At 71.6% G+C, this 57,294-nt stretch carries 50 protein-coding genes, 1 pseudogene and 1 riboswitch (1 of these 52 only partly in view); of the genes and pseudogenes, 19 read left to right on the forward strand and 32 right to left on the reverse strand.

Annotation, left to right across the window (positions count from 1 at the left end; genetic code table 11):
* The 3 genes from AQJ58_RS13710 to AQJ58_RS13720 all read right to left on the reverse strand — a co-directional run.
* Nucleotides 1–1,266: NADH-quinone oxidoreductase subunit C (locus tag AQJ58_RS13710; protein WP_079078902.1), on the reverse strand; the 1,266-nt coding region annotated here is incomplete at its 3' end.
* A complete protein-coding gene (locus AQJ58_RS13715) occupies nt 1,263–1,892 on the reverse strand; it encodes an NADH-quinone oxidoreductase subunit B (protein WP_067249346.1) in 630 nt (209 codons plus the stop codon). The genes AQJ58_RS13715 and AQJ58_RS13710, both read right to left, overlap by 4 nt.
* A complete protein-coding gene (locus AQJ58_RS13720; protein WP_055637671.1) occupies nt 1,883–2,278 on the reverse strand; it encodes an NADH-quinone oxidoreductase subunit A in 396 nt (131 codons plus the stop codon). The genes AQJ58_RS13715 and AQJ58_RS13720 overlap by 10 nt, the downstream gene beginning before the upstream one ends.
* 209 nt (nt 2,279–2,487) lie before the next feature.
* Here AQJ58_RS13720 and AQJ58_RS13725 point away from each other — a divergent pair, with 209 nt between their 5' ends.
* From AQJ58_RS13725 to AQJ58_RS13765, 9 genes are all read left to right on the forward strand, one after another.
* Nucleotides 2,488–3,663, forward strand: a complete 1,176-nt coding sequence (locus tag AQJ58_RS13725) for a sensor histidine kinase (RefSeq protein WP_067249349.1) — start codon at nt 2,488–2,490, stop codon at nt 3,661–3,663.
* Between the two features lie 130 nt (nt 3,664–3,793).
* Entirely contained in the window at nt 3,794–5,242 is a 1,449-nt protein-coding gene (locus AQJ58_RS13730; RefSeq protein ID WP_067249352.1) for a sensor histidine kinase, read from the forward strand.
* 316 nt (nt 5,243–5,558) lie between these two features.
* Nucleotides 5,559–6,230, forward strand: coding sequence for a response regulator transcription factor (locus AQJ58_RS13735; RefSeq protein WP_067249758.1), 672 nt, complete (start codon nt 5,559–5,561; stop codon nt 6,228–6,230).
* A 274-nt stretch (nt 6,231–6,504) separates the two neighbouring features.
* Nucleotides 6,505–8,457, forward strand: coding sequence for a 2-oxoacid:acceptor oxidoreductase subunit alpha (locus tag AQJ58_RS13740; RefSeq protein ID WP_067249354.1), 1,953 nt, complete (start codon nt 6,505–6,507; stop codon nt 8,455–8,457).
* A complete protein-coding gene (locus tag AQJ58_RS13745) occupies nt 8,447–9,499 on the forward strand; it encodes a 2-oxoacid:ferredoxin oxidoreductase subunit beta (RefSeq protein WP_067249357.1) in 1,053 nt (350 codons plus the stop codon). The genes AQJ58_RS13740 and AQJ58_RS13745 overlap by 11 nt, the downstream gene beginning before the upstream one ends.
* A gap of 140 nt (nt 9,500–9,639) precedes the next feature.
* A complete protein-coding gene (locus tag AQJ58_RS13750) occupies nt 9,640–10,494 on the forward strand; it encodes an SDR family oxidoreductase (RefSeq protein ID WP_067249359.1) in 855 nt (284 codons plus the stop codon).
* 234 nt (nt 10,495–10,728) lie between these two features.
* Nucleotides 10,729–11,679 (forward strand): EamA family transporter RarD, encoded by a 951-nt coding sequence (gene rarD, locus AQJ58_RS13755; RefSeq protein WP_067249363.1) that lies wholly within the window; start codon nt 10,729–10,731, stop codon nt 11,677–11,679.
* A 30-nt stretch (nt 11,680–11,709) separates the two neighbouring features.
* Nucleotides 11,710–12,183: a VOC family protein gene (locus AQJ58_RS13760; protein WP_067249365.1), complete on the forward strand. Its 474-nt coding sequence runs from the start codon at nt 11,710–11,712 to the stop codon at nt 12,181–12,183.
* A gap of 154 nt (nt 12,184–12,337) precedes the next feature.
* A complete protein-coding gene (locus AQJ58_RS13765; RefSeq protein ID WP_067249368.1) occupies nt 12,338–13,279 on the forward strand; it encodes a M28 family metallopeptidase in 942 nt (313 codons plus the stop codon).
* Nucleotides 13,280–13,304: 25 nt separating this feature from the next.
* Here AQJ58_RS13765 and AQJ58_RS13770 read toward each other — a convergent pair whose 3' ends face one another.
* Nucleotides 13,305–14,900 (reverse strand): hypothetical protein, encoded by a 1,596-nt coding sequence (locus AQJ58_RS13770; RefSeq protein ID WP_067249369.1) that lies wholly within the window; start codon nt 14,898–14,900, stop codon nt 13,305–13,307.
* Nucleotides 14,901–15,078: 178 nt separating this feature from the next.
* Here AQJ58_RS13770 and AQJ58_RS13775 point away from each other — a divergent pair, with 178 nt between their 5' ends.
* Entirely contained in the window at nt 15,079–15,603 is a 525-nt protein-coding gene (locus AQJ58_RS13775; protein ID WP_067249372.1) for a hypothetical protein, read from the forward strand.
* 71 nt (nt 15,604–15,674) lie between these two features.
* Nucleotides 15,675–16,748: pseudogene (locus AQJ58_RS40710) on the forward strand (amidase family protein); the annotation flags it as partial.
* A 45-nt stretch (nt 16,749–16,793) separates the two neighbouring features.
* Here AQJ58_RS40710 and AQJ58_RS13785 read toward each other — a convergent pair.
* The 4 genes from AQJ58_RS13785 to AQJ58_RS13800 all read right to left on the reverse strand — a co-directional run bounded on the left by AQJ58_RS13785 (nt 16,794) and on the right by AQJ58_RS13800 (nt 21,485).
* Complete coding sequence (locus AQJ58_RS13785) at nt 16,794–17,669, reverse strand: ABC transporter permease (RefSeq protein WP_067249376.1); 876 nt, start codon at nt 17,667–17,669, stop codon at nt 16,794–16,796.
* A gap of 154 nt (nt 17,670–17,823) precedes the next feature.
* Nucleotides 17,824–18,762: an ABC transporter ATP-binding protein gene (locus AQJ58_RS13790; protein ID WP_067249379.1), complete on the reverse strand. Its 939-nt coding sequence runs from the start codon at nt 18,760–18,762 to the stop codon at nt 17,824–17,826.
* Nucleotides 18,763–18,827: 65 nt separating this feature from the next.
* Nucleotides 18,828–20,117: a LolA family protein gene (locus tag AQJ58_RS13795; protein ID WP_067249382.1), complete on the reverse strand. Its 1,290-nt coding sequence runs from the start codon at nt 20,115–20,117 to the stop codon at nt 18,828–18,830.
* A gap of 357 nt (nt 20,118–20,474) precedes the next feature.
* Nucleotides 20,475–21,485, reverse strand: a complete 1,011-nt coding sequence (locus AQJ58_RS13800; protein WP_067249384.1) for a polyprenyl synthetase family protein — start codon at nt 21,483–21,485, stop codon at nt 20,475–20,477.
* Nucleotides 21,486–21,921: 436 nt separating this feature from the next.
* Nucleotides 21,922–22,117, forward strand: a riboswitch (cyclic di-AMP (ydaO/yuaA leader).
* 5 nt (nt 22,118–22,122) lie between these two features.
* Between AQJ58_RS13800 and AQJ58_RS13805 the strand changes: the two genes are divergently transcribed.
* Nucleotides 22,123–22,593, forward strand: coding sequence for a transglycosylase SLT domain-containing protein (locus AQJ58_RS13805; protein WP_067249387.1), 471 nt, complete (start codon nt 22,123–22,125; stop codon nt 22,591–22,593).
* Between the two features lie 12 nt (nt 22,594–22,605).
* On the opposite strand, the gene AQJ58_RS13810 is transcribed toward AQJ58_RS13805, so the two are convergent.
* Complete coding sequence (locus tag AQJ58_RS13810; RefSeq protein WP_067249390.1) at nt 22,606–23,430, reverse strand: HAD family hydrolase; 825 nt, start codon at nt 23,428–23,430, stop codon at nt 22,606–22,608.
* A 273-nt stretch (nt 23,431–23,703) separates the two neighbouring features.
* Between AQJ58_RS13810 and fahA the strand changes: the two genes are divergently transcribed.
* Complete coding sequence (gene fahA / locus AQJ58_RS13815) at nt 23,704–24,915, forward strand: fumarylacetoacetase (protein ID WP_067249392.1); 1,212 nt, start codon at nt 23,704–23,706, stop codon at nt 24,913–24,915.
* 199 nt (nt 24,916–25,114) lie between these two features.
* Nucleotides 25,115–26,053 carry a M56 family metallopeptidase gene (locus AQJ58_RS13820; protein ID WP_067249761.1) on the forward strand — a complete coding sequence of 313 codons (939 nt, stop codon included), beginning with the start codon at nt 25,115–25,117 and terminating at the stop codon, nt 26,051–26,053.
* Between the two features lie 543 nt (nt 26,054–26,596).
* On the opposite strand, the gene recQ is transcribed toward AQJ58_RS13820, so the two are convergent.
* From recQ to AQJ58_RS13895, 15 genes are all read right to left on the reverse strand, one after another.
* Nucleotides 26,597–28,639: a DNA helicase RecQ gene (gene recQ, locus AQJ58_RS13825; protein ID WP_067249395.1), complete on the reverse strand. Its 2,043-nt coding sequence runs from the start codon at nt 28,637–28,639 to the stop codon at nt 26,597–26,599.
* A gap of 186 nt (nt 28,640–28,825) precedes the next feature.
* Nucleotides 28,826–30,475, reverse strand: coding sequence for an NADH-quinone oxidoreductase subunit NuoN (gene nuoN, locus AQJ58_RS13830; RefSeq protein WP_067249398.1), 1,650 nt, complete (start codon nt 30,473–30,475; stop codon nt 28,826–28,828).
* Nucleotides 30,472–32,043, reverse strand: coding sequence for an NADH-quinone oxidoreductase subunit M (locus tag AQJ58_RS13835; RefSeq protein WP_067249401.1), 1,572 nt, complete (start codon nt 32,041–32,043; stop codon nt 30,472–30,474). The genes nuoN and AQJ58_RS13835 overlap by 4 nt, the downstream gene beginning before the upstream one ends.
* Before the next feature lie 5 nt (nt 32,044–32,048).
* A complete protein-coding gene (gene nuoL / locus AQJ58_RS13840; protein WP_067249403.1) occupies nt 32,049–34,013 on the reverse strand; it encodes an NADH-quinone oxidoreductase subunit L in 1,965 nt (654 codons plus the stop codon).
* A 15-nt stretch (nt 34,014–34,028) separates the two neighbouring features.
* On the reverse strand, nt 34,029–34,328 hold the full coding sequence (gene nuoK / locus AQJ58_RS13845; RefSeq protein ID WP_067249406.1) for an NADH-quinone oxidoreductase subunit NuoK: 300 nt from the start codon (nt 34,326–34,328) through the stop codon (nt 34,029–34,031).
* Complete coding sequence (locus AQJ58_RS13850) at nt 34,325–35,179, reverse strand: NADH-quinone oxidoreductase subunit J (protein WP_067249409.1); 855 nt, start codon at nt 35,177–35,179, stop codon at nt 34,325–34,327. The genes nuoK and AQJ58_RS13850 overlap by 4 nt, the downstream gene beginning before the upstream one ends.
* Nucleotides 35,176–35,826 carry an NADH-quinone oxidoreductase subunit NuoI gene (nuoI, locus tag AQJ58_RS13855; protein WP_067249412.1) on the reverse strand — a complete coding sequence of 217 codons (651 nt, stop codon included), beginning with the start codon at nt 35,824–35,826 and terminating at the stop codon, nt 35,176–35,178. Before nuoI ends, AQJ58_RS13850 begins: the two co-directional genes overlap by 4 nt.
* Nucleotides 35,819–37,180, reverse strand: coding sequence for an NADH-quinone oxidoreductase subunit NuoH (gene nuoH, locus AQJ58_RS13860; RefSeq protein ID WP_067249414.1), 1,362 nt, complete (start codon nt 37,178–37,180; stop codon nt 35,819–35,821). Before nuoH ends, nuoI begins: the two co-directional genes overlap by 8 nt.
* Nucleotides 37,177–39,681, reverse strand: coding sequence for an NADH-quinone oxidoreductase subunit G (locus AQJ58_RS13865; RefSeq protein ID WP_067249416.1), 2,505 nt, complete (start codon nt 39,679–39,681; stop codon nt 37,177–37,179). The genes nuoH and AQJ58_RS13865 overlap by 4 nt, the downstream gene beginning before the upstream one ends.
* On the reverse strand, nt 39,678–41,024 hold the full coding sequence (gene nuoF / locus AQJ58_RS13870; protein ID WP_067249418.1) for an NADH-quinone oxidoreductase subunit NuoF: 1,347 nt from the start codon (nt 41,022–41,024) through the stop codon (nt 39,678–39,680). Before nuoF ends, AQJ58_RS13865 begins: the two co-directional genes overlap by 4 nt.
* On the reverse strand, nt 41,021–41,896 hold the full coding sequence (gene nuoE, locus AQJ58_RS13875) for an NADH-quinone oxidoreductase subunit NuoE (protein ID WP_067249420.1): 876 nt from the start codon (nt 41,894–41,896) through the stop codon (nt 41,021–41,023). Before nuoE ends, nuoF begins: the two co-directional genes overlap by 4 nt.
* Entirely contained in the window at nt 41,893–43,215 is a 1,323-nt protein-coding gene (locus AQJ58_RS13880; protein WP_067249424.1) for an NADH-quinone oxidoreductase subunit D, read from the reverse strand. Before AQJ58_RS13880 ends, nuoE begins: the two co-directional genes overlap by 4 nt.
* Entirely contained in the window at nt 43,212–43,967 is a 756-nt protein-coding gene (locus AQJ58_RS13885; RefSeq protein WP_067249427.1) for an NADH-quinone oxidoreductase subunit C, read from the reverse strand. The genes AQJ58_RS13880 and AQJ58_RS13885 overlap by 4 nt, the downstream gene beginning before the upstream one ends.
* A complete protein-coding gene (locus AQJ58_RS13890; protein ID WP_055635348.1) occupies nt 43,964–44,518 on the reverse strand; it encodes a NuoB/complex I 20 kDa subunit family protein in 555 nt (184 codons plus the stop codon). Before AQJ58_RS13890 ends, AQJ58_RS13885 begins: the two co-directional genes overlap by 4 nt.
* 13 nt (nt 44,519–44,531) lie before the next feature.
* Entirely contained in the window at nt 44,532–44,891 is a 360-nt protein-coding gene (locus AQJ58_RS13895) for an NADH-quinone oxidoreductase subunit A (protein WP_007383963.1), read from the reverse strand.
* Nucleotides 44,892–45,634: 743 nt separating this feature from the next.
* Here AQJ58_RS13895 and AQJ58_RS13900 point away from each other — a divergent pair.
* The gene (locus AQJ58_RS13900; protein ID WP_067249430.1) at nt 45,635–46,432 is read left to right on the forward strand and encodes a C40 family peptidase; all 798 of its coding nucleotides are present in this window, start codon (nt 45,635–45,637) and stop codon (nt 46,430–46,432) included.
* Nucleotides 46,433–46,510: 78 nt separating this feature from the next.
* On the opposite strand, the gene AQJ58_RS13905 is transcribed toward AQJ58_RS13900, so the two are convergent.
* The gene (locus tag AQJ58_RS13905; protein WP_067249431.1) at nt 46,511–47,821 is read right to left on the reverse strand and encodes a geranylgeranyl reductase family protein; all 1,311 of its coding nucleotides are present in this window, start codon (nt 47,819–47,821) and stop codon (nt 46,511–46,513) included.
* 97 nt (nt 47,822–47,918) lie between these two features.
* Between AQJ58_RS13905 and AQJ58_RS13910 the strand changes: the two genes are divergently transcribed.
* Entirely contained in the window at nt 47,919–48,434 is a 516-nt protein-coding gene (locus tag AQJ58_RS13910; protein ID WP_107122043.1) for a GNAT family N-acetyltransferase, read from the forward strand.
* Between the two features lie 144 nt (nt 48,435–48,578).
* Nucleotides 48,579–48,893, forward strand: coding sequence for a PASTA domain-containing protein (locus tag AQJ58_RS13915; RefSeq protein WP_067249436.1), 315 nt, complete (start codon nt 48,579–48,581; stop codon nt 48,891–48,893).
* A 68-nt stretch (nt 48,894–48,961) separates the two neighbouring features.
* On the opposite strand, the gene AQJ58_RS13920 is transcribed toward AQJ58_RS13915, so the two are convergent.
* The 6 genes from AQJ58_RS13920 to AQJ58_RS13945 form a co-directional block, all read right to left on the reverse strand.
* Complete coding sequence (locus tag AQJ58_RS13920) at nt 48,962–49,657, reverse strand: demethylmenaquinone methyltransferase (protein WP_067249439.1); 696 nt, start codon at nt 49,655–49,657, stop codon at nt 48,962–48,964.
* 195 nt (nt 49,658–49,852) lie between these two features.
* Nucleotides 49,853–50,512, reverse strand: coding sequence for an amidohydrolase family protein (locus AQJ58_RS13925; RefSeq protein WP_067249441.1), 660 nt, complete (start codon nt 50,510–50,512; stop codon nt 49,853–49,855).
* Between the two features lie 20 nt (nt 50,513–50,532).
* Entirely contained in the window at nt 50,533–51,732 is a 1,200-nt protein-coding gene (mqnC, locus tag AQJ58_RS13930; RefSeq protein WP_067249444.1) for a cyclic dehypoxanthinyl futalosine synthase, read from the reverse strand.
* 73 nt (nt 51,733–51,805) lie between these two features.
* Nucleotides 51,806–52,573: a prepilin peptidase gene (locus AQJ58_RS13935; protein WP_107122035.1), complete on the reverse strand. Its 768-nt coding sequence runs from the start codon at nt 52,571–52,573 to the stop codon at nt 51,806–51,808.
* A gap of 57 nt (nt 52,574–52,630) precedes the next feature.
* A complete protein-coding gene (locus tag AQJ58_RS13940; RefSeq protein ID WP_067249447.1) occupies nt 52,631–54,319 on the reverse strand; it encodes a serine/threonine-protein kinase in 1,689 nt (562 codons plus the stop codon).
* A gap of 136 nt (nt 54,320–54,455) precedes the next feature.
* Nucleotides 54,456–55,304, reverse strand: coding sequence for a menaquinone biosynthetic enzyme MqnA/MqnD family protein (locus AQJ58_RS13945; RefSeq protein WP_067249450.1), 849 nt, complete (start codon nt 55,302–55,304; stop codon nt 54,456–54,458).
* A gap of 284 nt (nt 55,305–55,588) precedes the next feature.
* Here AQJ58_RS13945 and AQJ58_RS13950 point away from each other — a divergent pair, with 284 nt between their 5' ends.
* Both AQJ58_RS13950 and AQJ58_RS13955 read left to right on the forward strand, forming a co-directional pair.
* Nucleotides 55,589–55,792, forward strand: coding sequence for a cold-shock protein (locus AQJ58_RS13950; RefSeq protein ID WP_003974443.1), 204 nt, complete (start codon nt 55,589–55,591; stop codon nt 55,790–55,792).
* A gap of 707 nt (nt 55,793–56,499) precedes the next feature.
* Nucleotides 56,500–57,210, forward strand: coding sequence for a class I SAM-dependent methyltransferase (locus AQJ58_RS13955; RefSeq protein ID WP_079078905.1), 711 nt, complete (start codon nt 56,500–56,502; stop codon nt 57,208–57,210).
* A 7-nt stretch (nt 57,211–57,217) separates the two neighbouring features.
* On the opposite strand, the gene chvE is transcribed toward AQJ58_RS13955, so the two are convergent.
* Nucleotides 57,218–57,294, reverse strand: the final stretch of a protein-coding gene (chvE, locus tag AQJ58_RS13960) for a multiple monosaccharide ABC transporter substrate-binding protein (RefSeq protein ID WP_067249451.1). Its footprint extends 1,018 nt past the window's final position; only the last 77 of its 1,095 coding nucleotides appear in the window; its start codon lies beyond the right edge, outside the window — the gene reads right to left on this strand; its stop codon occupies nt 57,218–57,220.

Consider the following 57,294-nt stretch of genomic DNA (forward strand, 5'->3'; position numbering starts at 1 on the left):
CTCGGGCTCGGGCGTCGGCCTCGGCTCGGGCTCCCGCTTCTGCTCCAGCTCGGGCTTGGCCTCGGGCTCCAGCTCCCGCTTCTGCTCCAGCTCGGGCTTGGCCTCGGGCTCCAGCTCCCGCTTCTGCTCCAGCTCGGGCGCCTGCTCCGGCCTGGGCGCGGGCTCGGGCTTGGCCTCGGGCTCCAGCTCCCGCTCCCGCTCGGGCGTCGGTTGCTGCTCGGGCGTCGGCTCCGGCTTCTGATCGTCGAAGGCTGGGCGGGCGTGGTGCCAGGGGGCGTCGGAGCTGCGAGGGGTGCGGGCGGGGCCGGTGGCGGGGGCCGCGCCTTCCGTGGCCGCCGCTCCTGCCGGGGGCGTGGGCGGCGGGCCGGGGGGCTGCTCGGTGGAGCTGGGGGCTTCGGCCGGCTTCGTGACCTCGGTGCGTTGGGAGGCGGAGCCTCCGCTTGCGGTTCTCGTGCGGCGGGCCGTGGACGGAGGCGGGGTCGCCCCCGAGGCCGCGCCGGTTCCCGGGGCGGCCGCCGTGGCTGGGGCTTCCGTGGCCGGGGCTTCCGGGGCCGCTTGGCTGGCGGAGCCCTCGGCGGCGGAGCGGGTGCGGCGGGGCGGGCGTTCGCCGGGGGCCGGACGGGCCGGGCGGTCGCCCGCGGCGCGGCCGGCCGCTGCCCGGGCGGGGCGAGCCGGGGCAGGGGGGAGCTGGCCCTTGAGGGGGCCCCAGTCGTTCGGGTCGGGGACGCCGGGGGGCAGCATCTGACGGCGCTTGGGAGCACCGTGTGCCGCACCCGCCGCGGGCTCTCCCGGTTCCTTGGCGCCGGGCCAGGCCTTGGCGACCCGGGCCGCGAGGACGAAGTCCTTGCGCAGGGGGTGGCCCTCGAAGTTCTCGGGGAGGAGGAGGTGGTGCGGGTAGGGGTGGCCCTCGAAGGCGACGCCGAACATCTCACGGGTCTCGCGCTCGTGCCAGCCGGCGCCCGCGTAGACGTCGACGGCGGAGGCGAGGACCGGGGCCTCGTGCGGGACGGTCGTGCGCAGGAGCAGCCGGCGGACCGGGGCGAGGGCGACGACGTGGGCGGCGACGCGGAAGCCGGTGCCGGGTTCGTCGACGGCGCTCAGCCAGTCGAAGTAGGTGCAGGAGAGTTCGTCGCGGGCGGTGCGCAGCGCGGCGGTCCAGGAGGCGGGCGGGACGTCGACGGTCAGGACGTCGTAGGACTCCTCGGCCGTGGCGTCCGCGCCGAACAGGTCCTCGACGGGGGCGGGCAGCCAGCCGGTCGTGGTCATCCCGCGTTCCCCTCTGCCTCTGCGGTGGGCGGCTTCACGAGGCCGCTCTGGAGGGCGGCGGCCGAGGGACGGGAGGTGCCGTAGCGCTCGTGCAGGGACTCCCGGGCGATCTTCTCCTGGAGCTTGAGGATGCCCTGGAGGAGGGCCTCGGGGCGGGGCGGGCAGCCGGGGACGTACACATCGACGGGGATGATCTGGTCGACGCCCTTCGTCACGGAGTACGAGTCCCAGTAGGGGCCGCCGCAGTTGCTGCAGGCGCCGAAGGAGATGACGTACTTCGGTTCGGGCATCTGCTCGTACAGGCGCTTCACCGCGGGAGCCATCTTGTCGGTGACCGTGCCGGAGACGACCATCAGGTCGGCCTGGCGGGGGCCCGGGGCGAAGGGGATGACACCGAGGCGGATGAAGTCGTGGCGGGCCATCGACGCCGCGATGAACTCGATGGCGCAGCAGGCGAGGCCGAAGTTGAAGACCCAGAGCGAGTAGCGGCGGCCCCAGTTGAGGACGACCTTCATCGGCTCGGGGGCGAGGCGCGCGAGGGCGCCCAGGCGCTTCGGCTCCGGAAGGAGGACGGGTGCGGAGGCGCTCGCTTCGGCGGAAGCGGTCGCCTCGGGGGTCACGTCCATGTCAGGACGCCCTTCTTGTATGCGTACAGCAGGCCTACGGCGAGGAAGCCGAGGAAGATGAACATCTCCACGAGGGTCGTGGCGCCGTAGCCGGGGGCGGCGAAGACCGTCGCCCAGGGGAACAGGAAGATCGAGTCGACGGCGAAGATGACGTAGAGGAAGGCGTAGACGTAGTAGCGGACCTGGGTGTGGGCCCAGCCCTCGCCGACGGGGTCGACGCCGCACTCGTACGTCAGGAGCTTCTCGGGGGTCGGGACCACCGGGCGCAGCAGGCGTCCGGCACCGAAGGCGACGGCCACGAACAGCACACCGACCACGGCGAGCAGTCCGACGACCGAATAGGACCGGAAGTAGTCCGCCGCGATCTCGACGGTCGGTTCCCGCACGTCCGTCCCCTCGCTCCCTGACCTCAGCCTCTGCGGCTTCTTCGGCCACTCGGGCCACTTCGACGATCTGTACGCACGGAGTCTAGGCCCTGATAAAGGGACGGTAAGCAGCCCGTCACGGCTTGGACCGCGGGGCGGGGGTTTTCCCCAGGGGACCGGGGCGGGGAACCTCATGGCGCCGGGGCGCACGGGGCGGCACGCTAACGCCTATGACCACTTCCCACCAGCCCGACGACGAGATGCCGCCGGTGAAGCCCGCGCTCGACATGCAGACGTGGAAGGAGATCGCTCATCTTCTGGCGAACCTGCCGATGTCGTTGTTCGGGTTCGTCTATGTGATGACGGTGTTGTTCACGGGCGCCTCGCTGACCCTCACCGTGATCGGGTTGCCGCTGCTGGCGCTCGGGCTGGCGGGGGCGCGGCTGGCGGGCCGGTTCGAGCGGGGGCGGGCGCGGCTGCTGCTGGGGGTGCGGGTCGACGAGCCGAGCCCGCTGCCCTTCCACCGGGCGGGTGGGCCGCTCGCGCGGATGTGGCTGATGCTGAAGGATCCGGTGGCCTGGCGCACGGTGCTCTACGACTTCGTCCGGCTGCCCTGGGGCATCCTCACCTTCGCCGTCGTGCTGCCCGCCCTGTTCGTGCTGTGGCCGATCCTTCCTTACCTCGCGCGCGGGCTGACCAATGTGGACCGGGCGATGGTGCGGGCGCTGCTGTCGCCGTCCGACGAGCTGGAGCGGCGGATCGCGGAGCTGGAGTCGGACCGGGGGGTCGTGGTGGACACGGCGGCGGCGGACCTGCGGCGCATCGAGCGGGATCTGCACGACGGGGCGCAGGCGCGGCTGGTCAATCTGGCGATGGGGCTGGGGCTGGCGAAGGAGAAGCTCCAGGAGGGGCGGGCCGACGACGTGGTGGCGGCGATGGTCGAGGAGGCGCACGGCGAGGTGAAGCTCGCGCTGCAGGAGCTGCGGGATCTGGCGCGGGGCATCCATCCGGCCGTGCTGACGGACCGGGGCCTGGACGCGGCGCTGTCGGCGGTGGCCTCGCGGTGCACGGTGCCGGTGAAGGTGACCGTCGATCTGGGGTCCAGGCCGGCGCAGGCCATCGAGGGGATCGCCTATTTCACCGTCTCGGAGCTGCTCCAGAACATCAGCAAGCACAGCGGGGCCCGGTCGGCGTCGGTGGATGTGTGGCGGACGGACGAGCGGCTGCTCATCCAGGTCGGGGACGACGGCCGGGGCGGCGCGCGGCTCGACGCGGGGACGGGGATGCGGGGCCTCGCGGAACGGCTGGACGCGGTGGACGGGGTGTTCGTGGTGGAGTCGCCGGTCGGCGGGCCGACGACGGTGACGGCGGAGCTGCCCTGGCGGGAGCGGCGGCCGGAGAGGTAGGGAAAACCCCCCGTTCCATAGGCCGACGGACTCCATGGCCGCCGGGGGCGGCGCCGGGGAGGGTGGAGACAGGGCACCGAAGCTGCGCGATGAGCGGAGCGGGTGGAGACGAGCAGAACGGACGACGCCGATGGCCACGCGGTACGGGCACTACGAGGCTTACGAGTCGTACGGGGACGAGTACGGCGAGAGGTACGGCGAGAGGTACGGCGAGGGGTTCGGCGGTGAGTACGGCGACCGGTACGCCGCCGGGCACGCGTACGGTGACCGTGAGGCGCGGCGGAGGCGGCTGCCGGCCGTGCTGCTCGAACCGGTCAGCGGGCGGCACTGGCGGGAGCTGGCCTATGTGCTGCTGGGGTTCCCGCTGAGCGTCACGCTGTTCGTCTTCACCGTGACCATGCTGTCGGTCGGGGCGGGGCTGCTGGTGACGTTCCTCGGCATCCCGGTGCTGGCGGCTGGGCTGGCGGCCTGCCGGGGGTTCGGGGCGTTGGAGCGGGCGCGGGCGCGGGGGCTGCTGGGGCTTCAGGTGCGCGCTCCGGAGCCGTTGCGGGTGCCGGGGCGAGCCGGCCGGGCCGGGCCGATGGCGTGGATGGGGGCGGTGCTGAAGAGCGGGAGCTCGTGGCGGCATGCGCTGTTCGTGCTGGTGCAGTTCCCGTGGGCGGTGTTCTCGTTCTGTGTGACGGTCACCGTGTGGACGTTCGGCTGGGCGATGCTGACGTATCCGCTGTGGTGCTGGGTGTTCCCGATGTACGGCGGTCAGGACGGGCTCCAGCTGTACGGCGACGGGCACCACCAGGTGTATCTGGACAACCCCTTCGAGATCACCGTCACGGCGTCGGTGGGGCTGCTGGTCACGCTGGCGACGCCGTGGATCGTGCGGGCGCTGACGACGGTGGACCGGCTGCTGGTGCACGGGCTGCTCGGGCCGTCGCGGCTGGCGTCGCGGGTGGTGGAGCTGGAGTCGGACCGGGGGGTCGTGGTGGACACGGCGGCGGCGGATCTGCGGCGCATCGAGCGGGATCTGCACGACGGGGCGCAGGCGCGGCTGGTGGCGCTGGCGATGGATCTCGGGCTCGCGAAGGAGAAGCTGCGCGAGGATCCGCAGGGGGCGGCACGGATGGTGGGCGAGGCGCACGGTGAGGTGAAGACGGCGTTGCAGGAGCTGCGGGATCTGGCGCGGGGCATCCATCCGGCCGTGCTGACGGACCGGGGCCTGGACGCGGCGCTGTCGGCGGTGGCCTCGCGGTGCACGGTGCCGGTGCGGGTGGAGGTGGATCTGGGCGCGGCGCGGCCGGTGGCGGCGATCGAGGGGATCGCCTATTTCACGGTGTCGGAGCTGCTGCAGAACGTGAGCAAGCACAGCGGGGCCCGCTCGGTTTCGGTGGAGGTGTGGCGGACCGAGGACCGGTTGATGGTGCAGGTGGTGGACGACGGGGTGGGGGGTGCGCGGCTCTCCGGGGGGTCGGGGCTGGCGGGGCTCGCGGAGCGGTTGGACGCGGTGGACGGCGTACTGGTGGTGGACTCACCGGCCGGGGGACCCACCCGGGTGGTGGCGGAGCTGCCCTGGCGAGCGGCCTGAAACGACCTCGGGCCCGCACGCGGCGACTGCCTCGGGCCCGCACAAGGCCACGGCCTCAGGCCCACACAAGGCGACTGCCTCGGGCCCGCACAAGGCCACGGCCTCAGGCCCGCACGCCGGTGACGGCCTCAGGCCCGCACGCGGCAACGACCTCTGACCCCCCTCTTCAGCAGCCTCGACCACCCACTTTTCCCGGTCTCCGTCGCTTTCGAGCCGTCCTCCCCCGCCGTCGGCCCGTTGACAGGTGCGGGACGCCTCTTTGCTGGAATGCTGGAGGTGTTCGACTTGACGGGTGGACGGCTGGGGGGCCGGGAGCGTGGAGGACAGGGTGCGGGTGGTCATCGCCGAGGATTCGGTGCTGCTGCGGGAGGGGCTGACCCGGTTGCTCACCGACCGGGGGCATGAGGTCGTGGCCGGGGTCGGGGACGCCGAGGCGCTGCTCAAGACAATCACCGAGCTGCACGACGAGGGGGCGCTGCCCGATGTCGTCGTCGCCGATGTGCGGATGCCGCCCACGCACACCGACGAGGGGGTGCGGGCCGCCGTACAGCTGCGCAAGGCGCATCCGCGGCTCGGGGTGCTGGTCTTGTCACAGTATGTGGAGGAGAGGTACGCCACCGAACTGCTGGCCGGATCCAGCCGTGGCGTGGGGTATCTGCTGAAGGACCGGGTCGCCGAGGTGCGGGAGTTCGTGGACGCCGTGGTGCGGGTGGCCTCCGGGGGGACCGCGCTCGATCCGGAGGTCGTGGCGCAGTTGCTGGGGCGCAGCCGGCAGCAGGACGTGCTCGCGGGGCTCACCCCGCGTGAGCGGGAGGTGCTGGGGCTGATGGCCGAGGGGCGGACCAACTCCGCCATCGCGCGTCAGCTGGTCGTCAGCGACGGGGCCGTGGAGAAGCACGTGAGCAATATTTTCCTGAAGCTCGGACTGTCGCCCAGTGACGGGGATCACCGTCGAGTTCTAGCAGTTCTCACCTATCTCAACTCGTGACGGAGTGGCACTGTGGCTCGACGATGACCCGCTGGTGATCAGAGGCGTGCCGGATGTCGTTCCCCGCGTGAACCGGGGAACTCGGACGGTGCGTCTACCAGGGCGACAGCATGGGGCGGGAAATCATGACAAGTCGGGGTGCCGGGCCGTCTCAGGGCAGTGACCGTCATACGAACGGCCGAGGGAAGGTGACCCTTACAGACGTAGGGTTGATCCAGGGAGGGGCCTTCGCGAAGACCCTCCGGGACAGCCACCTCGAGGGAGGTCCAGTTCAGTGACCAGTCGGGTCAGCAGCGCAACGGGACAGACCGGGCAGGCCGAGCAGGCCGACGGGACCGTCGTGGGAGAACAGCGCAGACCGGACGCGACGGCGAAGGACGTACGCCGTCTCGACCGGGTGATCATCAGGTTCGCGGGTGACTCGGGTGACGGTATGCAGCTCACCGGTGACCGGTTCACGTCGGAGACGGCGTCGTTCGGCAATGATCTGTCCACCCTGCCGAACTTCCCGGCCGAGATCCGCGCGCCCGCCGGCACACTCCCCGGCGTCTCCTCCTTCCAGCTGCACTTCGCCGACCACGACATCCTCACCCCGGGCGACGCACCCAACGTGCTGGTCGCGATGAACCCGGCCGCCCTGAAGGCCAACATCGCCGACGTGCCGCGCGGCGCGCAGATCATCGTCAACACCGACGAGTTCACCAAACGCGCCCTCCAGAAAGTGGGGTACGCGGCCTCGCCGCTGGAGGACGGCTCCCTCGACGGCTACCAGCTCCACCCGGTCCCGCTGACCACCCTGACCGTCGAGGCTCTCAAGGAATTCGACCTCACCCGCAAGGAGGCCGAGCGCAGCAAGAACATGTTCGCGCTCGGCCTTCTGTCATGGATGTACCACCGCCCCACCGAAGGCACCGAGAAGTTCCTTCAGTCGAAGTTCGCCCGGAAACCCGACATCGCGGCCGCCAACATCGCCGCCTTCCGGGCCGGCTGGAACTTCGGCGAGACGACCGAGGACTTCGCCGTCTCCTACGAGGTCGCCCCGGCCGCGAAGGCCTTCCCCGTCGGGACCTACCGCAACATCTCGGGCAACCTCGCCCTCGCCTACGGGCTCATCGCCGCCTCCCGGCAGGCCGACCTGCCCCTGTTCCTGGGCTCCTACCCGATCACCCCGGCCTCCGACATCCTGCACGAGCTGAGCCGCCACAAGAACTTCGGGGTACGCACCTTCCAGGCCGAGGACGAGATCGCCGGCATCGGCGCCGCCCTCGGGGCGGCCTTCGGGGGCTCCCTCGCCGTCACCACCACCTCCGGGCCGGGTGTGGCGCTGAAGTCGGAGACGATCGGGCTCGCGGTCTCCCTGGAGCTGCCCCTGCTGGTCGTCGACATCCAGCGCGGCGGCCCCTCGACGGGCCTGCCGACCAAGACCGAGCAGGCCGACCTCCTCCAGGCCATGTACGGGCGCAACGGCGAGGCCCCCGTCCCCATCGTCGCCCCGTGCACCCCCGCCGACTGCTTCGACGCCGCCCTGGAAGCCGCACGGATCGCCCTGACCTACCGCACCCCCGTCTTCCTCCTCTCCGACGGCTACCTCGCCAACGGCTCCGAACCCTGGCGCATCCCGGAACAGGACGAACTGCCCGACCTGCGAGTGCAGTTCGCCTCGGGGCCCAACCACACCCTCGACGACGGCACCGAAGTCTTCTGGCCGTACAAACGCGATCCGCACACCCTCGCCCGGCCCTGGGCGATCCCCGGCACCCCCGGCCTCGAACACCGCATCGGCGGCATCGAGAAACAGGACGGCACCGGCAACATCTCCTACGACCCGGCCAACCACGACCTCATGGTCCGCACCCGCCAGGCCAAGACCGACGGCATCGAGGTCCCCGACCTGCGGGTCGACGATCCGGACGGGGCGAGCACCCTGGTACTGGGCTGGGGATCCACCTACGGGCCGATCACCGCCGCCGTACGACGCCTGCGGACGGCCGGGGAAGCCATCGCCCAGGCCCACCTGCGCCACCTCAACCCCTTCCCCCGCAACCTGGGCGAGGTACTGCGCGCCTACGACAAGGTCGTCGTCCCCGAGATGAACCTCGGCCAGCTCGCCACCCTCATCCGGGCGAGATATCTGGTCGACGCCCACTCCTACAACCAGGTGAACGGCATGCCGTTCAAGGCGGAGCAGCTCGCCACGGCGCTCAAGGAGGCCATCCATGACCACTGAGGCACTCCACCTCGTGCCCAAGGCCGAAGGCCGCCAGACGATGAAGGACTTCAAGTCCGACCAAGAGGTCCGCTGGTGCCCCGGCTGCGGCGACTACGCCATCCTCGCCGCCGTGCAGGGCTTCATGCCCGAACTCGGACTGGCCAGGGAGAACATCGTCTTCGTCTCCGGCATCGGCTGCTCCTCGCGCTTCCCGTACTACATGAACACCTACGGCATGCACTCCATCCACGGCCGGGCCCCCGCGATCGCCACCGGGCTCGCCGCCAGCCGCCGCGACCTGAGCGTCTGGGTCGTCACCGGCGACGGAGACGCGCTGTCCATCGGCGGCAACCACCTCATCCACGCCCTGCGCCGCAACGTCAACCTCAAGATCCTCCTCTTCAACAACCGCATCTACGGACTCACCAAGGGCCAGTACTCCCCCACCTCCGAGGTCGGCAAGATCACCAAGTCGACGCCGATGGGATCCCTGGACGCCCCCTTCAACCCGGTCTCCCTGGCGCTCGGCGCCGAAGCCTCCTTCGTCGCCCGCACCATCGACTCCGACCGCAAGCATCTGACGGACGTGCTGCGCCAGGCCGCCGCCCACCCCGGCACCGCGCTCATCGAGATCTACCAGAACTGCAACATCTTCAACGACGGCGCCTTCGACGCCGTCAAGGACAAACAGCAGGCCGAGGAGGCCGTGATCCGGCTGGAACACGGAGAGCCGATCCGCTTCGGAGCCGGGGGCGGCAAGGGCGTCGTACGGGACACGGCGACCGGTGACCTGCGGATCGTCGCCGTCACCCCGCAGAACGAACACGACATCCTGGTCCACGACGCCCACGCGGCCTCCCCCACCACCGCCTTCGGCCTCTCCCGGCTCGCCGACCCCGACACCCTCCACAACACCCCCATCGGCGTGCTGCGCTCCGTCGAGCGCCCGGTCTACGACACCCAGATGGCCGACCAGCTCGACACGGCCGTCGAGCAGCACGGCAAGGGCGACCTGGCCGCACTGCTGGCGGGCGGGGACACCTGGACGGTCGTCGGCTGAGCAGTACCGAGAGGGATCGCAGCAGGCCAGAGGCACTTACTTAGACGTGCGTACCTTACTTTGAAGTGGGTACTTTCACTTAGTTAGCGCTCACCCTAGGGTGGGTGGCAGACCCGCTACCCCCCTAGGAGTTCTCAGCCATGAGCATCGTCGTCACCGGAGCCACCGGAAAGCTCGGCCGCCACGTCGTGGAGCAGCTGCTCGAGAAGGTTCCGGCCGAGCAGATCACGGCCGTCGTGCGCGACGAGGCCAAGGCCGCCGACTTCGCCGCGCGCGGGGTGCGGCTCGCGGTCGCCGACTACAACGCCCCCGAGACCTTCGACGGCCTGTTCGCGGCCGGCGACAAGGTGCTGCTGATCTCGGGCAACGAGTTCGACAAGGGCCGCCCCGCGCAGCACCAGGTCGTCATCGACCGGGCGAAGGCCGCCGGGGTCGCGCTGCTGGCGTACACCAGCGCGCCGGGCACGCTGAGCGCCGCGCTGGCGGACGACCACCGCGCCACCGAGGCGGCGCTGACCTCCTCGGGCGTGCCGTACGCGCTGCTGCGCAACGGCTGGTACCACGAGAACTACACCGAGCAGCTCGCCCCGGTCCTGGAGCACAACGCGGTCGTCGCGGCCGCCGGCGAGGGCCGGGTGTCCTCCGCCTCCCGCGCGGACTACGCCGCCGCCGCGGTCGCCGTGCTGACCGGCGAGGGCCACGAGAACAAGACGTACGAGCTGGGCGGCGACGAGGCGTGGAGCTTCGCCGAGTACGCGGCCGAGCTGAGCCGGCAGACCGGCAAGGAGATCGTCTACAACGCGGTGCCCGGCGAGGCGCTCATCGGCATCCTGACGGGCGCGGGGCTGCCCGAGCCGTTCGCCGCGATCCTGGCCGGCGTGGACGCGTCGATCGAGAAGGGCGAGCTGGTGGTCGACAGCGGCGACCTCGCGCGCCTGGCGGGCCGCCCGACCACCCCGCTGGCCGAGGCGGTCACGGCCGCGCTCAAGGGCTGACCCCCGCCGCACGGCCGCAGGCCCCGGAGCGCGCCGTCGCGCGGCCCAGGGCCGGTGCCCGAGGCCGGTGCCCGGTGCCCGTGCCCGGGGCTTGGGACCTGGGGCCTGGGGCCTGCTCCACCCCCGCCTGTCATGACCGTATGGCGATACGGACATGACGGACGGGGGTCTTCGGCGTTACCGTCGTGAACGCGTGCGGGAAGGCGCGCGAGGACGCGAGAAGGAGGGGCGCCCGTGGCCGGGTCGTCGAAGGGTGAGGGCCGGATAGGTCTGCTGAACGGCTTCGCGGCGTACGGGATGTGGGGGCTGGTCCCCCTCTTCTGGCCCCTGCTGAAGCCCGCCGGGGCGGCGGAGATCCTCGCCCACCGCATGGTGTGGTCCCTCGTGTTCGTCGCCGCGGCCCTGCTGGTGGTACGGCGCTGGGCGTGGGCCGGGGAGCTGCTGCGGCAGCCGCGGCGGCTCGCTCTGGTGGTGATCGCGGCGGCCGTCATCACCGTGAACTGGGGGGTCTACATCTGGGCCGTGAACTCCGGGCACGTGGTGGAGGCGTCCCTCGGCTACTTCATCAACCCGGTGGTCACCATCGCCATGGGCGTGCTGATCCTCAAGGAGCGGCTGCGGCCCGTGCAGTGGGCGGCGGTGGGGATCGGTCTGGCGGCGGTGCTCGTGCTGACCGTGGGATACGGCCGTCCGCCGTGGATCTCCCTGTGCCTGGCGTTCTCCTTCGCCACGTACAGCCTCGTGAAGAAGAAGGTCAACCTCGGCGGGGTGGAGTCGCTGGCAGCGGAGACCGCGATCCAGTTCCTGCCCGCACTGGGCTACCTGCTGTGGCTGTCGGCGCACGGCGGTGCCACCTTCACCTCCGAGGGCGCCGGTCACGCGGCCCTGCTGGCCTCGACCGGTGTGGTGACCGCGCTGCCGCTGGTGTGCTTCGGGGCCGCCGCCATCCGGGTGCCGCTGTCCACGCTCGGACTGCTGCAGTACCTGGCGCCGGTGTTCCAGTTCCTGCTCGGGGTCGTCTACTTCGGCGAGGAGATGCCGGCCGAGCGCTGGGCCGGGTTCGGGCTGGTGTGGCTGGCGCTGGCGCTGCTGACCGCCGACGCCTGGCGCGCGGCGCGCAGGCCCAGGGTGGCGGTCGAGGTGCCGCCGGTCGCCCAGGTGCCGTCCGCCGCGATCGACGCGTGAACGGGCCCGCGGGCTGGTTGAGTGGTTCGCATGACCCATGTCACTGAGACACCCGCACCCGTCCACTGGAAGCTCGTGGTCGACGCCGCCGATCCGCACGCCCAGGCCGACTTCTGGGCCGGGGCGCTGCACTACGCGGTGGAGGACAACAGCGCGCTGATCGAACGGCTGCTGGCCGCCGGTGCGCTGCCCGGGGCGGCGACCGTGGAGTTCCACGGCCGTCCCGCGTTCCGGGACCTGATCGCCGTACGGCATCCGGAGGACCCCTTCGACGCGGACAGCGGGACCGGGCTGGGGCGGCGGCTGCTGTTCCAGCGGGTGCCGGAGGCGAAGACGGTGAAGAACCGGCTGCACCTCGACCTGCACCCCGGCGCGGAGCGCCGGGCCGACGAGGTGGAGCGGCTGCGGGGGCTCGGGGCGAGCGTGCTGCGGGAGGTGAAGGAGCCGTCCGGGGCGTGGGTGGTGATGGCGGACCCCGAGGGCAACGAATTCTGCGTGCACTAGGCAGCCCGGGGCGCCGAATTCCGCTGGGGCGTCCGGAATGTGAACCCTCTTTCCCGAGAGCGCTCTTGACGCGCCGTTGGGGAAGCGTTCACGATCCTGGCACCCCACTCACTGTGGAGTCCTTGTGATTCCCACGGAATTCGGAGCCCCCCACATGAAGCTCTCGGTTCCCGGGCGTACGGCGGTCGCCTGCGCCTGCTCGATTGTCATGCTCCTGACTGTAGGGGCGGCAGCCGACGCGGCCCCCGCACCCCTGGCCGCCGCTCCCGACATCCCCGTGGCGAACGTCAAGGCCCACCTCGCGCGGTTCCAGTCGATAGCCACCGCCAACGGCGGCAACCGCGCCCACGGCCGGGCCGGCTACAAGGCCTCGCTCGACTATGTGAAGGCCGAGCTGGACGCCGCCGGGTACACCACCGTCATCCAGCAGTTCACGTCCTCCGGCCGCACCGGCTACAACCTGGTCGCCGACTGGCCCGGCGGCAACACCGACCAGGTCGTCATGGCCGGCTCCCACCTCGACAGTGTCACCGCCGGGGCGGGCATCAACGACAACGGCTCCGGTTCCGCGGCCGTCCTGGAGACGGCCCTCGCCGTCTCCCGGGCCGGCTACCAGCCGACCAAGCACCTGCGGTTCGCCTGGTTCGGCGCCGAGGAGCTCGGCATGGTCGGCTCCCGGTACTACGTCAACAACCTCTCCTCCGCGAACCGCGCCCGGATCAGCGGCTACCTCAACTTCGACATGGTCGGCTCGCCGAACCCCGGCTACTTCGTCTACGACGACGACCCGACCATCGAGAAGACCTTCAAGGACTACTTCGCCGGCCTCGGCGTGCCGACGGAGATCGAGACCGAGGGCGACGGCCGCTCCGACCACGCGCCGTTCAAGAACGCGGGCGTCCCGGTCGGCGGGCTGTTCAGCGGCGCCGACTACATCAAGACGGCGGCCCAGGCGGCCAAGTGGGGCGGTACGGCCGGGCAGGCCTTCGACCGCTGCTACCACTCCTCCTGCGACACCACCGCGAACATCAACGACACCGCCCTGAACCGCAACGCGGACGCGCTCGCCTACGCGGTGTGGACCTTGTCGTCCTGATCCGCCCGGCCCACCGGGGCGGCGTTCAGGCCCTGCGGGCGCGTTCCGCCAGTCGGAGCATCCGGGCGCGGGCCGACTCCAGTTGCTCGACGTCGTCGGCGGCCGGACCGTCCTCGGTGGTCAGCTCCGTCCACAGGCCGAGGAGTTCGGTGCCGAGGTTCAGGCCCTGCAAGGGGTCGCGCACGGCACGCCAGGCCGCCGCCGCGCTCTGGACGTTGCCGTACGCGGCCTCGCCGTCCCGGGCCCGGCGGCGGATCCGGGCCAGGTCCAGGGAGACGTGGAAGGCACGCAGCGGGTCGCCCGCCAGATAGGCGATGTACGCGCTGAGTTCCCGGAGCCGGAGCACCTCGGGGTGTTCCGGCCCCAGCGTTCCCGAGGCCTCCAGCACGGTCCGCTCGGCGAGTACGGCGGCCACGTCGATACGGCCGGCCCGCACCGCCTCGTTGATCTGCGCCATCGGCTCCCCGAGCAGCGCGGGGGCACCGTCGGTCCCGGGGAGGGTGCGGGGGTCGTCACCGAGGACCGCCTCCGCGACGGCGTCGAAGCCACGCGCGGGGGTCGGCTTGGGATCGGGGTCGAGTGCGGCGGCCGACTCGGGGTCGGGGGTGAGGACGAGGAGGGGCTTCGGCTCCGGCTCGGCGGAGGTCGCGGAGGCGGCTTCCGGGAAGCGGTGCGGGGCGTGCTCCGCGGCGTGCTCCCCGGCACGGTCCTCGGAGCGGTCCTCGTAGCGGTTCTCGTACCGGTCCCGGTCCGGGGCGGCGGGCACCCCGGCCTCCGGGAAAGGGGACGGCGCGTGCTCCGGCGAGGCGGGCACCGTGCCGTCCGGACGGAGGTCCATGGCCGGGGGCGGACCGAAGACTCCCGTCGGAGCCACGACCGTGCCGGGGGCCTGCGCCGGGGGCGCCGGGGGCTCCGGGGGAAGCGGAGGGAAACCGTCCTGCGGCTCGTCCGGTGCCGCCTGCACCTGCCGCAGCACGTGCGTGGGCTTGTCCCCCGGGGTCTCCCCGGGGGCGGGCGCCGGGGCTTCGGGGACCGTGTGCGCCGGAACCGGGGCGACCGGGGCGGGAGCCGCCGACACCGGGGCGGCCGGGGCCGGAGCCGCCGGGCCGTTCACGACCGGAAGGGCCACCGTGGGCGCGGCCGGCGGGACCGAGGCCGCCGGGGTCGGAACCGCCGGAACCGCCGACACCGGAGCCGCCGGGCCGTTCACGACCGGAAGGGCCACCGTGGGCGCGGCCGGGGGGACCGAGGCCGCCGGGGGCGGAACCGCCGGGGCCGCCGGGTCCATCGGGGGCATCTGGGGCGCGGACGCCGCCGGTGTCCGCAGTGGCTCGGCCGTGAAGTGGCTGGAGCCGTCCGTCTCGATCCGCAGGGGGACGACGTAACCGATGCGCTCGTCGTGGACCGTGGCGAGGACGGGGTGCCCGGTGGCGAGGGCGATGCGGTGGAGCCGGCCCAGGACGGCGTGCTGGATCTCCTCGCCGTCGGCCGCCGCGACCGGCACGCCCCCTATCGTCGCCGGGCCGCCCGCGCGGACGTGGACGTCGAGCGGCGCGGCCACGGCGGCGGATGATCCGGCGCGGTTCTGTTCCCGCTTCTTCTCACGACTGAGTCGAGACATCGGTTCCTCACTCGGCTGCGTCGTCACGCTCCGGGTCGTCCAGTGCGCGTACGCGTGCACGTACTGTTGAGTCTCTCTGTTCGCTCCCGGCCGGTGCGTCACCACGACGTCACAGCCTCGTTCCAAGGACCCGCGCCGGGCTTGCCGGGGGCGCCCACCAGAAGGAGGGGGTACGGCCATGGGGACGACCGGGACGACTCAGGCACCGGCGGGGCGGCCGGGGCCGGAGATCTGGCTGCGCGGTCCGGTTGCCGTACCGGAGCCGCCACCGGGACCGTACCGCTCGGCTGCCGCTCCGCGCCGCTTCTCGTGGCTGGCCACGCACGGCGGGGCGGGCGCCTCCACGCTCGCGGCGGTCTACGGCGGCCACGACTGCGGACGGGACTGGCCCGCCCCCGGTGATCCTCCGTCCGTCCTGCTCGTGGCGCGGACGCACGCGACCGGGCTGGAGTCGGCCCTGCGTGCCCTGGAGGTCTTCCGGCGCGGCGAGGCCCCGCAAGGGCTCGACCTGGACGCGGTGGTGCTGGTCGCGGACGCGCCGGGGCGGCTGCCGCGGCCGCTGGCGCAGCGGATCCGGCTCCTCGAGTCGGCCGTCGACGTGCACCGGGTGCCGTGGGTGACCGAGTGGCGCCTCGGTGACCTGGGGGGCGGGTTGCCCCGGGAGAAGGAGGCGCTGGCCCGGCTCACGGGAGCCAGGCGCTGAACGGGGGAACCGGGCGCGCGCCGTCGGCGGTCGGGATCGCCTCGGCCGTACGGGACGGGCGGCTGCGGGCCGTGGACGCGGTCGCCGAGGCACTGGCGCGGATCGCCCGGCTGGACCCCTCGCTGAGTTCCTTCGCGGAGGTGTGGGAGGGGGCGGCCGTCGAACGGGCGCGCGCGGTGGACGCGCGGGTGGCGGCGGGTGAACTGCTGCCGCTGGCCGGGGTGCCGATCGGGGTCAAGGGGCGACACGGGCTGCGGGCGGCGGGGCCGTTGCTCGCCGCGGGCTGTGTGCCGGTGGGGGCGACGGCGGTGCCCGGTCCCGGTACGCCGTGGCAGACCTGGGGGGTCGGCGCGTACGGCCGTACCGTCAACCCGTGGCGGGCGGACCGTACCCCGGGCGGGTCCTCGGCCGGGTCGGCTGCGGCGGTGGCGGCCGGTCTGGTGCCGCTGGCGACGGGCAGCGACGGGGCGGGCTCGGTGCGGATCCCGGCGGCCTGGTGCGGGGTGATCGGCCTGAAGGCGACGAACGGCCGGCTGCCGTCCCCGGACCGCACGGGCCTCGCGGCCCCGGGCGTACTGGTGCGGTACGCGGCGGACGCGGCGGCGTACTGGCGGGCGATGACGGGGGCGGCGGCCGAGGGGACGACGTCCTCGCCGGTCAGCACCGCGCCGCCCGGGGGCACCGGCGGGCGGCCACCGGTCACCGCCGTCTTCTCGCCCGGGCTCGGGTTCGCCTCCGCCTGTCCCGACCCCGAGCCGCTGGCCCTCGCCCGGGCCGCCGTCGGGCGTCTCGCCGCCGCCGGCGTCGTACGACTGCTGCCGGGCGAGGCGGCCGTACGGCTGGAGGACCCCGCGCCGGCCTGGCTCGCGCTGCGCGGATCGGGGGCCGTCGGCCTGGAGGAGGCCGGGCGGATCCGGGAGGTGAACGACCGGCGGCTTACAGCACTCTTCTCCCGGGCCGACCTGCTGCTGACGCCGACCACGCCGAACGCGGCGCATGGTCACGACGGGCCCGGTGAGCGGTTCTCCACCGCGCTGACCTGGGCGTTCAACCTGAGCGGGCATCCGGCGGCGAGCATTCCGGCGGGGTTCGGGGCCGACGGCTGTCCGTTGGGGGTGCAGCTCGTCGCCACCCGAGGACGCGAGGAGACGCTGCTGGCGGTGCTCGGGGCGGCGGAGAGCGCCGGGGCCCTATGCCGTGACGTCCTTCGTGGTGAACCGCGCCCAGGCCGCCGAGCCGAACACCGCCGCGTACAGGCCCTGGAGGCCGAGGTTCTTCACCAGGTCGTCCCAGTAGACGGGGTCGCGGACCAGGTCGGCGAAGGACAGCCAGTAGTGGGAGAAGAGATACGGCTGGATCGCGTGGAGCTGGGGGATCTGGTCGAGGATCTGGACCGTGATCAGCAGGCCGACGGTGGTCGCCATGGCGGCGATCCCGCTGCCGGTCAGCGTGGAGACGAACAGACCGAGCGCGGCCAGGCCGGTCAGTGAGGCGGCCACGACCAGGGCGATCAGCAGGGCCCGGCCCAGCCCGTCGGCGAAGCCGATCGTCGTACCGGAGATGGTGGTGACGTCTCCCAGGGGGAACAGCAGCGCGCCGACCGTCAGCGCCGAGAGCGCGACCACGAGGGTGGCCACCAGACAGAAGGCCAGCACGGTCGCGTACTTGGTGAGCAGCAGACGAGTGCGGCCGGCCGGGGCGACGAGGAGGTAGCGCAGGGTCCCCGCGTTCGACTCGCCGGCGATCGCGTCGCCCGCGATGACGCCGATGGCCATCGGCAGGAAGAACGGCAGGGTCGCGGCCAGCGCGGTGAAGACCAGGAACAGACCGTTGTTGGTGACCTGGGCGATGAACGCCGGGCCGCCGTCCCCGCCGGGTCCCCCCGGACCGCCGGAGGAACCGTCACCGGTCTCGATCTTCACCGCGATCCCGATCAGCACCGGTACGGCCGCCAGGACGCCGAGCAGTGCGAGGGTGCGCCAGCGGCGGAAGGTGATCAGCAGCTCGCTGCGGAGCAGACCGAGCGACCACCAGGGGCTGGGACGGCGGACGGGAGCGTCCGGCACGCCCTCGCTCTTGCTCGCCTCGCTCGCGTTGCTCTCCCTACTCGCCTTACTCCCCTTGCTCGCCTTACTCCCCCTGCTCGCCTTGTCCTCCGGTCGTGCCTCCTCCGGTCGCGCCTGGGTCGGTCGCGCCTCTTCCGGCCCCGCCTGTGTCGGCTCAGCCCGCGACATCGAAGCCCTCCCCCGTGAGTGCCACGAACGCGTCCTCCAGGGAGGCGCGTTCGACGGTGAAGCCCCGGACCCGGACACCGGCCGTCACCAGCGCGGCGTTGACCTCGGCGAGGTCGCGGTCCGGGGGCTCGGCGGCGACCCGGTCCTCCTCGGCGGTCACGTCGGCGGCGCCCTGCTCCTTCAGCACCCGCGCCGCCTCGGCGGTGTCGGGCGTGATCACCACCAGCCGGCCGCGCGCCCCCGCCGCCAGTTCCATCACCGGGCCCTGGGTGATCAGCCGGCCCTGTGCCATCACCGCCACATGGGTGCACACCTGCTCGATCTCGTCGAGCAGGTGGGAGGAGAGGAAGACGGTCGTGCCGTCCGAGGCCAGCTCCCGCACCAGGGAACGGATCTCCCGCATGCCCTGCGGGTCGAGGCCGTTGGTCGGCTCGTCGAGGACGAGGAGGCGGCGCGGCTGGAGCAGGGCGGCGGCCAGGCCCAGCCGCTGTTTCATGCCGAGCGAGTACGCCTTGGCCTTCTTCCCGGCCGCCGCCGTCAGCCCGACCCGCTCCAGCGCCGCGGCGACGCGGGTCCGCCGGGTGCGGGGGTCGGCGGTCGGGTCGGCGGCGTCGTAGCGCAGGAGGTTGTCGCGGCCGGAGAGGAAGCCGTACAGCGCGGGGCCCTCGATCAGCGCGCCGACCTGGGGCAGTACGGTGCGCGCGGCCCGGGGCACGGGGTGTCCCAGGACGCGCGCCGCACCGGACGTGGGCTCGATCAGGCCCATCAGCATGCGGATCGTGGTGGTCTTGCCGGAGCCGTTGGGACCGAGGAAGCCGAAGACGCTGCCCGCCGGGACCGTGAGGTCGAGGCGGTCCACGGCGAGCTGGCCGCCGTGATAGCGCTTGGTGAGGGCGTGGGTGTGGATGACGGGTTCGTCACCCATGGGCTCCCCCTTCGTTCGCTTTCCCGGGCCTGCGGACTCCGACTCCTCGACCCCTTGGCCGCGCCTTACTTCGCGGAGTCCGCCGCCTTCACCAGGGCGTCCTTGGTGACGGCGCCGACGTAGATCTTGCCGTCGTCCGTGACCAGGGCGTTGATCAGCCGGGTGGAGAAGACGGTGCCGGTGCCGAACTTGCCTTCGGCCTTGTCGCCGAAGGAGCCGAGGAAGCCGCTGAGGGCGCCGCCCGCGTCGGAGCCGAGTGCGGAGTTCAGCTCGGAGTCGGAGGGGACGCCCTTGCCGCCGGTCTCGATGACGGCGACGGAGGTCCAGCCCTCGCCGAGGACGTCGAAGCCCTCGGGCCCCTCGCCGGTGCCGGAGAGGCCGTCCGCCCCGTCGATGCCTTGGAGGTCCTTGGGCAGGTCCCCGGCCAGGTCCTCGTGGGACGCGCCCGGCTTGCCCGAGTCCTTCGCCGCCTCGTCGGCCTCGGTCACCTTCGCGCCCTTGGGCGGGGTGAAGTCGAAGGTGGAGGCGGCGGGCTTGGCGAAGGCGACCTGGGTGAAGCCGGCGTCCACGACGGCGGCGCCGCCGCTCGCCGGGGTCAGGGTGAACTTCAGCGGCAGGCCGGTCTTCGCGTCCACCGCCACGCTGATCGCGCCGACCGTGGAGCCGGACTGCTTCGGCTTGATCAGCAGCTTGTAGGCGTCGCGGCCCGCGACGTGGACCGTGCCGTCGACGGTGACCGAGGTGGTGTCGTCGACCGCCTTGAGGGCGTCCGCGGTGAGGTCCTTCGGGGTGGCCGGCGGCTCCGCCTTCTCGGCGCCCTTGCCGCCGCTCTCGTCGGTGGTGGCGTGGTAGACCTCGTTGGTGGCGCTGTCGTAGCCCCAGACGTCCTTGCCGTTGTGGATGACGCTGTACTCGGCGGCGTCCTCGACCAGGGAGAGCTTCTGCCGGTCGGGGCCGTCGGAGGCGACCCGCAGGGTGTGGGTGCCGGAGGCGAGTTCGGTGAGCTTGGCCGAGGGGTCGGCCGACGATCCGTCATCGCCCTTGCCCGCGACGCCGGAGAGCAGACCGCTCTCCAGGCCGCCGAGGTCCGGCAGGCCCAGGTCGGTGGTGATCTTCACGGTGCCGGACAGCTGCTGGACGTCCGAGGCCGCGATCTTGTCGAGGAGCTGCTGGGCGGTGATCTTCGGCAGGTCGGGGTCGCCGGAGTCGGCGAGCGCCGGGACCAGGCCGATCGTCGCCGCGGCGACGCCGATCACGGTGACCGGGACGACGTACCGCACGGCCTTGCGCCGCCCGACGCGCAGGTCGTCCGTCTCCCCGGCGGTCGTGCTGTCGTCGGATGCGTTCGGTGCCATGTGTGCCTTACCTCCGTCGTCGGCGGCGGCTGGTCATCTCACGGAGAGCGTCCCCACCCCGTGCCGCCATTCTCACCCGAATCGGTGAGGAGTGGTGTTCTCCGTGATTCCCATCTGACCAAATCCCACGTGAGGAGGCGTCACCCCATGGACTCAACTCCGCGTACACCTGCGGTATGACACGAGGGACACAGGGGGTACTCCGCCCCCTAGGGGTGGGGGACGACGAGCGGGCAGGGGTGGGAGGGGTGGCGGGCGGCGCCAACCCGGAGCGCCAACCCGGAGCGTCAGCCGGAAGGCGTCAGCCGGAAGGCGTCAGCCGGAAGGCGTCAGCCGGAAGGCGTCAGCCGGAAGGCGTCAGCCGGCGCGGTGGACCACCGCGTCGCAGAGCCCGATGAGGGCCGCCTTGGCGTCGCACTCCGCGAGGGGGGCCAGCGCGGCGCGGGCCTCCTCCGCGTAGCGCACGGTGTCGCGGCGGGCCTGCTCCAGCGCCGGGTGGGCGCGCAGGGCCGCGACCGCCTCGGCGAGCCTGGCGTCGTCGCTCAGATCGGAGTCGAGGAGTTCGCACAGCGCGATGTCCTCGGGAAGCGCCTGCTGGGCCGCCCGCTCGCGCAGCCGCAGCACCGGCAGGGTGGGGACGCCCTCGCGCAGGTCGGTGCCGGGCGTCTTGCCCGACTCGTGCGAGTCGGAGGCGATGTCCAGGACGTCGTCGGCGAGCTGGAAGGCGACCCCGAGCCGCTCCCCGTACTGGGTGAGCACGTCCACCACGGTCTCGTCGGCGCCCGACATCATCGCTCCGAAGCGGCAGGACACCGCCACGAGGGAGCCGGTCTTGCCGCCGAGGACGTCGAGGTAGTGGTCGACCGGGTCACGGCCGTCGACCGGGCCGGCGGTCTCCAGGATCTGGCCGGTGACCAGCCGCTCGAACGCCTCCGCCTGCACCCGCACCGCCTCCGGGCCGAGGTCGGCCAGGATGTGCGAGGCGCGTGCGAAGAGGAAGTCGCCGGTGAGGATGGCGAGCGAGTTGCCCCAGCGGGCGTTGGCGCTGGGCACGCCGCGCCGCACCGCGGCCTCGTCCATCACGTCGTCGTGGTACAGGGTCGCCAGGTGGGTGAGCTCGACGACGACCGCGGAGGGGACGACCCCCGGCGCGTACGGGTCGCCGAAGCGCGCGGCGAGCATCACGAGCAGTGGCCGGAACCGCTTCCCACCGGCCCGCAGCAGGTGCTGGGCCGCCTCCGTGATGAACGGGACCTCGCTCTTGGTGGCCTCGAGCAAGCCTTCCTCGACAGCCGCCATTCCGGCCTGGACATCGGCTTCCAGAGCCTGGCCCCGCACGCTCAGCCCAAACGGCTCGACGACGGTCACGAGGAGTCTCCTGTCTGCTGGTGTCTATCGGCGGCTACGCGGTTTGTCGATAGGTCTCTGCGCTCACTCAAGTCAGCGTATCCGGTCAGGTTTCGATCACCGCGAGCCCCCACGGTTACAGCCCGGACAGGCCCTATGAGAAGGGGCACCCCTTAAGGCGCCATCTGGGTTTATTGCCCGATTCACCCCTCTTGTGGACCCCGGTGAGTTGCCTCACTCGCCCAGCCGAACCGACCCCCTTCCGGTTCCCCTTCACCGCACCCCGACACCTCGGCCGCCACGGGCGAGTTGAGGGTTTGCAGCCACAAAGGATCAAGCGCCCCAAAGGCCATGGACCAAGGTCAATAGGGGCTAACCGTGAATTCGCTACTTGTTCCGGACATGTGCTCTCGCATACGTTCCCGGCCTGTCGGGCGGACGCCTAATCCTGCCGCCGCCCGTACACCCACCGAGAACACCACGGCAGGAGCGGGGGAACCAGGTAAGTCGCCGCACCGGTCAGCCGGGCCGTGCCTTTGGGCATGCTCCGGACAGTCCGGTACGGCTTGGGGTGAAGTCGTGTCCGTGAGGGCACGGCCGGGCAGCTCCCGCCCGAACCCGACAGCTCACCTCGCAGGCGACGGAGAGGAACTTCGCCATGCCTGCTCAGCCCCGCCGTGCCCGCCGACTCGCCCGCACGCTCGCCGTCGCCGCCACCGGCGTCACCGTGCTCGCCCTGCCGATCCTCGGCGCGACCACCGCCTCCGCGGCCACGCCGACCGTGGCCACCGCCACCAGCCTCGGCTACGCCAACAACCTCGACGGCTGGATCCGCGCCTCGCTCCACGTCATGGCGCAGCACGGGATCCCCGGCACCTACAACGGCATCTACCGCAACGTGATCCGGGAGTCCTCGGGCAACCCGTACGCCATCAACCTCTGGGACTCCAACGCGGCCGCCGGCACCCCCTCCAAGGGGCTGCTGCAGATCATCGACCCGACCTTCAACGCGTACCACGTCTCCGGCACGTCCTGGAACCCGTACGACCCGGTCGCCAACATCACCGCGTCCTGCAACTACGCGGCCGCCCGCTACGGCTCGATCGACAACGTGTTCGGCGCGTACTGAGCCGCCCCACGGCTACCGGTAGAGACGTTCGAGGACGACGGCCACGCCGTCGTCCTCGTTCGACGTCGTCACCTCGTCTGCCACCGCCTTCAGCTCCGGATGGGCATTGGCCATCGCGACCCCGTGGGCGGCCCAGTCGAACATCGGGATGTCGTTGGGCATGTCCCCGAAGGCGATGGTGTCCCCGGGCCCGATGCCCAGATGCTCGGCGGCCAGGGCCAGCCCCGTCGCCTTGGTGATCCCGCACGGCTGGAGCTCCACCGTGCCCGGCCCGGACATGGTGACGGTGGCGAGTGAGCCGACCACCGCGCGGGCCGTGGAGGCCAGTTCGTCGTCGGAGAGCGTCGGATGGCGCAGCAGCACCTTGCTGATCGGCTCGCACCACAGGTCGTCGCGGCGCTCCACGCGCAGGGCGGGCAGCGTCGGGTGCGGCATCAGGTAGCCCGGCTCGATCAGCGTGAGCCCGTCGACACCGTCCTGGTCCACGGCCGCGTACACCTGCCCGACCTCGGCCTCTATCTTGCCGAGCGCGGTCTCCGCGAGTTCCCGGTCCAGGGTGACCGACCACAGCAGACGGTCCCCGCCGGCGTCGTACAACTGCGCGCCCTGTCCGCACACCGCGAGTCCTCTGCTGTGCAGGCGGTCCAGGAGCGGTCGTACGCGGGGCGCGGGCCGGCCGGTCACCACCAGATGGCGAGCGCCGGCCGCCGCCACCCGCGCGAGCGCGTCCAGCGACCGGTCGGAGAACGTGTCGTCGCCGCGCAGCAGCGTCCCGTCCAGGTCGGTGGCGACGAGGGAGTACGTGGTGCGCTCGGCATATGCGGTGGGTGCGGCCATGATCAGAGAATACGGACCCCGCACCCCCCGGACTCGACGTGCACCGGACCAGGACGGAGTCCGGCCCCCTTGTGTCAACTCCCCCTCTTTTGTTGACCGATCACTCACCGATCGCGGGTGAACACCGGTCCGGGAAACGTCTTTCCGGCATATCGCCGGGACAACGACCCGTGCCGCTCGCCCGGGGCCGGACGTAACGTGTGGCCCGGCCGCCCGCACCCGCGGAGCGGACGCGAGCACGACATGGTGAGCACGAAAGAGAGGCAGTACCCGATGCCCCCCTTCGACATCCCCGAGGGCGACCCCTTCGGCGCGCACAACCTTCCCTACGGCGTCTTCTCGCTCCCCGCCGCGGCGGAGCGGACCGTCGGCGTCCGGCTCGGCGACCACGTCCTGGACGCGGGCGCCGCGGCCCGTGCGCTCGGCTCGCCGCACGCCGCCCTGCTCGCCCGGCCGACCCTCAACCCCCTGCTGGCGGCGGGCCGCACCACCTGGTCGGAGGTCCGCAGCACCCTCACGGCGGCCGTCACCGACCCCGCGCACCGCGCCGCCCTCGAACCGCACCTGCACGCCCTGTCCTCGGTGACCCTGCATCTGCCGTTCGAGGTCGCGGACTACGTCGACTTCTACGCCTCCGAGAACCACGCCCGCAACGTCGGCCGGATCTTCCGCCCCGACGCACCCGACTCGCTCACCCCGAACTGGAAGCACCTGCCGATCGGTTACCACGGCCGCTCGGGCACGGTGATCGTCTCCGGCACGGACGTCGTCCGCCCCTCGGGCCAGCGCAAGGGCCCGACGGATCCCGCCCCGGTGTTCGGACCGTCCGTCCGCCTCGACATCGAGGCCGAGGTCGGCTTCGTGGTGGGCGTGCCGTCGGCGATGGGGAAGCCGGTGGCCGCGGGCTCCTTCCGGGACCACGTGTTCGGCCTGTGCCTGCTCAACGACTGGTCCGCCCGGGACGTCCAGGCCTGGGAGTACGTCCCCCTCGGTCCGTTCCTCGGCAAGTCCTTCGCCACCTCGGTGTCGGCCTGGGTCACCCCGCTTCAGGCGCTGGAGGAGGCCCGGGTGGCGCCGCCCGGGCGCACCCACCCGCTGCTGCCCTACCTGGACGACAGCGACGCCGAGCCCGCCGGCTACGACCTGCGCCTCTCGATCGCGATCAACGGGCACGTCGTGTCCGAACCGCCCTTCGCCTCGATGTACTGGACCGCCGCCCAGCAGCTCGCCCACATGACCGTGAACGGCGCCTCCCTGCGCACCGGCGACCTCTACGGCTCGGGCACCGTCAGCGGCCCGGAGCCGGAGCAGCGCGGCTCCCTGCTGGAGCTGACCTGGAACGGCCGCGACGCCCTGGAACTCCCCGACGGCAAGCGCACCTTCCTGGAGGACGGCGACGAGGTGACCCTGTCGGCATGGGCCCCCGGTCCCGGCGGCCTGCGGGTGGGGCTCGGGGAGGTGAGCGGGCGGATCGTGGCGGGATGACGGCCTGCTCCGCGCAGGCTGACGCAGGCGGTCGGCGCCGTCATACTGGCGGCGGGTGCGGTTTTCGTGCCGCTCCCGCCGCACGTCGTCCGCACCACCGGCCGGACCTCCGCTCCCGGAGCACGGCCCCGCCGCACCCGGTGCGTCCTTCGCCCGTCCTCTCCGACCAGGATCCGGAGCCCCTGGCATGACCGATGGCATGACCGTCTGCGTGCTCCTGCTGAGCGCCGTCGCGGTGACGGCCGCCGTGCCGGTGCCGCGTGCGCTGACCCGGGCGAAGTGGCCGGAGCGGGAGCCGGTGGTGGCGCTGTGGGTGTGGCAGTGCCTGGTCGCCACGGTCCTGCTGTGCTGCCTGACGGCGCTGGTGCTCGGTGCCGCCGCCGTCTTCCACACCGTCCGCGCCCAGGTGTTCGCACCCGCGCCGCCCGCGGTCACCGAGGCGTACGACCTCTCCGCCGCCCCGCCCTGGGCCACCGCGCTCACCCTGCTGCTGGCCTGCGGGGCCGCCTGGACCACCGCGATGCTGGCCCGGGAGCTCGTCGAGGCGCGCCGGCGCCGCGGCCAGACCCGCGCCCATCTGCGGGAGCGCGCCCCCGAGCTGCCCGCGGGCCTGCCGTCCGCCCGGGGCCCGCTGCTCGTGCTGGAGGACGAGTACCCCGACGCCTGGTGGATGCCCGGCAACCCGCCCCAGCTGATCGTCACCACCGGCGCCCTGCACCGCCTCACCTCCCACCAGCTGGACGCCGTCCTGACCCATGAGCGCGGCCATGCCCGCGCCCACCACGACTGGCTGCTGCACCTCTCGACCGCCCTGGCCACCGGATTCCCCCGCATTCCGCTCTTCTCTCATTTCTGCGACCAGACCCACCGCCTGGTCGAACTCGCCGCCGACGACACCGCCTCCCGCCGCTGCGGTCACCTGACCACCGCCCTGGCACTGATCGAGCTGAACCAGCACCGGGGTGTCCTGTCGTGCGCCTCCAGTCACCGTCTCCTCGGCGAGCGCGTCGACCGCCTCCTGGAGCCGCCGCCCCGGCTGGGCCGCAGACACCGGGCGCTGACGACGGCGGTGGCCGGGCTGGTGCCTCTGCTCCCGCTGCTGATCGCCTTCGCACCGGGCCTCAACGCCCTGGCGTGAGAGGCGCGGCGGCGCACTCGCCGCCGCCCGGGCCGTGCCGGAAGCGGCTGTCCGCGCCGCCGCGCTCGACGTGCTGCGCGCACTGCGGCCGGGCGGCGCCGCTCTGTTCACCGGCTTGCTCGACGGCCCCGAACCGGACCCCGACCGTACGGGGCGCCGGTCTCGGTCGACGCCGTGGCGCCGCCGACCCGGTCCCTGACCGGGGTGGATGCGGCGGGCCTCGCGCAGTCCGCCCACGATCTGCTCGGCGCCACCCCGGACCGCCTCACCGGGGACCCGGCCGCCCCGGTGCACGGTGCCGCCCACGGCGCACCGAGCACCGTCGGCCGCCCGGCCTCGATCACCGCCCGCGCCATGGCCGCCCAGCTTGCCCGGCCCCGCTCACCGCCCGCGCCATGGCCGCCCGGCCGCACCGGTCTGACCCGTCCCCTGCGGTCCGCCCCGCCCGTCCGGCGGCCCGGCGGCCTCCGTCCCCATCCCGGCCTCCGTCCCCATCCCGGTCTCGGTCTCGGTCCCGGTCTCGGTCCCGGTCTCGGCCGGGCGCTATATCCAGTCGTCCGGCTCGGGCTCCATGTCCATCTCGGGCCAGTCGTCGTCGGAGCGGGACTCGGTGCCGGGCCCCGTGCCGGCGGCGGCTCCGGTGATGACGCCGGCCGTCTCGCCGGCACCGGCGCCCGGACTCCGCGCGCCGTCCAGTTCCGCCAGGACCGCGACGACGCCCTCCCCGTACGTCGCCAGCTTCTTCTCGCCGACCCCGCTGATGCCGCCCAGCTCACGTACCGACGTCGGCCATACGGTGACGATCTCCCGGAGGGTGGCGTCGTGGAAGATGACGTACGCCGGGACGCCCTGCTCGCGGGCCTGTTCGGCGCGCCAGGCGCGCAGTGCCTCGAAGGCGGGTTGCAGCTGCTCGGGCAGCTCGGCCACGGCCGCTCTGGCCTTGCCCTTCCCCCCGGACGACGAGCCCGACGCCTTGGGTGTCACCGGCTTCTCGGGCTCCTTGCGCAGCGGCACCTCCCGCTCCCGCCGCAGGACCTCGCCGCTGGACTCGGTCAGCACCAGGGTGCCGTACTCCCCCTCGACCGAGAGGAGCCCCTGCGCCAGCAACTGCCGGATGACGCCCCGCCATTCGCCCTCGGTGAGCTCCTCGCCGATGCCGAACACGGACAGCTGGTCGTGGTCGAACTGGATGACCTTGGCCGTGCGCCTGCCCAGCAGGATGTCGACGATCTGCACCGCGCCGAACTTCTGCCCGCGCTCCCGCTGGAGCCGCACCACCGTCGACAGCACCTTCTGGGCGGCGATCGTGCCGTCCCAGGTCTCCGGCGGGGCGACGCAGGTGTCGCAGTTGCCGCAGCCCGCCGCCGCGGGCTCCTGCCCGAAGTAGGCCAGGAGCTGACCCCGACGGCACCGGGCGGTCTCGCACAGCGCCAGCATGGAGTCCAGATGGGCGGTGGCCCGCCGGCGGAACGCCTCGTCGCCCTCGCCGGACTGGATCAGCTTGCGTTGCTGGATGACGTCGTTGAGGCCGTAGGCCATCCAGGCCGTCGAGGGGAGGCCGTCCCGGCCCGCGCGGCCGGTCTCCTGGTAGTAGCCCTCGATCGACTTGGGCAGGTCGAGGTGGGCTACGAAGCGGACGTCCGGCTTGTCGATGCCCATGCCGAAGGCGATGGTCGCACAGACGACCAGGCCCTCCTCGCGCAGGAACCGCGCCTGGTGCGCCGCTCGGGTGCCGGCGTCCAGGCCCGCGTGGTACGGGACCGCCTCGACGCCGTTCTTCGAGAGGAACTCGGCGGTCTTCTCCACGGAGTTGCGCGAGAGGCAGTACACGATGCCCGCGTCGCCCGCGTGCTCCTCGCGCAGGAAGCCCAGGAGCTGCTTCTTGGGGTCCGCCTTGGGCACGATCCGGTACTGGATGTTGGGGCGGTCGAAGCTCGCCACGAAGTGCCGGGCGGCCGGCATGTTCAGCCGCTGGGTGATCTCCTGGTGCGTCGCGTGGGTGGCCGTCGCGGTGAGCGCGATGCGCGGGACGTCCGGCCAGCGCTCACCGAGCAGGGAGAGGGACAGATAGTCGGGGCGGAAGTCGTGGCCCCACTGGGACACGCAGTGCGCCTCGTCGATGGCGAAGACCGAGATCTTGCCGCGCGAGAGCAGATCCAGTGTGGACTCCAGCCGCAGCCGCTCCGGCGCGAGGTACAGCAGGTCCAGTTCGCCCGCGAGGAACTCGGCCTCGACCACGCGCCGCTCGTCGAAGTCCTGGGTGGAGTTGACGAACCCGGCGCGCACACCGAGCGCCCGCAGGGCGTCCACCTGGTCCTGCATGAGGGCGATCAGCGGCGAGACGACCACCCCCGTGCCCGGTCTGACGAGGGCCGGGATCTGGTAGCACAGCGACTTTCCCCCGCCCGTCGGCATGAGGACGACCGCGTCCCCGCCGGCCACCACATGCTCGATGACCTCTTCCTGCTCGCCGCGGAAGGCCTCGTACCCGAAGACCCGGTGCAGCGTGGCCAGGGCCTCGCTCTCGGTCCGCCCCGGTGTCCCGGTGATCCCTGTCATCTCGCCGATCCCGCCCGTCCCGCCCATCGTCTCGTCCCCCGTACGTCGTCCCTCGACCACTGCATCCACGATAGGGGTCCGGACCGACACCGCCGGAGTTATCCACAGGCTCGCTCGGTTTCCCCGGGCACATCACACCTCGATCGCACACGCGAACGGGCCCGGCTCCTCGGAATCCGAGGGGCCGGGCCCGTCGTAGGCGCCTGATGCGGGTCAGCGCACGAACACCCCGGCCTGGTTCGCCAGGTCCAGGAAGTACTGCGGCGCCACACCGAGCACCAGGGTGACCGCGACACCGACACCGATGGCGGTCATCGTCAGCGGCGACGGGACCGCGACGGTCGGGCCCTCGGGCTTCGGCTCGCTGAAGAACATCAGCACGATCACGCGGATGTAGAAGAACGCGGCGATCGCCGACGAGATCACACCGACCACCACCAGCGGCCCGGCGCCGCCCTCGGCGGCCGCCTTGAACACGGCGAACTTCCCGGCGAACCCGGAGGTCAGCGGGATACCGGCGAAGGCCAGCAGGAACACCGCGAACACGGCCGCGACCAGCGGCGACCGCCGGCCCAGCCCCGCCCACTTGGACAGGTGCGTGGCCTCGCCGCCCGCGTCGCGCACCAGGGTCACCACGGCGAACGCGCCGATCGTCACGAAGGAGTACGCGGCCAGGTAGAACAGCACGGACGAGACACCGTCGGGGGTGGTCGCGATGACACCCGCGAGGATGAAACCGGCGTGCGCGATGGACGAGTACGCCAGCAGCCGCTTGATGTCGGTCTGGGTGATCGCGACGATCGCGCCGCCCAGCATGGTGATGATCGCGACGCCCCACATGACCGGCCGCCAGTCCCAGCGCAGGCCGGGCAGGACGACGTACAGCACCCGCAGCAGCGCGCCGAAGGCGGCCACCTTGGTCGCCGCGGCCATGAAGCCGGTGACCGGGGTGGGGGCGCCCTGGTAGACGTCCGGCGTCCACATGTGGAACGGCACGGCGCCGACCTTGAACAGCAGGCCCATGACGATCAGCGCGGTGCCGACGAGCAGCAGCGCGTCGTTGCCCATGGTGTCGGCGAGCGCCGGGTTCACGTTCTTCACGGTGCCGTCGACGACCTGGGAGATCGTCCCGTAGGACACCGAGCCGGCGTAGCCGTAGAGCAGGGCGATGCCGAAGAGGGTGAAGGCGGAGGCGAACGCGCCGAGCAGGAAGTACTTGACCGCGGCCTCCTGCGACATGAGCCGCTTGCGGCGGGCCAGGGCGCACAGGAGGTAGAGCGGCAGCGAGAAGACTTCCAGGGCGATGAAGAGGGTCAGCAGGTCGTTGGCCGACGGGAAGACCAGCATGCCGGCGACCGCGAAGAGCAGCAGCGGGAAGACCTCGGTGGTGGTGAAACCGGCCTTGACCGCCGCTTTCTCGCTGTCGCTGCCGGGCACGGAGGCCGCCTGGGCGGCGAAGGAATCGACCCGGTTGCCGTGGGCCTCGGGGTCGAGGCGGCGTTCGGCGAAGGTGAACAGGCCGACCAGGGCGGCCAGCAGGATCGTGCCCTGGAGGAAGAGGGCCGGTCCGTCGACCGCGATCGCGCCCATGGCGGCGATGCGGGCCTTCGTCGTGCCGTACCCGTCGGCCGCGAGGGCGACGACCGCGGCGAACGCGGCGGCCAGCGCCACGACGGACACGAACAGTTGTGCGTAGTAGCGGTGCTTGCGCGGCACGAACGCCTCGACGAGCACTCCGACGATCGCCGCACCCACGACGATCAAGGTGGGCGACAATTGCCCGTATTCGATCTTCGGCGCGTCGATCTTGGCGATCGGATCGGCCGCCGTTGTCCACAGGCTGTGGACGGCTGTTGCGCTCACTTGGCCGCCTCCACCTCGGGCCGGGGGTCCTTCTGATGTACGTCGGAGAGGGTCTGCTGGACCGCCGGGTTGACGATGTCCGTGAGCGGCTTCGGATAGACGCCCAGGAAGATCAGCAGCACGATCAGCGGGGCGACGACCGCGAGCTCGCGCGCGCGGAGGTCGGGCATCGTGGAGACCTCGGCCTTCACCGGGCCCGTCATCGTCCGCTGGTAGAGGACGAGGGTGTACAGCGCGGCGAGCACGATGCCGAAGGTGGCGATGATGCCGATCGCCGGGTACCGCGAGAACGTGCCGACGAGGACCAGGAACTCGCTCACGAACGGTGCGAGCCCGGGCAGCGACAGGGTCGCCAGACCGCCGATCAGGAACGTGCCGGCGAGGACCGGGGCGACCTTCTGCACCCCGCCGTAGTCGGCGATGAGCCGCGAGCCGCGCCGGGAGATCAGGAAGCCGGCGACCAGCATCAGGGCGGCCGTCGAGATGCCGTGGTTGACCATGTAGAGCGTGGCGCCCGACTGGCCCTGGCTGGTCATCGCGAAGATCCCCATGATGATGAAGCCGAAGTGCGAGATCGAGGCGTAGGCCACCAGCCGCTTGATGTCGCGCTGGCCGACGGCGAGCAGCGCCCCGTAGACGATGCTGATCAGCGCGAGGACGAGGATCGCGGGCGTCGCCCACTTGCTGGCCTCCGGGAACAGCTGGAGGCAGAAGCGGAGCATCGCGAAGGTGCCCACCTTGTCGACGACCGCGGTGATGAGGACGGCGACCGGGGCGGTGGACTCCTGCATGGCGTTGGGCAGCCAGGTGTGCAGCGGCCACAGGGGCGCCTTCACCGCGAAGGCGAAGAAGAAGCCGAGGAAGAGCCAGCGTTCGGTGCTGGTCGCCATGTGCAGCGAGCCGCTCGCGCGGGCGTCGGCGATCTCGGTGAGCGAGAAGCTCCCGGCGACCACGTACAGCCCGATCACCGCGGCCAGCATGATCAGACCGCCGACCAGGTTGTACAGCAGGAACTTCACGGCCGCGTACGACCGCTGCGTGGACGCCGCCTGCTCGCCGTGCTCGTGGGCGCGGTCGCCGAAGCCGCCGATGAGGAAGTACATCGGGATGAGCATGGCTTCGAAGAAGATGTAGAAGAGGAAGACGTCGGTGGCCTCGAAGGAGAGGATCACCATCGCCTCGACGGCCAGGATCAGGGCGAAGAAGCCCTGCGTGGGCCGCCAGCGCCGACTGCCGGTCTCCAGCGGGTCGGCGTCGTGCCAGCCCGCCAGGATGATGAACGGGATCAGCAGCGCGGTGAGCGCGATGAGCGCGACCGCGATGCCGTCCACACCGAGTTCGTAGCGGACGCCGAAGTCCGCGATCCAGGCGTGGGACTCGGTGAGCTGGTAGCGGCTGCCGTCCGGGTCGAAGCGCACCAGGACGGCGATCGCCAGGGCGAGGGTGCCGAGCGAGACGAGCAGGGCCAGCGATTTGGCGGCATTGCGCCGGGCGGCCGGGACGGCGGCCGTGGCCACCGCCCCGATCGCCGGGAGCGCGGCCGTCGCTGTCAGCAGAGGAAAGGACATCGGTATCAGACCGCCCTCATCAGCAGGGTCGCGGCGACGAGGAGCGCCGCACCGCCGAACATCGAGACCGCGTACGACCGCGCGAAGCCGTTCTGCAGTCGGCGCAGCCGTCCGGAGAGGCCGCCGACCGAGGCCGCCGTGCCGTTGACGACTCCGTCGACCAGGGTGTGGTCGACGTAGACCAGGGAGCGGGTGAGGTGCTCGCCGCCGCGGACCAGGACGACGTGGTTGAAGTCGTCCTGCAGCAGGTCGCGGCGGGCGGCCCGGGTGAGCAGCGACCCGCGCGGGGCGACGGCCGGGACCGGGCGGCGGCCGTACTGGGCGTAGGCCAGTCCGACGCCGACGACCAGGCACACGAGGGTCGCGGCCGTCACGGTGGCGGCGCTGACCGGCGAGTCACCCTCGCTGTGTCCGGTGACCGGCTCCAGCCAGTGCAGGAAGCGGTCGCCGAGGTGGAAGAAGAAGCCGCCGAACACCGATCCCACGGCCAGCACGACCATCGGGATCGTCATGATCTTGGGCGACTCGTGCGGGTGGGGCTCGGCGTGCTCGCCGTGGTGCTCCGCGGCGGGCTCGGCGCTGGGCGCCTGCGGGGACCGGGTGGGCTGGTTCCGCCAGCGCTCCTCGCCGAAGAACGTCATCAGCATCACGCGCGTCATGTAGAACGCGGTGATGGCCGCGCCCAGGAGGGCCACGCCGCCGAGGATCCACCCCTGCGTGCCGCCCTTGGCGAAGGCGGCCTCGATGATCGCGTCCTTGGAGTAGAAACCGGAGAGGAACGGGAAGCCGATGATCGCCAGATAGCCGAGGCCGAAGGTGGCGAAGGTGACTGGCATGTATGTCCGGAGGCCGCCGTACCTGCGCATGTCGACCTCGTCGTTCATGCCGTGCATCACGGAGCCCGCGCCGAGGAACAGCCCGGCCTTGAAGAAGCCGTGCGTCACCAGGTGCATGATCGCGAAGACGTAGCCGATCGGGCCGAGGCCGGCGGCCAGCACCATGTAGCCGATCTGCGACATGGTGGAGCCGGCCAGGGCCTTTTTGATGTCGTCCTTCGCGCAACCGACGATCGCACCGAACAGGAGGGTGACCGCTCCGACGACGGTGACGACGAGCTGGGCGTCGGGCGCGCCGTTGAAGATGGCCGCGGAGCGGACGATCAGATAGACGCCCGCGGTCACCATCGTCGCCGCGTGGATGAGGGCGGAGACCGGCGTCGGGCCCTCCATGGCGTCCCCGAGCCAGGACTGCAGCGGTACCTGGGCGGACTTGCCGCAGGCCGCGAGGAGCAGCATCAGGGCGATGGCGGTCAGCCGGCCCTCGCTCGCGTCGCCCGCGGCACCCGGCTCGCCCTCGGAGCCGAGCAGCGGGCCGAAGGCGAAGGTCCCGAAGGTGGTGAACATCAGCATGATGGCGATCGACAGGCCCATGTCGCCGACGCGGTTGACCAGGAACGCCTTCTTCGCCGCGGTGGCCGCGCTGGGCTTGTGCTGCCAGAAGCCGATGAGCAGGTAGGAGGCGAGACCGACGCCCTCCCAGCCGACGTACAGCAGCAGGTAGTTGTCGGCGAGGACGAGCAGCAGCATCGCCGCGAGGAAGAGGTTGAGGTAGCCGAAGAAGCGGCGGCGCCGCTCGTCGTGCTCCATGTACCCGACCGAGTACACGTGGATCAGCGAGCCGACGCCCGTGATCAGCAGCACGAACGTCATCGACAGCTGGTCGAGGCGGAAGGCGACGTCCGCCTGGAAGCCCTCGACCGGGATCCAGGTGAACAGGTGCTGGGTGAGCGTCCGGTCGTCGGCGCTCCTGCTGAGCAGGTCAGCGAAGAGGACGACACCGAACACGAAGGAGACGGCCGCGAGGAGCGTGCCGATCCAATGGCCGACGGCGTCGAGCCGGCGGCCGCCGACCAGGAGGACGGCCGCTCCGAGCAGGGGCGCCGCGATCAGCAGCGCGATCAGGTTCTCCACGATTCTTCCGACCCCTTACAGCTTCATCAGGCTGGCGTCGTCGACCGAGGCCGTGTGGCGGGAACGGAACAGCGACACGATGATCGCGAGTCCCACCACGACCTCCGCTGCGGCGACGACCATCGTGAAGAAGGCGATGATCTGGCCGTCGAGGTTGCCGTGCATCCGGGAGAAGGTGACGAACGCGAGGTTGCAGGCGTTGAGCATCAGCTCGATGCACATGAACACGACGATCGCGTTGCGCCTGATCAGCACGCCGGTCGCGCCGATCGTGAACAACAGAGCGGCGAGGTAGAGGTAGTTGACGGGGTTCACTTCGACGCCTCCTCGGTCCGCCGGGAGTTGCGCTCCGGGTGCGGCGGCTCGCTCCCGCCGCGCTCCAGCCGGTCCTGCGCGCGCTGTTCCAGTGCCTTGAGGTCGCTGAGCGCCTGGGTGGACACATCGCGGATCTGGCCCCGATCGCGCAGGGTGCTGCTGACCGTGAGCTCCGACGGGGTGCCGTCGGGCAGCAGGCCCGCGATGTCCACGGCGTTGTGCCGCGCGTACACGCCGGGCGCGGGCAGCGGCGGGACGTGCTTGCCTTCGCGGACGCGCTGTTCGGCCAGCTCGCGCTGGGTCTTCGCGCGCTCGGTGCGCTCGCGGTGGGTGAGCACCATGGCGCCGACGGCGGCCGTGATCAGCAGGGCGCCGGTGATCTCGAAGGCGAAGACGTACTTGGTGAAGATGAGGGCGGCGAGGCCCTCCACATTGCCGTTCGCGTTGGCCTGGGAGAGGCCGGTGAACTCGGTCAGGGAGGCGTGGCCGATGCCGCCGACCAGCAGGACGCCGAAGCCGAGGCCGCACACCAGGGCCAGCCAGCGCTGCCCCTTGATGGTTTCCTTCAGGGAGTCCGCCGCGGTGACGCCGACGAGCATCACCACGAACAGGAACAGCATCATGATGGCGCCGGTGTAGACGACGATCTGCACGATGCCCAGGAAGTAGGCGCCGTTGGCGAGGTAGAAGATCGCCAGGATGATCATGGTGCCGGCGAGGCAGAGCGCGCTGTGGACGGCCCTCTTCATGAAGACGGTGCACAGGGCGCCGATCACGGCGACGGTGCCGAGGACCCAGAACTGGAAGGCCTCTCCCGTGGAGGTGGAGTAGGCGGCGAGTTGTGCGCTCATCGGCGGGTCACCTCCTCCGAGGCCGGCTCGCCCTCGCCGAAGGTGGTGGCGGCCTCCTGCGGGACCTCGCCCTGGGAGACGGCCACCTGGCGCTCGGTGCCGGGCGCGGCCTCGGTCACCAGGCCCCGGTAGTAGTCCTGTTCGTCGGTCCCGGGGTAGATCGCGTGCGGCGAGTCGACCATGCCGTCCTCGAGGCCGGCCAGCAGCTGCTCCTTGGTGTAGATCAGGTTGGCGCGGCTGGAGTCGGCGAGCTCGAACTCGTTCGTCATCGTGAGCGCGCGCGTGGGGCAGGCCTCGATACACAGGCCGCACAGGATGCAGCGGGCGTAGTTGATCTGGTACACGCGCCCGTACCGCTCGCCCGGCGAGTAGCGCTCCTCGTCGGTGTTGTCCGCGCCCTCGACGTAGATCGCGTCGGCGGGACAGGCCCAGGCGCACAGCTCGCAGCCGACGCACTTCTCCAGGCCGTCCGGATGGCGGTTGAGCTGGTGCCGTCCGTGGAACCGCGGGGCGGTGGTCTTCTTCTGCTCCGGGTACTGCTCGGTCAGCCGCTTCTTGAACATGGCCTTGAAGGTCACGCCGAAGCCGGCCACGGGGTTCTGGAAGCCGGGGTTCGTCTGCCCGGTCTCCTTCGGCTCCTCAGCCATCGGACGCCTCCTTTCCATCCAGCGATCCGTCACTGACAGTGTCCGACCCACCACTGACAATCAGCTCCCGCTCCCGGCGCGGACGGCGCCTGGGCACCGCGGGAAGCTCCTGTCCGGGCAGCGGAGGTACGGGGAACCCGCCCGCCATCGGGTCGAAACCGGCGGGCTCGGCGGGGGCCTGGGCCGCCTTCGCGCCGCCGCGGAACATGTCCACGACGAAGGAGAGCAGCAGCAGGGTCAGCACACCGCCGCCGACGTAGAGGGCGATCTCGGCGAAGTCGTAGTTCTCGTTGCGCAGGGTCCGTACGGTCGCGACGAGCATCAGCCAGGTCACCGACACCGGGATGAGGACCTTCCAGCCGAGCTTCATCAGCTGGTCGTAGCGGACGCGGGGGAGCGTGCCGCGCAGCCAGATGAAGAAGAACAGCAGCAGCTGGACCTTGACGACGAACCAGAGCATCGGCCACCAGCCGTGGTTCGCGCCCTCCCAGAAGCCGCTGATCGGCCAGGGGGCCCGCCAGCCGCCCAGGAAGAGCGTGGTGGCCACGGCCGAGACGGTCACCATGTTGACGTACTCGGCGAGCATGAACATCGCGAACTTGATCGACGAGTACTCGGTGTTGAAGCCGCCGACCAGGTCGCCCTCGGACTCCGGCATGTCGAAGGGGGCGCGGTTCGTCTCCCCGACCATGGTGACGATGTAGAGGACGAACGAGACCGGCAGCAGGAGGATGTACCAGCGGTCCGTCTGCTGCTCGACGATCGTCGACGTCGACATCGACCCGGAGTAGAGGAACACCGAGGCGAACGCGGCGCCCATGGCGATCTCGTACGAGATCATCTGCGCGCACGAGCGCAGACCGCCCAGGAGCGGATAGGTGGATCCGGAGCTCCAGCCCGCCAGGACGATGCCGTAGATGCCGACCGAGGCGACCGCGAGGATGTACAGCATCGCGATCGGCAGGTCGGTGAGCTGCATCGTGGTGCGCTGGCCGAAGATCGAGATCTCGTTGTCGGCCGGGCCGAAGGGGATCACCGCGATCGCCATGAAGGCCGGGATGGCCGCGACGATCGGCGCCAGGACGTAGACCACCTTGTCGGCGCGCTTGACGATGATGTCTTCCTTCAGCATCAGCTTGATGCCGTCGGCCAGCGACTGGAGCATGCCCCAGGGGCCGTGCCGGTTGGGGCCGATGCGCAGCTGCATCCAGGCGACGACCTTGCGCTCCCAGACGATGGAGAACAGCACCGTCACCATCAGGAAGGCGAAGCAGAACACCGCCTTGACGACGACCAGCCACCAGGGGTCGCGGCCGAACATCGAGAGGTCTTCAGCGGCGAAGTACGGGCTCATGCCTCCACCTCCTGGGGGGTCTCGGCGGCGGGCGTCGCCGGACCGATGCGGACGAGGGAGCCGGGCCGGGCCCCGGTGTCGGAGGCGACGCCGCCGCCGGCGGAGTTCAGCGGGAGCCAGACGACCCGGTCGGGCATCTCGGTGACCTGGAGCGGGAGTTCGACGACACCCCGAGGGCCGGTCACGGCGAGGACGTCGCCGTCCTTCACCCCGGCCTCCGCGGCGGTCGCCGCCGACACGCGTGCGCGTGCCGCGTGCCGTGTGCCGGCGAGCGCCTCGTCGCCGTCCTGCAGCCGCCCCTGGTCCAGCAGCAGCCGGTGTCCGGCGAGCACGGCCTCGCCCGCGGCGGGCCTCGGCAGGACGCCGGAGGTCTCGCGGGGTTCGGTGGCGCGCGCCCCGTCCCAGGCGCCGAGCCGGTCCAGCTCCGCGCGCGTGGTGCGCAGGTCCGGCAGGCCCAGATGGACGTCCATGGCGTCGGCGAGCATCTGGAGCACGCGCGCGTCGGACGGGGCCGACCGGCGGGTCATCTGGTCGGGCTTGAGCGCGGCCTCGAAGAAGCGGACCCGGCCCTCCCAGTTGAGGAACGCGCCCGGCTTCTCGGCGACCGCGGCCACCGGCAGCACGACGTCGGCGAGCCGGGTGACCTCGCTGGGCCGCAGCTCCAGCGAGACGACGAACCCGGCCTCGGCGAGCGCCTCACGCGCGCGTGCCGGGTCGGGCAGGTCGGCGACCTCCACCCCCGCGACGAGCAGTGCCTGCAAAGCCCCGGAGGCGGCGTCCTCGATGATCTGGCCGGTGTCCCTGCCGTGCCGGTGCGGGAGCTCGGCGAGACCCCAGGCGGCCGCGACCTCCTCACGCGCGCGCGGGTCGGTCGCCGGACGCCCGCCCGGCAGCAGCGAGGGCAGCGCACCCGCCTCGATCGCGCCCCGCTCCCCGGCCCGGCGCGGGATCCACACCAGCAAGGCCCCGGTGGCGTCGGCGGCCCGTACGGCGGCCGTCAGACCGCCGGCCACACTCGCCAGCCGCTCCCCCACGACGATCACCGCGCCCGCGCCGCGGAGCGCCTCGGCGGCCTTGCCGCCCTCCTCCTCCAGGCCGACCCCGCCGGCCAGCGCGTCCAGCCACTCGGTCTCGGTGCCCGGAGCGGCCGGCAGCAGGGTGCCGCCCGCCTTCTCCAGGCCCCGTGTGGCGTGCGTGGCCAGCGAGAACACCTTCTGACCGTGCTTGCGCCAGGCCTTGCGCAGCCGCAGGAAGACGCCGGGAGCCTCCTCCTCCGACTCGAAGCCGACCAGCAGGACGGCGGGCGCCTTCTCCAGCGAGGCGTACGTGACGCCCGTACCGTCGAGGTCACGGCCGCGTCCGGCGACCCGCGCCGCGAGGAAGTCGGCCTCCTCGGCGCTGTGCACGCGCGCGCGGAAGTCGATGTCGTGGGTGTCGAGCGCCACGCGCGCGAACTTGCTGTACGCGTACGCGTCCTCGACGGTGAGCCGGCCGCCGGTCAGGACGCCGGTCCTGCCGCGCGAGGCGAGCAGCCCCTGCGCGGCGATCTGGAGCGCCTCCGGCCAGGACGCCGGTTCCAGGTCGCCCTCGGCGTTGCGCACCAGGGGCGTCTCCAGGCGGTCGCGCTGCTGCGCGTACCGGAACCCGAAGCGCCCCTTGTCGCAGATCCACTCCTCGTTGACCTCGGGGTCCGGGGCCGCCAGACGCCGCATGACCTTGCCGCGCCGGTGGTCGGTGCGGGTGGCGCAGCCGCCGGAGCAGTGCTCGCACACCGAGTGCGAGGAGACGAGGTCGAAGGGGCGGGAGCGGAAGCGGTACGCCGCCGAGGTCAGCGCGCCGACCGGACAGATCTGGATGGTGTTGCCGGAGAAGTACGACTCGAACGGGTCGCCCTCACCGGTGCCGACCTGCTGCAGCGCGCCCCGCTCGATCAGCTCGATCATCGGGTCGCCCGCGACCTGGTTGGAGAACCGGGTGCAGCGGGCGCACAGCACGCACCGCTCGCGGTCGAGCAGCACCTGGGTCGAGATCGGGACCGGCTTCTCGTACGTCCGCTTGCGGCCCTCGAACCGGGACTCCGCCTGGCCGTGGGACATCGCCTGGTTCTGCAGGGGGCACTCGCCGCCCTTGTCGCAGACCGGGCAGTCCAGCGGGTGGTTGATGAGGAGCAGCTCCATCACGCCGTGCTGCGCCTTCTCCGCCACGGGCGAGGTGAGATGGGTCTTCACCACCATCCCGTCCGTGCAGGTGATGGTGCAGGACGCCATCGGCTTGCGCTGGCCCTCGACCTCGACGATGCACTGGCGGCAGGCGCCGGCCGGGTCGAGGAGGGGGTGGTCGCAGAAGCGGGGGATCTCGATGCCGAGCTGTTCGGCGGCCCGGATGACCAGGGTGCCCTTGGGCACGCTGATCTCGGCTCCGTCGATTGTCAGCGTGACGAGATCCTCCGGCGGGACCGCCGCCTCTCCCCCTCCCGTGGGAGCGCTGGTGGTCACGGTCATGCGTTCACCTCCGGGCGGTCGGCCCAGGCCGTCGACTTCGCCGGGTCGAAGGGGCAGCCCCGGCCGGTGATGTGCTGCTCGTACTCCTCGCGGAAGTACTTGAGCGAGGAGAAGATCGGCGAGGCGGCGCCGTCGCCGAGGGCGCAGAACGACTTGCCGTTGATGTTGTCGGCGATGTCGTTCAGCTTGTCGAGGTCGGAGAGCACGCCCTTGCCGGCCTCGATGTCACGGAGCAACTGCACGAGCCAGTACGTGCCTTCCCGGCAGGGGGTGCACTTGCCGCAGGACTCGTGGGCGTAGAACTCGGTCCAGCGGGTGACGGCGCGCACCACGCACGTCGTCTCGTCGAAGCACTGGAGTGCTTTGGTGCCGAGCATGGAACCCGCGGCACCCACTCCTTCGTAGTCCAGAGGGACGTCGAGGTGCTCCTCGGTGAACATCGGGGTCGAGGAGCCGCCCGGCGTCCAGAACTTCAGGCGGTGGCCCGGTCGCATGCCGCCGCTCATCTCCAGGAGCTGGCGGAGGGTGATGCCGAGCGGGGCCTCGTACTGGCCGGGGCGGGCGACATGGCCGCTGAGCGAGTAGAGCGTGAAGCCCGGGGACTTCTCGCTGCCCATCGCCCTGAACCATTCCTTCCCCCGGTGCAGGATCGCGGGAACCGAAGCGATCGACTCGACGTTGTTCACCACAGTCGGGCACGCATAGAGGCCCGCGACCGCCGGGAAAGGGGGACGGAGCCGCGGTTGACCACGGCGGCCTTCGAGCGAGTCGAGCAGCGCGGTCTCCTCACCGCAGATGTACGCGCCGGCGCCGGCGTGCACGGTGAGTTCGAGGTCGAGTCCGCTGCCCAGGATGTTCTCGCCGAGGTAGCCCGCCGCGCGGGCCTCGCGCACGGCCTCGTGCAACCGCCGCAGAACGGGGACGACTTCACCCCGCAGATAGATGAAGGCATGCGACGACCTGATGGCGTAACACGCGATCACGATGCCCTCGATGAGGCTATGCGGGTTCGCGAAGAGGAGCGGGATGTCCTTGCAGGTGCCCGGCTCCGATTCGTCGGCGTTGACAACTAGATAGTGCGGCTTTCCATCACCCTGCGGGATGAACTGCCATTTCATCCCGGTCGGGAATCCCGCGCCGCCGCGCCCGCGCAGACCGGAGTCCTTGACGTACGCGATCACTTCGTCGGGGGACATGGCGAGCGCCTTGCGGAGTCCCTCGTACCCCTCGTGCCTTCGGTAGACGTCCAGTGACCAGGACCTCTCCTCGTCCCAGAAGGCCGACAGCACGGGTGCGAGCAGCTTCTCGGGGCTGCTGCCTTTCAGCTCGGGTGCCAAGGTCATCCCTCCCCCTCCTCGGCGGCGGGCCCTGCCGGATGGGCGGGGTCGGAGGCCGACGTGTCCTGTGGCGCGTCATGTGAACTGAGGTGCTCGGCCGGCGAGGGCTCGTGCACCGGCCTGTCCTGCGGCTCGTCGTACGGGCCGCCGTCCCGTGGATGGACCACGCGCGCGGGTGCGGCCTCTCCCCTTGCCAGGCGAAGGCCCACCAGCGACGCCGGTCCCGCACTGCCGCTCGCCTCGACGGCCCCTGGCCGCTCGTCGGGGAAGCCGGCCAGAATCCGCGCGGTGTCCTTGAAGGTGCACAGCGGCGCCCCGCGCGTGGGCGACACGGTGGCTCCGCCCCGCAGGTCGTCCACCAGGCGCTTGGCGCTCTGCACGGTCTGGTTGTCGAAGAACTCCCAGTTGACCATCACGACCGGCGCGAAGTCGCAGGCCGCGTTGCACTCGATGTGCTCCAGGGTGATCTTTCCGTCGTCGGTGGTCTCTCCGTTGCCGACGCCGAGGTACTCCTGGAGCGCCTCGAAGATCGCGTCGCCGCCCATCACCGCGCACAGGGTGTTGGTGCAGACGCCCACCTGGTAGTCGCCGCTCTCGCGGCGGCGGTACATGGTGTAGAAGGTGGCGACCGCGGTGACCTCGGCCGTGGTCAGGCCGAGGACGTCCGCGCAGAACCGCATCCCGGTGCGCGTGACGTGTCCCTCCTCCGACTGCACGAGATGCAGCAACGGCAGGAGCGCGGACCGGGAGTCGGGGTAGCGCGCGACGATCTCGCGCGCGTCCGCCTCCAGCCGGGCCCGGACGTCGTCCGGGTAGGCGGGCGCGGGCAGTTCGGGCATGCCCAGGCTGACGCCCCGCTCGGAAGAAGAGGTGGTCACCGGTCGACGCCTCCCATCACGGGGTCGATGGACGCGACGGCGACGATCACGTCGGCGACCTGGCCGCCCTCGCACATCGCCGCCATCGCCTGCAGATTGGTGAAGGACGGGTCGCGGAAGTGGACCCGGTAGGGGCGGGTGCCTCCGTCGGAGACGACGTGCACCCCGAGTTCGCCCTTGGGTGACTCGACCGCCGCGTACGCCTGTCCCGGCGGGACGCGGAAGCCCTCGGTCACCAGCTTGAAGTGGTGGATCAGGGCCTCCATGGAGGTGCCCATGATCTTCTTGATGTGGTCGAGGGAGTTGCCGAGGCCGTCCGGTCCCAGGGCGAGCTGGGCGGGCCAGGCGATCTTCTTGTCGCCGACCATGACGGGGCCGGGCTGGAGCCGGTCCAGGCACTGCTCGACGATCCTCAGCGACTGGCGCATCTCCTCCAGGCGGATGAGGAAGCGGCCGTAGGAGTCGCAGGAGTCTGCGGTCGGGACGTCGAAGTCGTACGTCTCGTAGTCGCAGTACGGCTGGGTCTTGCGCAGGTCGTGGGGCAGGCCGGTGGAGCGCAGGATCGGGCCGGTGGCGCCGAGGGCCATGCAGCCGGCCAGGTCGAGGTAGCCGACGTCCTGCATGCGGGCCTTGAAGATGGGGTTCCCGGTGGCGAGCTTGTCGTACTCGGGGAGGTTCTTCTTCATCTTCTTCACGAACTCGCGGATCTGGTCCACCGCGCCGGGCGGCAGGTCCTGGGCGAGTCCGCCGGGGCGGATGTACGCGTGGTTCATCCTGAGGCCGGTGATGAGCTCGTAGAGGTCGAGGATCATCTCCCGGTCGCGGAACCCGTAGATCATGATCGTGGTGGCGCCGAGCTCCATGCCGCCGGTGGCGATGCACACCAGGTGGGAGGACATGCGGTTCAGCTCCATCAGGAGCACCCGGATGATCTTGGCGCGTTCGGTGATCTGGTCCTCGATGCCGAGGAGCTTCTCGACGCCGAGACAGTAGGCGGTCTCGTTGAAGAAGGACGTCAGGTAGTCCATGCGCGTCACGAACGTGGTGCCCTGGGTCCACGTGCGGTACTCGAGGTTCTTCTCGATGCCGGTGTGGAGGTAGCCGATGCCGCAGCGGGCCTCGGTGACCGTCTCGCCCTCGATCTCCAGGATCAGACGGAGCACTCCGTGGGTGGAGGGGTGCTGGGGGCCCATGTTGACGACGATGCGCTCGTCGTCGGCGCGGGCCGCGGACTGGACGACCTCGTCCCAGTCGCCACCGGTGACCGTGTAGACGGTGCCCTCGGTGGTCTCGCGGGGAGAAGCGTGTGACGTGCTCACGAGTACGACCTCCGCTGGTCCGGAGCCGGGATCTGGGCGCCCTTGTACTCGACGGGGATGCCGCCGAGGGGGTAGTCCTTGCGCTGCGGATGGCCCTGCCAGTCGTCCGGCATCATGATCCGCGTCAGGGCCGGGTGACCGTCGAAGACGATCCCGAAGAAGTCGTAGGTCTCGCGCTCGTGCCAGTCGTTGGTCGGATAGACCGGGACCAGGGACGGGATGCGCGGCTCGGCGTCGGGAGCGCTGACCTCCAGGCGGATCAGCCGGTTGTGGGTGATCGAGCGCAGGTGGTAGACGGCGTGCAGCTCGCGGCCCTTGTCGTTCGGGTAGTGGACGCCGCTCACGCCGGTGCAGAGCTCGAAGCGCAGGGCGGGGTCGTCGCGCAGGGTGCGGGCGACGCGCAGCAGGTGTTCGCGCTCGATGTGGAAGGTGAGCTCGCCGCGGTCGACGACCGTCTTCTCGATCGCGTTCTCGGGGAGGAGTCCCTGTTCCTCCAGGGCGCCCTCGAGTTCGTCGGCGACCTCGTCGAACCAGCCGCCGTAGGGCCGGGCGGCGGCGCCCGGCAGGCGGACGGAGCGGACCAGGCCGCCGTAGCCGGAGGTGTCGCCGCCGTTGTCGGCGCCGAACATCCCGCGCTGGACGCGGACCTCCTCGCCGCCCTGGCCGCGCTGGCCGGGGAGGTTGGAGGCGGAGAGGTCCTTCTCGGGGTTCACGCCGTTCGACGCACCGCCGGTGCCGTTCGCGTCGCTCACCGCAGCAGCCCCTTCATCTCGATCGTGGGCAGGGCCTTGAGCGCCGCCTCCTCCGCCTCACGGGCCGCTTCCTCCGCGTTCACGCCCAGCTTGGAGTTCTGGATCTTGTGATGGAGCTTGAGGATCGCGTCCATCAGCATCTCGGGGCGCGGCGGGCAGCCGGGGAGGTAGATGTCGACGGGGACGATGTGGTCGACGCCCTGGACGATCGCGTAGTTGTTGAACATGCCGCCCGAGGACGCGCACACGCCCATGGAGATGACCCACTTCGGGTTCGGCATCTGGTCGTAGACCTGCCGCAGCACCGGCGCCATCTTCTGGCTCACCCGGCCGGCGACGATCATGAGGTCCGCCTGGCGGGGTGAGCCGCGGAAGACCTCCATGCCGAAGCGGGCCAGGTCGTAGCGGCCCGCGCCGGTGGTCATCATCTCGATGGCACAGCAGGCGAGGCCGAAGGTGGCGGGGAAGACGGATGCCTTGCGCACCCAGCCCGCGGCCTGTTCGACGGTGGTCAGCAGAAAACCGCTCGGCAGCTTTTCTTCGAGTCCCATGACTAAAGGCCCCTCAGTCCCATTCCAGGCCGCCGCGCCGCCAGACGTACGCGTAGGCGACGAAGACGGTGAGCACGAAGAGCAGCATCTCCACGAGCCCGAAGACACCCAGGGCGTCGAAGGTGACGGCCCAGGGGTAGAGGAAGACGATCTCGATGTCGAAGACGATGAAGAGCATCGCCGTCAGGTAGTACTTGATGGGGAAGCGCCCGCCGCCGGCCGGCGTGGGGGTCGGCTCGATTCCGCACTCGTAGGCCTCGAGCTTGGCGCGGTTGTACCGCTTCGGCCCGATCAGCGTGGCCATGACCACGGAGAAGATCGCAAAGCCTGCCCCGAGGGCTCCCAGTACGAGGATGGGCGCATAGGCGTTCACCGCTCCTCGCTCCTCTCAGTCGGCACTGACTGCTGGCGATGGCACTGGGCTCACATCCGCCCCACTCATCCCACGAACCCCGCGTGTCCCAACGAAGATCGCGAACATGTGAAGCAGGTCACAAGCCCAACTGCCTCGCATCCTATGCCCGCCGCTCTGTGATCTGCGACACGGGGTATTGCACAAGCTTTGTGATCTCCACCACCTGACGAAGGATCATGAAGTCATATCAGCAGCGATCTTCGTACGGGAAGCGCCGGAGTGATCACAAGAAGTGACATTTGCGCTCGTCACCGCAGGCCGCGGGGGGCGTCTCTATATCAAGATGCTTCCCTTGCATGCAAATTGGCGATGGACACCCGGGCTTGATAGAGGGGCGCGTTCACACATCGGAGGGAGGCGCGGGGGGAGGTGTGGACGCGTGCACGCGTTCACGAGCGGGACGAAGGTGATCTACGCGCGTGACGCGGTCATTCCGGTGACCTTTCCGTGACCTCTGCCACATCGACGAGAGGCCCATGAGAACCGGGCTTGGTCAACGATCCGCACCGATGGTAGGTCGAGGGCAATTCGGACGTAACAGCGAAAGGCCATGATCACAGGCCTGAGCACCCTTGTCCACAATGTCCGTTACGGCGTCAATAAAGAGTGGCACGCAGGGAATTTGGGGCTCGCGTTGAACAAATGTGGCGCAGCACACGTTTCTTGAAGGTATGGAGGAGCCCCTGATACCGGTTGGACTCATGTCCCACACCGCTCACATACGCAGCCACCGGAAGCCCCGCCGCAGCGCGTCGAACATCGCGATGCGGGCCGGAGTCGCCAGTGGTGTCCTCGGCACGCTGGCGGTCGCCACGGCGGCCGGATCGGCCAGCGCCGCCGAGCCGGTGACCCAGACGCTCGAACTGCCCGTGTTCACGGGCGACCTGGCCGCCCAGGTGGCGCAGTCCGCCCAGGCGACGCAGCAGGCCGCCGCGAACTACCAGCTCGAGGCCGAGCGCGACGCGGCCGCCGCCGCGGCGGCCAAGGAGGCCGCGAAGGACCTCGCCGCCGCCAAGAAGGCGGAGGCGAAGAAGAAGGCGGAGGAGGCCCGTGTGGCCGCCGCGGAGGCCGCCTCCCGCAACGCCGGGCGGACCGTGCTCGCCACGTCGGCGGGCAGCAGCTCCACCAGCACGTCGACCGCGACCGGTTCGGCCGCGGCCGTCATCGCCTTCGTGAAGGCGCAGATCGGCGACGCCTACGTCTCCGGTGGCACCGGCCCCAACTCCTGGGACTGCTCGGGCCTGGTGCAGGCCGCCTTCCGCCAGGTCGGCATCGACCTGCCGCGCGTCTCGCAGGACCAGTCGATGCAGGGCACCCAGGTCTCGCTGGACAATCTGCAGCCGGGCGACATCCTCTACTGGGGTGGCAGGGGCAGCGCGTACCACGTGGCGGTCTACGTCGGCGACGGCATGTTCGTCGGCGCGCAGAACCCGTCCACGGGCGTGGTCGAGCGTCCTCTGTCGTACGACCCGCCGACCGGCGCGGTGCGGGTGCTCTGACCGCACCCCGCACCTCTCACGCGTAAGGGCCGCAGCCGCTCGGGGGCAGCGGCCCTTAGCGTCGTCCCCCGGACGGCGTCAGGCCTTCGGGGCCACCTTGCTCAGACCGTTGATGATGCGGTCCATCGCGTCGCCGCCCGTGGGGTCGGTCAGGTTGGCGAGCATCTTCAGGGTGAACTTCATCAGCATCGGGTGGGTCAGCCCGCGCTGCGTGGCGATCTTCATGACCTTCGGGTTGCCGATGAGCTTCACGAAGGCGCGGCCGAGCGTGTAGTAGCCGCCGTAGGTGTCGGCGAGGATCTGCGGGTACCGCCGCAGGGCCAGTTCGCGCTGGGCGGGGGTGGCGCGGGCGTGCGCCTGGACGATGACCTCGGCGGCGATCTGCCCGGACTCCATGGCGTAGGCGATGCCCTCCCCGTTGAAGGGGTTCACCAGGCCGCCGGCGTCGCCGACGAGCAACAGGCCCTTGGTGTAGTGGGGCTTGCGGTTGAAGGCCATGGGCAGGGCGGCGCCGCGGATCGGGCCGGTCATGTTTTCGGGGGTGTAGCCCCAGTCCTCCGGCATCGACGCGCACCAGGCCTTGAGGACCTCGCGCCAGTCGAGTTCCTTGAAGGAGTCGGAGGTGTTGAGGACACCGAGGCCCACGTTGCTCGTGCCGTCACCCATGCCGAAGATCCAGCCGTAGCCGGGCAGGAGCCGGTCCTCGCCGGGGCCGCGGCGGTCCCACAGCTCCAGCCAGGACTCCAGGTAGTCGTCGTCGTGGCGCGGGGAGGTGAAGTAGGTACGGACCGCGACGCCCATCGGCCGGTCCTCGCGGCGGTGCAGACCCATCGCCAGCGACAGCCGGGTGGAGTTGCCGTCGGCGGCGACCACCAGCGGGGCGCGGAAGGTGACTTCGCGCTTCTCCTCGCCCAGCTTGGCGTGCACGCCGATGATCCGGCCGGTGCGGTCGTCGACGATCGGGGCGCCGACGTTGCAGCGCTCGTACAGCCGGGCCCCGGCCTTCTGGGCCTGGCGGGCGAGCTGTTCGTCGAAGTCGTCGCGCTTGCGGACGAGTCCGTAGTCCGGGAAGGAGGCGAGATCCGGCCAGTCGAGCTGGAGCCGTACCCCGCCGCCGATGATCCGCAGGCCCTTGTTGCGCAGCCAGCCGGCCTCCTCGGAGATGTCGATGCCCATGGCCACGAGCTGCTTGGTGGCGCGCGGGGTGAGGCCGTCGCCGCAGACCTTCTCCCGCGGGAACTCGGTCTTCTCCAGCAGGAGAACGTCGAGTCCGGCCTTGGCGAGGTAGTACGCGGTCGTGGAGCCGGCCGGCCCCGCGCCGACGACGATGACGTCGGCGGTGTTCTCGGAGAGCGACTCGGAGGCGGACTCGGAGTGGGGCTCGGTCACGGCGGGATCTCCCCAAGTTCGTAATCTGCGTGCCGGCCGGCACTGGACATGGGCAGTCTATTCAGCAGAATTGATCACCCGGCTGAAGGGCTGCCCCGTGAACCGAGCTCTCCCCGTAGTACGGCTGCGTGTCCCCACGGACGAGGACGCGGTCGCATGGCACCGGATCTTCGACCACCCGGACGTCATGGAGTTCCAGGGCCACCGGTCCGCCGAGCTCTCCGTCTACGAGGAACTCACCGCCCGCCAGCGCCGGCACGACGCCGAGCACGGCTTCTGTCTGTGGACCATGCTGGACCGCGAGGACCGGGTCATCGGCTTCACGGGGGCGCAGCCGTGGCCGGCGGACTGGGGCCCCAAGGGCGAGATCGAGATCGGCTGGCGGCTCGGCCGGGAGCACTGGGGGCAGGGGTACGTCACGGCGGCCGCGCAGATGACGCTGGAGCGGGTGCGGGCGGCCGGCGTGCCGACGGTGGTGGCCATGGTCGACGCGCAGAACGCCCGCTCCATCGCCGTCACCAAGCGCCTCGGGATGCGGCTCGCGGAGGTCTTCACCTCGCCGGAACGGAAGCGCACCGGGCACTGCTACCGACTGGACCTCCAGCCCCGCTGACCCCCGCCGCCCCGGCGCCGGTGACGCTGGGTGGCGAAAAGCCACGGATGGACACGCAGCGCTTCCGGACGGCACACGTGTGCGGTTACCCTTCCAGTATCGCTGGGGGTGACATCTGTGCTCATACCACCCAAGACACCCGAAGTGCGCGTGCCACGGTTCGTCGGTCTGATGGCCGTGGACGCGCGCGAGAAGGCCACGGCACAGGGCGTGCTGCTGGCCGCACCGGACCGGCCCGACTTCCACCGGGCCGTCGTCGACTACGTCGTACGGCAGTACCCGCCGCCCGGGGCCGAGGTGCCGCGCGGAGCCGTCGTCACCGTGTGGTTCGACTTCGCCGAGGGCGAGGGCGGCGGAGGCGCGGGCGTACGGGAGCCACGCGTGCCGAGACCGGGCGGAGGCGGCCTGGAGCGCGAGCTGGACCGCCCCGGGGACCCGTTCGAGCCGCTCACGCTCTGAGACCCTCCGGGATGAGCCCCGGGCTCTCCGGGACCGAGGCTCTCCGGCACCGAGGCTCTCCGGAGGGCTCAGGCCTGCTTGAAGCCGCGGTGGAGGGTCACCACGCCGCCCGTGAGGTTGCGCCAGGCCACCTGGGACCAGCCGGCCTTGCGCAGCAGCTCGGCGAGCGCGGGCTGGTCGGGCCAGGCGCGGATGGACTCGGCGAGGTAGACGTAGGCGTCCGGGTTCGAGGAGACCGCGCGGGCCACCGGGGGCAGCGCGCGCATCAGGTACTCGGTGTAGACGGTACGGAAGGGCGCCCAGGTCGGGTGCGAGAACTCGCAGATCACGACCCGTCCGCCGGGCCGGGTCACCCGGTACATCTCACGCAGGGCGGCCTCGGTGTCCTGGACGTTGCGCAGGCCGAAGGAGATGGTGACGGCGTCGAAGGTGTCGTCCTTGAACGGCAGCCGCGTCGCGTCCCCGGCCGTGAACGGCAGCCAGGTGTGCTTCTTCTTGCCGACCTGGAGCATGCCGAGGGAGAAGTCGCAGGGGACGACGTACGCCCCGGTCGCCGCGAACGGCAGGGAGGAGGTGGCCGTTCCCGCGGCGAGGTCCAGGACCTTCTGCGCCGGGCGGGCGTCGACCGCCTTCGCCACCTCCTTGCGCCATCTGCGGTCCTGGCCGAGCGACAGCACGTCGTTGGTCAGGTCGTACCGTTCCGCCACGCGGTCGAACATCGAGGCGACTTCGTGGGGCTGCTTGTTCAGGGAAGCACGGGTCACCTCGCCATTCTTGCAGCACGGCCCCGGCGGGCCGCAGGACACCCTCAGGGCAGCAGCCTCGGCGGGGGCCCTGCGGGGGTTGGTCGTACACCGGGTACGAGTGCCTGGTGTTCGACTCGCGGGCTGGACCAGTCCCCCCCCCCCCGGCGCGCGGCGTCCCAGCGCCCCGGAAAAGAAAGCCGCGCCCCTGACCGCCTACCTGGACCGGTACAGCAGCCGTCCCTCGATCACCGTCGCCACGCAGCTCGCCGCGCCCTTCGCCGTCAGGGCCGTCTCGTCCTCCGCGTCGAAGACCGCCAGGTCGGCTCGGGCACCCACCTCCAGGGGGCCGTGCACCGTGCCCGCCAGGTCGTGGCCCTCGGCGAAGGGGTCGAGGTCGGGACGGTCGCCCAGGAGCAGGCCGGGGGCGCCGGTCACCGGGACGACCCGCAGGCCGGAGCGGGCCACCGCCTGGGCCACCAGGGGGTCGGTGAAGCGGGCGCCCGGGGCGGCCAGGGCCGTCGTGCCGTGGCCCAGCATCCGTTGCAGGCCGCGGCGGACGCTGCCCGACCAGCGGGTCTCGGTCAGCTCCAGCGCGGCCAGGTCCGCGCCCCACAGCGGGAGTTCGCCCAGTGCGTCGTACTCGCGCGGGTCGGGGTGGTAGCAGCGGCGCAGCAGCCACGGGGCGTGCCACTGGCGCAGTCCGGGGGTGAGGACGCCGGGCCAGCGGCGGACGCGGGCGCCGGGGGCCGCGGCGGCGACCTCGTCGTACGGCCCGAGGGCCGCTATCCGGCCGCCGTCGACGGCGACGGCGCCGTCCGGGACGGGGGCCGCGCCCACCGGCAGGAGCAGGGGCGCGGCGTGAATCGTCAGCATGCGGGCTGTGGGCGCGGCGGCTAGTTGGAAGCGAGCAGCTTCAACTCGGGGTGTGCGGTGCCGCCTTCGATGGCCGTCGAGGAGATGTGGGACATCACGCGCTCGTCGACCGGGTCGTTCGCCGGGTCGTCGTGCACGACGAGGTGCTCGTACGTGGTCGACCGCTGGGCGGGGACCCGGCCCGCCTTGCGGATCAGGTCGATGATCTCCAGCCGGTTGGAGCGGTGCTTGGCGCCGGCCGAGGAGACGACGTTCTCCTCCAGCATGATCGAGCCGAGGTCGTCGGCGCCGTAGTGCAGGGAGAGTTGCCCGACCTCCTTGCCGGTGGTGAGCCACGAACCCTGGATGTGCTGGATGTTGTCCATGAACAGGCGCGCGATGGCGATCATCCGCAGGTACTCGAAGAGGGTCGCCTGCGTACGGCCCTTCAGGTGGTTGTTCTCGGGCTGGTAGGTGTACGGGATGAAGGCGCGGAAGCCCCCCGTCCGGTCCTGTACGTCACGGATCATCCGCAGGTGCTCGATGCGCTCGGCGTTGGTCTCGCCGGTGCCCATGAGCATGGTGGACGTCGACTCCACGCCCAGCCGGTGCGCGGTCTCCATGATCTCCAGCCAGCGCTCGCCGGACTCCTTCAGGGGCGCGATGGCCTTGCGGGGGCGTGCGGGCAGCAGTTCGGCGCCGGCGCCGGCGAAGGAGTCGAGACCCGCCGCGTGGATGCGGGTGATGGCCTCCTCGACCGACACGCCGGAGATCCGGGCCATGTGCTCGACCTCGGAGGCGCCCAGCGAGTGGATCACCAGCTGGGGGTACGCCTCCTTGATGGCGGAGAAGTGCTTCTCGTAGTACTCGACGCCGTAGTCGGGGTGGTGGCCGCCCTGGAACATGATCTGGGTGCCGCCGAGTTCGACGGTCTCGGCGCAGCGGCGCAGGATGTCGTCGAGGTCGCGGGTCCAGCCCTTGGCCGTGTCCTTGGGGGCCGCGTAGAAGGCGCAGAACTTGCACGCCGTGACGCACACGTTGGTGTAGTTGATGTTCCGCTCGATGATGTACGTCGCGATGTGCTCGGTCCCGGCGTACTTGCGGCGGCGTACGGCGTCGGCGGCGGCGCCCAGGGCGTGCAGGGGCGCGTCGCGGTAGAGGACGAGCGCCTCCTCCGGGGTGATGCGCCCGCCCTCGGCGGCACGGTCGAGCACAGACTGGAGGTCGGCCTTCTCGGTCACCGGAAGCGTCCCTTTCGTCAAGGGGTCAGGACGGACCGAACCAGCCTACGCCAGCGTTTTCGCGCGCCTGTGCTCAGGCCGCGTACGCGCCGATCAGCACCCCCGTGAAGGCCCCCGTGAGCATGAACGGGCCGAAGGGGACGGTGGTCCGGCGGGTGGCGCGGCCGGCCACGGCGAGCGCGAGGCCGTAGAGGGCGCCGAGGCCGAAGGCGGCGAGGGTGCCGAGCATGAGGGTCGGCCAGCCGTACCAGCCGAGGACGGCGCCGGTCGCGAGGGCCAGTTTCACATCGCCGAACGCCAGGCCGGCCGGGTTGATCAGGTGCAGGAGGAGGTGGCCGGCGGCGAGGGCGAGGGAGCCGAGCAGGGCCGTCGTCCAGCGCCCCGCGTGTTCGGGGAGCAGGGCGGTCACCCCGAGGAGGGCCAGGGCGGTGGCGGCGAGGGGAAGGGTGAGGGGGTCCGGGAGGCGCTGGACCCGTACGTCGACGACCGCGAGGAGCACCGCGGCCGGGGCCAGCAGCAGCCAGACGGCCAGCTCGGGGCGGGTCCCGGTGGCCGCGGCGAGGGCCGCGCAGAGGACGGCCGTGACGGTGGGCAGGAGGAGCGCGCCGGGGGCGTACGACGCACCGGGGGGCGTGCATCCTCGGCAGCCGCCCCGCCCGAGCCACCCGCGCACGGGGTGACCCTCGGGGCAGGTGTCGTACCACCCCTGGTCGGCCCGCTCCACCGGCACGGAGAGGCGGTACGCCGGCCGCGGCAGGAACGCTCCCGCCAGCGCGCCCCACAGGGCGGCGACGACGACCAGGGTGAGGGTGCCGGGAGGAGCGGTCGTCGGGAGCGTCATCGCAAGCGGCGTCGGAAGCGTCACCGGGAGCGGCGTCGGGAGCGTCATCGGGAGCCCCTACCCCTGGCCCACCTTGGACAGCCGCGCCGTCGGATTGCCCTCCGCGCTGCTGTCCGAGGTGTAGGTGAGGTCGTCGCCGGTCGGCGTGAAGCGGATCGTGTGGGGCTCGGGGTTGCAGCCGGCGTGGTTGGACTTCGCGCCCACCGAGTCGGCGACGACCTCCTTCGCCGTCACCTTCTTCAGCGTCAGCACGTCCACGCAGACCGTGCCGAGGCCGTCGGTCTGCCGCAGCTCACCCACCTTCGCGCCCACCGCGGCCTGGCGCAGCGTCACCCGGAAGGTGCCCATGGGGAGCGTGCCGCCGAGGCCGGTGCCCTCGCCCTCCCAGATGCCGGCGTACCGGGCCGGCAGGGCACCGGCGCCCTCGCTGTCCACCGGGCCGCTCGACACGTCGGTGGGTGCCGGGCTCGAAGCGGCCGTGGGCGTCACGGAGTACGCGCCGCTGCCGGCGTCGGCGTCCGTGTCGTCGCCGCTGCCCGGCAGCAGGTCGAACACGACCGCCGAGCCGACCGTCACCGCCGCCAGTGCCCCGGCGACCGCCAGGGCGACGGTGCAGCTCAGGCGCCGTCCGCGCCCGCCCTCCCCCGGCGCCGCCGCGGCCGACACGGTGACGGACACCTTCCCGGGGCCGCCGCCGGTCCCGCGCACCACGGGCGCGTCCGCCGGTGTCCCGGGAACGGCGTCCATCGGCGGCGGCGGCCCGAACTCGCCCGAGGCCACCGGCCGCTGGGCCGCCGCGGCCACCCCGCTGAGCCCCACCGGCCCGGAGGCCGGCTCCCGCGCGTCCGTCGCCTCCAGGTTCAGCAGCTGTACGGCACTCCGCCCGACCTGTTCCACCAGCGCGCCCGGCAGCCAGCCGCCGGCCATGAGCCGCGCCGCGCCCTCGGGAGCGAGCCGCCGGGCCAGTTCGCCGGGGGCCGGCCGGTCCGCGGGATCCTTGGCGAGGCAGTCCTCGACGACCTCCCGCAGCAGGCCGGGCGCCAGCTCGCCGAGCGCCGGCTCCTCGTGGACGACCTTGTAGAGCAGGGCGGCGGAGGAGTCGCCGGGGAAGGGCGGTGCACCGGTCGCGGCGTACGCCAGCACCGCGCCGAACGAGAAGACGTCGGACGCGCCGGACACGCCCCGGCCGAGGATCTGCTCGGGGGCCATGTAGCCGGGTGAGCCGACGGAGACGCCGGTCGAGGTGAGCGAGGCGGTGCCGTCGGTCGCGCGGGCGATGCCGAAGTCGATGAGCAGCGGTCCGTCCACGGTGAGCAGCAGGTTGGAGGGCTTGACGTCCCGGTGCACCAGCCCCAGCTCGTGCACGGCCGCCAGCGCCTCGGCGAGGCCCGCGCCGAGCGCCCGTACGGTGTGCTCGGGCAGCGGGCCGTGGGCGGCGACGGCCGCGGCGAGCGAGGGGCCGGCCGCGTAGGCCGTGGCGACCCAGGGCACGGCGGCCTCCGGGTCGGCGTCCAGCACCGGAGCGGTCCAGGCGCCGCCGACCCGGCGGGCGGCCTCGACCTCGCGCCTGAAGCGGGTGCGGAACTCGTCGTCGAGGGCGAGGTGGGGATGCACGATCTTCACGGCGACCGTGCGGCCCCCGGCACTGCGGCCGAGGTAGACCCGGCCCATCCCACCGGAACCGAGCCGGCCGAGCAGCCGGTAGGGCCCGACGGCTCTGGGTTCGTCGGCTCCGAGCGGCTGCATGACGTTCCCCTTCCCCCCGTCCGCGCATGCGGTCGTACGAGCGCTCATCGTCGTGCCCCGACGACACCGGGCGCAATGCCGGCACCGCCGCGTGCGGCAGCCGACGCCCGCGCCACCGGCCCCCCCTACGCCCCCCTCACACCCGCAGCAGTTCCACCCGTACGTCCGCGGGGAAGCCGGTGGTCGGGCCCACCCGGCGGGCGAACTCGGCGACCGCGTTGAGCTGGGGCGTGCCGAAGCGGAAGTCGAGGGTGGTGAAGTAGCGCTCCAGGACCCGCTCGTCGAAGGCCTCCCAGCGGGCCGCCTGCTCGGCGACCTTGGTGACCTCCTCCAGGGAGAGGTTGCGGGAGGCGAGGAAGGCCTGGTGGACCTCGCGGGTGATCACCGGCTGCCGTTCCAGGTAGTCCCGGCGGGCCGCCCAGACGGCGAAGACGAACGGCAGCCCGGTCCACTCCTTCCAGAGCGTGCCGAGATCGTGCACCTGGAGGCCATAGCGCGGCCCGTCGACCAGGTTGGCCCGCAGCGCCGCGTCGCCGATCAGGACGGCCGCCTCCGCCTCCTGCATCATCAGGCTGAGGTCGGGCGGGCAGGTGTAGTAGTCGGGCCGTACGCCGAAACGGTCCGCCAGCAGCAGCTGGGCCAGCCGCACGGAGGTGCGCGAGGTGGAGCCGAGGGCGACACGCGCCCCGTCCAACTCGTCCAGCGGGGCCTTCGAGACGATCACGCAGGACATGACCGGGCCGTCGCAGCCGACCGCGATGTCGGGGAAGGCGACCAGGTCGTCGGCGTTCCTGAGGAACTCGACGAGTGTGATGGGGGCGATGTCGAGGTCCCCCGCCACCAGCTGCTCGCTGAGCTTCTCCGGGGTGTCCTTGGTGAGCTCGAAGTCGAGGAGCGTGCCCGTACGCGCGAGCCCCCAGTACAGGGGCAGGCAGTTCAGGAACTGGATGTGGCCTACGCGCGGCCGGGTGCGAGAATTGTCCACATCGCGAGACTAGCCCCGGTGGAGTACCCTTCGAACTCTGACCCCCGGGTCAACCCCTCCACCGGACGTTCAAACATCCGGGTGACGTGATCTTGGCCCCTATTGCTTTCGGCTGCCCGCATGCTAGGCTCGCCGCAAGTTGCAGTTTGGTTTCCCTTGCAGTACAGAGCCTGCGGAGCATGTAACCGCGGGCTCTTGACATTTTCAGACGTATGCATTGTGCGGCACTGCTTTCACCTTGCAGGTTCTGGAGCAGGGCAACCCTTTGGGCCCAAGGAGGGCTTATGGCTACCGGAACCGTGAAGTGGTTCAACGCCGAAAAGGGCTTTGGCTTCATCGCCCAGGAAGGCGGCGGCCCCGACGTCTTCGTCCACTACTCCGCGATCAACGCGCAGGGTTTCCGTTCCCTCGAGGAGAACCAGCAGGTCTCCTTCGACGTGACGCAGGGCCCGAAGGGTCCGCAGGCGGAGAACGTCACCCCCGTGTGACGATCCTCCCCCCTGTGATCGCAATCTGAAAGCAGTACCCAAGGAGCCCCGCGCCATCCGGCACGGGGCTCCTGCCTTTCCCCGGTGAATTTCCGGTGAATTCCCGGGGCGCCCCCTCCTCCCAGCCCCTGTGGACTTGGCGATGCCGGGCCCGGCCGGATACGGCCATTCGTCCGCGACAGCTCACTCGTCCGGGTGGTGAGCGGGGTGATAGGCCCCTCCTTCGGCACGCTCGCCGTGGCCGGCGGATTGCCCATCCGGGTGCCGTGCTGATGTCCCTGAGGGGGTACGCGGGCTCCGCTCCCAGCTCAGCGCCACCCTTACGGCCGCATTCAGCCTCCCCCTCGCCGAGTTCCTCGGCCCCGGCCGGGCCGCCCGGCTCCTGGGGCGGTGCGACAGCGGGCGGAACGCGGGCGTCCGCACCGGCGCGCCGCGGCCTCGGGGCCCCTGCCCCGCCGTACTCGTCGCCCTGATCCTGCCGCCCCCGCGCGCCGACGCCGGGCTGCACCACCGCGTTCGTCCCCACCGGTGGCGCGGTGCTGCTCGCGGCTGCTCGCGGCTGCTCGCGCCGGCCGGGCTCCTGGCGTACGCCATCCGGCCAGCCGCACGGATGGCGTACGCCGATGAACGCGACGCCGTGCGGGGGTGGCCTGAAAGCGCCCCCGGGCAGGCCTCGCTGTCGGTGGCCTTGGCTAGGGTCCCCGGCCATGACCGACGCCACCGAGGCCATCGACGCCCCGGCCACCCCAGCCACCGCCCCCGTCACGTCCACCACCGCCCCCGACTTCGTCGCGGCGACCCGCGCCTTCTACGACGCCATCGCCGAGGACTACGCCGAGCGCTACAGCGACGAGCTGGTGGCGAGGCCGCTGGAGCGAGCCGTGCTCACGGCCTACGCGGAGCTGGTCGGCCCCGGCGGCCGGGTGGCGGACCTGGGATGCGGGCCCGGCCGGACCACGGGGTTCCTCGCCCGCCAGGGCCTCGACGTCTTAGGGCTGGACCTGTCGGAGTCGATGCTGGCGATCGCCCGGCGCGAGAACCCGCGGATCCGCTTCCGGCAGGGCTCGATGCTGAAGCTGGACGAGCCCGACGGGCAGCTGGCCGGGGTGGTCTCCTTCTACTCCTCCATCCACACCCCGTGGACCGAACTGCCCGCCCTCTTCGCCGAGTTCCACCGCGTGCTCGCCCCCGGAAGCCCTCTCCTCCTCGGCTTCCAGGTCGGCGACGAGCCCCGGCACTACGACCGGCCCTGGGGCCACCCGGTGGCCCTGACCTTCCTGCGCCGGCGCCCGGAGGCGATGACCGAGCTGCTGACGGCGGCCGGCTTCGTCCCGCTGTCGTGCACGGTACGGCAGCCGGAGCCCGCCCTCGACGAGAAGACCCCGCACGCCTTCCTGATCCTGCGCAAGGCCGCCTGAACGGCGCCTACTTGAGCTCGGCGGCGGTGTAGTAGCCGCCGGCGACCAGCACGTAGTCGTAGTTGGACTTGTCCACGCTGGTGG

This window comes from Streptomyces sp. DSM 15324, assembly GCF_001514285.1.
Classification (GTDB): domain Bacteria; phylum Actinomycetota; class Actinomycetes; order Streptomycetales; family Streptomycetaceae; genus Streptomyces.

Excerpts from the sequence above, each read along its gene's own strand:
- AQJ58_RS13935 (WP_107122035.1), bottom strand. The coding sequence starts at position 52,573 with ATGACGCTCCCGACGACCGCTCCTCCCGGCACCCTCACCCTGGTCGTC.
- fahA (WP_067249392.1), top strand. The coding sequence starts at position 23,704 with ATGCCCCCCTTCGACATCCCCGAGGGCGACCCCTTCGGCGCGCACAAC.
- AQJ58_RS13950 (WP_003974443.1), top strand. The coding sequence starts at position 55,589 with ATGGCTACCGGAACCGTGAAGTGGTTCAACGCCGAAAAGGGCTTTGGC.
- nuoI (WP_067249412.1), bottom strand. The coding sequence starts at position 35,826 with ATGGCTGAGGAGCCGAAGGAGACCGGGCAGACGAACCCCGGCTTCCAG.
- AQJ58_RS13730 (WP_067249352.1), top strand. The coding sequence starts at position 3,794 with ATGGCCACGCGGTACGGGCACTACGAGGCTTACGAGTCGTACGGGGAC.
- AQJ58_RS13940 (WP_067249447.1), bottom strand. The coding sequence starts at position 54,319 with ATGCAGCCGCTCGGAGCCGACGAACCCAGAGCCGTCGGGCCCTACCGG.
- AQJ58_RS13865 (WP_067249416.1), bottom strand. The coding sequence starts at position 39,681 with ATGACCGTGACCACCAGCGCTCCCACGGGAGGGGGAGAGGCGGCGGTC.
- nuoH (WP_067249414.1), bottom strand. The coding sequence starts at position 37,180 with ATGAGCCCGTACTTCGCCGCTGAAGACCTCTCGATGTTCGGCCGCGAC.
- AQJ58_RS13745 (WP_067249357.1), top strand. The coding sequence starts at position 8,447 with ATGACCACTGAGGCACTCCACCTCGTGCCCAAGGCCGAAGGCCGCCAG.
- AQJ58_RS13810 (WP_067249390.1), bottom strand. The coding sequence starts at position 23,430 with ATGGCCGCACCCACCGCATATGCCGAGCGCACCACGTACTCCCTCGTC.
- AQJ58_RS13925 (WP_067249441.1), bottom strand. The coding sequence starts at position 50,512 with ATGCTGACGATTCACGCCGCGCCCCTGCTCCTGCCGGTGGGCGCGGCC.
- nuoF (WP_067249418.1), bottom strand. The coding sequence starts at position 41,024 with ATGACCTTGGCACCCGAGCTGAAAGGCAGCAGCCCCGAGAAGCTGCTC.
- AQJ58_RS13805 (WP_067249387.1), top strand. The coding sequence starts at position 22,123 with ATGCCTGCTCAGCCCCGCCGTGCCCGCCGACTCGCCCGCACGCTCGCC.
- AQJ58_RS13770 (WP_067249369.1), bottom strand. The coding sequence starts at position 14,900 with ATGTCTCGACTCAGTCGTGAGAAGAAGCGGGAACAGAACCGCGCCGGA.
- AQJ58_RS13890 (WP_055635348.1), bottom strand. The coding sequence starts at position 44,518 with ATGGGACTCGAAGAAAAGCTGCCGAGCGGTTTTCTGCTGACCACCGTC.
- recQ (WP_067249395.1), bottom strand. The coding sequence starts at position 28,639 with ATGGGCGGGACGGGCGGGATCGGCGAGATGACAGGGATCACCGGGACA.
- AQJ58_RS13765 (WP_067249368.1), top strand. The coding sequence starts at position 12,338 with ATGAAGCTCTCGGTTCCCGGGCGTACGGCGGTCGCCTGCGCCTGCTCG.
- AQJ58_RS13715 (WP_067249346.1), bottom strand. The coding sequence starts at position 1,892 with ATGGACGTGACCCCCGAGGCGACCGCTTCCGCCGAAGCGAGCGCCTCC.
- AQJ58_RS13835 (WP_067249401.1), bottom strand. The coding sequence starts at position 32,043 with ATGTCCTTTCCTCTGCTGACAGCGACGGCCGCGCTCCCGGCGATCGGG.
- AQJ58_RS13760 (WP_067249365.1), top strand. The coding sequence starts at position 11,710 with ATGACCCATGTCACTGAGACACCCGCACCCGTCCACTGGAAGCTCGTG.
- AQJ58_RS13790 (WP_067249379.1), bottom strand. The coding sequence starts at position 18,762 with ATGGGTGACGAACCCGTCATCCACACCCACGCCCTCACCAAGCGCTAT.
- AQJ58_RS13795 (WP_067249382.1), bottom strand. The coding sequence starts at position 20,117 with ATGGCACCGAACGCATCCGACGACAGCACGACCGCCGGGGAGACGGAC.
- AQJ58_RS13820 (WP_067249761.1), top strand. The coding sequence starts at position 25,115 with ATGACCGTCTGCGTGCTCCTGCTGAGCGCCGTCGCGGTGACGGCCGCC.
- AQJ58_RS13850 (WP_067249409.1), bottom strand. The coding sequence starts at position 35,179 with ATGAGCGCACAACTCGCCGCCTACTCCACCTCCACGGGAGAGGCCTTC.
- AQJ58_RS13955 (WP_079078905.1), top strand. The coding sequence starts at position 56,500 with ATGACCGACGCCACCGAGGCCATCGACGCCCCGGCCACCCCAGCCACC.
- AQJ58_RS13775 (WP_067249372.1), top strand. The coding sequence starts at position 15,079 with ATGGGGACGACCGGGACGACTCAGGCACCGGCGGGGCGGCCGGGGCCG.
- AQJ58_RS13725 (WP_067249349.1), top strand. The coding sequence starts at position 2,488 with ATGACCACTTCCCACCAGCCCGACGACGAGATGCCGCCGGTGAAGCCC.
- AQJ58_RS13900 (WP_067249430.1), top strand. The coding sequence starts at position 45,635 with ATGTCCCACACCGCTCACATACGCAGCCACCGGAAGCCCCGCCGCAGC.
- AQJ58_RS13750 (WP_067249359.1), top strand. The coding sequence starts at position 9,640 with ATGAGCATCGTCGTCACCGGAGCCACCGGAAAGCTCGGCCGCCACGTC.